Below are 40621 nucleotides of genomic sequence, written 5' to 3'. Positions count from 1 at the left end.
TCGCTGTTCTATGCGCTCTACCAGATTTCCACGCGCTTCCTGTCCGGCGTCGACAGTTCGGTGACGACGCTGTTCTATTCGGTCCTTGTCGGCACGGTCGTCATGAGCGCGGCGGTTCCCTTCGTCTGGATCATGCCGGACCTTGAAGGCTGGCTGTTATTGGCGCTTATCGGCCTGCTCGGCGGGGTCAGTCATTTTATTGTCATCCGCGCCTTCGATTATACCGCTGCCTCCACCGTCGCGCCGTTCAACTATACGCAGCTTATCTGGACGGTGGTTCTGGGGTATTTCGCCTTTGGTCATTTCCCGGATGGCCTGACCATTCTCGGCGCCGCCATCATTGTCTTAAGCGGTTTATATGTTATTCACCGCGAACGGCAGGTAAAGGCGGCCTGACTCCGGGAGGTCGAGCGTTATTCCGGTTTCACTAGCGGCACCCGCAGCAGCATCCCGAATTCCTCGGCGAAATTGACGGAAACGCGGGCGTGGACCTTGCCCTGCTTGTCGAAGAAGCGCCCTTCTGCAGCGAGCGGAAAGACGCCCTCATGCCAGATGTTGGGATGGATATAGAGGGCTTGGCTACCGTCGCAGTAAAAGGAGACGAAGTCCTCGGGCTGGACATCATCACCGGGTAGCGCCAGCGGCACCATGAACGGCGTGCCGTCGAGGGAATAGAAGAGCTGGCCGCCGTCAGGATGGTAATTGGCGTGCCAGAGCAGCACCTGATCGTTCTTCGCGGTGGCGAGCTTCTTGTCGGCCGTTGCCGGATCGCGCGACCAGCCGAGAACATAGGTATCATGCACCGCGTTATTGCGACCCCAGAGGACTTCCCCTTCCCACCAGAATTCGAATATCCCTTCGGCAAGACCGCCTTGATTGCCAGTGCCCTCGTCGACTTTACGCTCGCCCGAGACGGGCCAGGTGACAATTTCGACCGGGTAGTTTTTATAATCGGAGACGAGACAGCCATAGCCTTCAAGGCTTTCATCCGTCGCAACGATGACCGGCACGTCAAGATGCGGCAGGTCGGCGGGAATATCCGGGTTCAGAAAATCCGGTGACTTTACGGTGGTGGACGTCAGCATAATTCTCTCCCCTGTTATTTTTGTAATTAGGCCATAATCGTTAGGAAAAAGGAAGGTTTCGCTTCTCTTTTCTGTTTTCCCCTATGGCACAAACTATTTTCGAGCGCACTCCTAGACCTTTTGCATGTAAGCACCTTCTGGCTTTTTCCAGAGCGCGTGATCAGCTACACTGTTCAGGCAAGAACGCGAGGAAAACGATGCAAATCAAACTAAAGACTGAAGACAATGCAGTTTTTGAGCGCCTAAAATCTAGTGGTCATATCACGCACGACCTTCGCCGTGTGATGACTCAACAATGGAACATGTGCTCTATATGTAAGCAGCGAATTGGTGAAGGCCGCCCTGCTTTTGGTGGATATAAGGAAGACAAATCACCAGTTTTGGTTGGTGCATGTTGTGCCGATTCACTAGCTGAGTTGGCGACTCCCGTATATTGGACTGGTACGCTAGATCTTTCTATTAAAGATAGTCAGAAGCTTTGGCGCTATATGGATTTTGCCAAACTCATGTCAATGCTGCACCAAGGCGGATTATATTTCACTCGTGCAGAAAATTTCAAAGACCGGTTTGAAGGGGCTGCAGGTCTGTCTAGCCGAGAATTCGAATGGGATCAGCATTACCTAAGTTTTTTTCGCACAGCCCTACAAACCCCGCCGCCAGGCATGGTACTTCAACCTAAGTCTGAAGAAACTATTGAGATTGAAGCCAAGATGCTTCTTGATCAACTAAAAAATGCGTATTCAAATGCCCGAAATTCTCTTGTTAGTTGTTGGCATGCAAACGATGTTGAATCGGAGGCCCTTTGGCATATCTACTGTCCTCAGGAAACACCCGGTCTTGCAATTCAAACTACAGTTAGTCGACTTTGGGATTCAGTTTCTGAAGATCAAAGCTCCATAGTTGGACGAGTTCATTATCTGGATTATCGAAAGTCATTTGCATCCGGTGATCAACGCATTTTTTGTAAACGGTCTTCACTAAGTCATGAACGTGAAGTCCGCGCTATAATTAGTAATGATTATCAAAATCCGATTATTGGCAAAATACTAAAATGTGAACTTGAAACACTCATTGAGGAGATCGTTATTTCTCCATATGCTCCAGCGTGGTTCAAAGGTGTTCTTACAGAATCCATTTCTAGATTTGGGTATAAAATTAACCTGCGGGAATCAGAATTAGTGGATAGTCCGTTCTTTTAAACAGATGTGTCAGGCAATACCGGCCCGCTCGATTATCGCATGGAGCAGCACATTGCAGCCCGCCGCGAGATCCTCCGGCGTTGCCTCCTCCGCCTCGTTATGGCTGATGCCGTTCTCACAGGGCACGAAGATCATGCCCGTCGGCGCGACGCGGGAGACATAGCAGGCGTCATGCCCGGCGCCGGAAATGATGTCCATATGGCTGAACCCGGCCGCCTTGGCGCCGCTGCGAACCGCCGAGACGCAATCTTTGTCAAACTCGACCGGCGGGGAATACCAGATTTCCTCCAGTTTCAGCTCAAACCCGCCGTCCGCCGCTAGCTTTTCGCAGAAGGCGCGAAGCGCAGCGTCCATCTGGCTTAACGTCTCGTCCTTTGGATGGCGGAAATCAACGGTGAGAAACACCTCACCGGGGATGGTATTGCGCGAATTCGGGTGCGACTGGATCATGCCAACGGTGGCGCAGGCAAACGGCGGATGGTCGAGGCCGATGCGGTTGACCTCGGTGACGATTTTCGAGGCCGCGACCAGCGCGTCTTTTCGTGTCGGCATCGGCGTCGGTCCGGCATGAGCCTCCTGCCCGGTAACGGTGATCTCAAACCAGCGCTGCCCTTGCGCGCCAAGAACAACACCGATGGTTTTTTCCTCATGCTCCAATATCGGGCCCTGCTCGATATGGGCTTCGAAAAACGCCTTGATCTCGCGGCCGCCAACCTCCTCGTCACCAGCATAGCCGATGCGCTTTAACTCCTCGCCCATGGTCTTGCCATCAACATCGGCGCGGGACAGGCCATAATCGAGATCGAACGCGCCCGCAAACACACCCGAGGCGACCATGGCGGGCGCAAAGCGGGAGCCTTCCTCGTTGGTCCAGACCACGACCTCGACCGGATGCTCGGTCTCCATACCGACATCATTGAGGGTGCGCAGGACTTCCAGCCCCGCCAGCACCCCGAAGACGCCGTCATATTTGCCGCCCGTCGGCTGGGTGTCGAGATGTGATCCGGTCATGACTGGCGGCAGGCTGTCGTTCTTTCCGGCGCGGCGGGCAAAGATATTGCCCATTTTATCCACCTTTAGGGTGCAGCCGGCCTCCCGGCACCAATTTGCGAACAGGTCCCGCCCCTCGCGGTCGAGATCGGTGAGGGCAAGGCGGCAATTCCCGCCCTTTTCCGTCGCGCCGATTTTCGCCATCTCCATCAGGCTGTCCCAAAGCCGGTCGCCCTTCACCGTCATATTTCGCATGATTTTTCTCCCTTAATCGCGACCCCGGACGTCACACCCCCGCCTGTCAAATTCTATGTCCTGTCTGGGCGGTCCACATTCCGTTTCATCATAAACCTGTTGGCAAGGAAGCCAGAAAGAAACATCACCACCAGCAGCAGGGAGAGCCAGATCACGTTGATATTGGCGTTCGCCGCCGAGGAGTACAAGAAAAAATAAAGCGCCACGAACGCGCCGGCTGTCATCACCGCATAGGCAACGACAAGGCTGGCCACTACAGCAAACAGCCGCTGCCAGAACGGGCCCGCACGCCAAAGGCAACCAATGAGAATAGCCGGTGCGCCGACCAGGAACCAGGCAATGGCCGGAATCATCGCGCTGAAATCCGTCTCGACATGTAAATTGTAGCCGAAGGGTGAAAAAGTTAAATAAGGCGCCATCACGGCAAGGAAGGCAAAGGCGGCGATCCATAAAAGTATTGCGATGATGAGGCGCCCTATAAGGCTCATCCGGTCCCGCTGATTTCTTCCTGCAATATCTCCAGTTCCAGCCAGCGGGTCTCCCGGGTGTCCTTGTCGTTTTGCGCTTTAGCAAGGGCGTCGGCCTTGGCCTTGAAGAGATCGGGCGTCTTGCTGAACAGTGCAGGATCGGCAAGTTCGGCCTCCAGTGTCTTGATCGCCTTGTCCATCTCGGCAATGATGCCGGGCAGCCGCTCAAGGTCGCGCTGATCCTTGTAGGTCAGTTTTTTGCGCGCCTGCGCCGATTTCCCGGTGGCCTGCTTCGGCTGGGCGGCCTTTATGGCCTTTTTCTGTGTTTCCCGGCGGGCGCGGATATAGTCCGAATAGCCGCCGACATATTCATCGACCTGACCGCCCTCCTCAATAACGATGAGCGAGGTCACGAGCTGGTCGAGGAAGTCGCGGTCATGGCTGACGACCAGCAATGTGCCATCATACTGGCCCAGCATATCCTGCAACAGGTCGAGGGTTTCCATATCGAGATCATTTGTCGGCTCGTCGAGGACCAGCAGGTTGCTCTCGCGCGCCAGCAGTTTGGCGAGCAGCAGCCGGTTTTTCTCGCCGCCCGAGAGCGACTTGACCGGGCTTTTGGCCTGCTTGTCCTCGAACAGGAAATCGCGGAGATAGGCGACCACATGGCGGACCTCACCGCGCACGAGAAGCTGGCCGCTGCCGGGATCGGCGAGCGTGTTCCAGAGGCTTTCTTCAGGGTCGAGACTGTCGCGGTTCTGATCAAAAATGGCAGGCGTGAGATTAGTGCCAAGCTTGACCTCACCGCGGGTCGGGTTAAGTTCCCCCATCAGGATCTTGAGCAATGTTGACTTGCCGGCACCATTGGGGCCGATGATCCCAACCCGGTCGCCGCGCAGGATCTTTGTCGAGAAATTCCGGATCACTTCCTTCTCGCTACCGTCCGGATTGCCATAGGACATCGAGATATCACTCGCCTCAACCACGACTTTCCCGCTCTTGGTGCCGCTGCTCACGGTGAGCTTGACCTGACCCACGGGGGCCGCCCGTTCCGCCCGTTCGGCGCGGAGGCGATGCAGCGCCCGGATGCGCCCCTCGTTGCGGGCGCGGCGGGCGGTGATCCCCTTACGCGACCAGTCGGTCTCCTCGGCGATTTTCTTGTCGAGCTTCTTCATCTCGACGTCCTCGCGGCGGAGGATTTCCTCGGACCAGTCATCGAAGGCGGAAAAGCCCTTGCCGTGGGTCTTGATCTCACCGCGGTCGAGCCAGAACAACCGGTTGGTAATGTTTTTCAGGAATTGCCGGTCATGGCTGATGATCAGCAGCGCGCCCTTGAAGGTGGCAAGCTCCCCCTCCAGCCAGAGAATGGTATTGATATCGAGATGGTTGGTCGGCTCATCGAGCAACAGTACATCCGGGGTCGAGATCAGCGCCTCGGCGAGGCTGACCCGCCGCGCTTCCCCGCCGGAAAGGGTGTCGAGGGTCCGCGCGCCATCGATGCCGACGCCGGCCAGCACCTGCTCGACCAGATAGCCAGAGTCCTGATCGTCCCCGGCAAGATCGGAAGTCAAGCCAGCCTCGACCTGCTCCCGCACGCTGCGGCCGGGAAGAATGTCCGGCTGCTGGCGGAGATAGGCGACCTTGACGCCACTTTGCTTGAACCGCTCGCCGCCATCGAGATCGATATCGCCGGCGAGCGCCTTCAGCAGGGTCGACTTGCCCGAGCCGTTCCGGCCCATAAGCGCCACGCGCATACCCCGCTCGATCCCGAGAGAGATGTCGGAAAACAGGTCGCCGCCACCAAAAGTGATGCGCGCATTTTGCAGGGCCAGAATGGGTGCCGCCATGGATCGTATTGCCAATCGAGTTCGAGGAGAAGGTGCCTGCAAGGCTTCTAGCATTTATGTGCCCTCCTCGGCAATTCCAATAGCAGGGTATTTTTGATGCCGGAGGCGAAGACACCGCTTGCCAATATTTCTCCATCTTTCTATATACAAGACCAAATTCGTCTGTTATTAAAACTTGAAATAAGACTGAATTGGTACGATATAGATAACCGATGATAAAATTAAGCAAAATGACTGATTATGGTGTGGTGATCATGTCCGAGATGGCGCGTCTGCCGGAACGGACGATGACCGCGCCGGATGTATCGCTCTATACGGGACTGCCGGTACCGACAGCGGCGAAGATCTTGCGCGTTCTGGCGAAAAGCCCATTCCTTACCTCACAGCGCGGCGCCCATGGCGGCTATCAGCTGTCGCGGAAGCCTGCGGATATCTCGATTGCCGAGATTATCCGGGCGATAGAAGGGCCGGTTGCGGTCACCTCCTGCGTCGATGAAAGTGGCGATGACTGCGCGGTCGAGGAACGCTGCCCCATGCGCGGCGGCTGGGAAAAAATTAACCGGGCCCTCAATGCCGCCCTTGAAGAAGTGACGCTGGCGGATATGTGTCTCGATACGGAGAAATTGAATAGCGGGCAGAGGACACCGAACGCAGGCGTTCCCTCCCCCTTGAGCTTGAGTGGAGTTAAATAATGGCCATTAGCCAAGACACTGTCGAACGGGTTGCTTCTGTTTCCGACAAATATAAATACGGATTTATCAGCGATATCGAGGCGGACACTGCCCCGATTGGCTTGAGCGAAGACATCGTCCGCTTTATCTCCGCCAAGAAGGAGGAGCCGGAATGGCTTCTCGAATGGCGGCTCAAGGCCTATCGTCACTGGCTGACCATGGTCGAGCCGCAATGGGCGAACGTGCATTTTCCGGAAATTGATTTCCAGAATATCTACTATTATTCCGCGCCGAAGCAGAAGGACAAACTGAAAAGCCTCGATGAGGTCGATCCGGAGCTGCTGGAAGTTTACAAGAAACTCGGCATCCCGCTGAAAGAGCAGGAAGTGCTCGCCGGGGTCGAGGGTGCCTATAACGTCGCCGTTGATGCGGTGTTTGACAGCGTATCTGTTGCCACCACCTTCAAGGCCCGTCTGGAAAAGGAAGGCGTGATCTTCTGCCCGATCTCGGAGGCTGTGCGCGACCATCCGGAGTTGGTGAAGAAATACATGGGCTCGGTTGTGCCCTATACAGATAACTACTACGCCGCGCTGAACTCGGCGGTCTTCACCGACGGTTCGTTCTGCTATATCCCGAAGGGCGTGCGCTGCCCGATGGAGCTGTCCACCTATTTCCGCATCAATGCCGCCCAGACCGGGCAGTTTGAACGGACCCTGATTATCGCCGAAGAGGGCAGCTATGTGAGCTACCTTGAGGGCTGCACCGCACCGATGCGCGATGAGAACCAGCTGCATGCGGCGGTCGTTGAGTTGGTCATCATGAAGGACGCCGAGCTTAAATACTCGACGGTACAGAACTGGTATCCCGGGGACGCAAACGGGGTTGGCGGTATCTATAATTTCGTCACCAAACGGGCCGCCTGCCGCGGCGAAAATGCGAAAGTCTCCTGGACGCAGGTGGAAACCGGCTCGGCAATCACCTGGAAATATCCGTCCTGTATCCTGCAAGGGGATAATTCGGTCGGCGAGTTCTATTCCATCGCCATCACCAATAACATGCAGCAGGCGGATACCGGCACCAAGATGATCCATCTCGGCAAGAACTCCTCCAGCACGATCATCTCCAAGGGGATTTCGGCGGGCAAGGCCCAGAATACCTATCGCGGGCTGGTCCGTATGGGCCGTAAGGCGGATAATTCGCGTAATCACACGGTGTGCGACAGCCTGCTGATCGGCGATAAATGCGGCGCCCATACGGTGCCCTATATCGAGAACCAGAGCCGTACCGCCAAGATCGAGCATGAGGCAACGACTTCGAAGGTGAGCGAGGAGCAGTTATTCTACTGCCAGCAGCGCGGCCTCTCGGAAGAGGAAAGCATGGCGCTGATCGTCAACGGCTTCTGCAAGGAAGTATTGCAGAAACTGCCGATGGAATTCGCGGTCGAGGCCCAGAAACTTGTCAGCATCAGTCTTGAAGGCAGTGTTGGTTAACGTATAGAGACCGGGCGATGAGCCCAAAGAAAGAAAGTTAGATTATGTTGGAAATCAAGGACCTGCACGCCGAAATTGGCGGCAAGGAAATTTTGAAGGGCATCACTCTCTCGATCAAGGCAGGGGAGATCCATGCGGTCATGGGACCGAATGGCGCGGGCAAGAGCACGCTCTCCTATGTGCTGGCCGGTCGCGCGGGCTATAATGTCACCAAGGGCACAGTCACTTATAAGGGCGAGGACCTGCTGGCGTTATCGCCGGATGAACGGGCGGCCAAGGGCATTTTCCTTGCCTTTCAATACCCGGTGGAAATTCCCGGTGTTGCCTCGGCCACCTTCCTCAAGACCGCCTATAACGCCCAGCGTAAATATCGCGGTGAGCCGGAAGTCGATGCCATGGAATTCCTGAAACTCATCCGCGAGAAAACAAAGGAACTCGATATCAAGGACGATATGCTGAAACGCGCCGTCAATGTCGGCTTCTCCGGCGGTGAGAAGAAACGCAACGAGGTGTTGCAGATGGCCCTGCTGGAGCCGGATTTCATACTGCTGGACGAGACTGACTCAGGCCTTGATATCGACGCGCTTAAAATCGCTGCCGACGGCGTCAATAAACTGCGCAGCCCGAACCGGGCTGGACTGGTCATCACCCATTACCAGCGGCTTCTCGATTACATCGTTCCCGATTTCGTCCATGTGCTGGCCGACGGCAAGATCGTAAAGTCCGGTGACAAGACATTGGCCTATGAGCTTGAAGAAAAAGGCTATACCGGAATGACGGACACGGCTGGCAGCGCCCAGTCCGTGCAGTTATAAGGAGGCCCGGACCATGAAAATCATGACCCCCCTCGCCGATCAATACCTTGACCGCTTCGAGGCTGACCTCAATACGCTGCCCGGCGGCAAGCGCGAAGCCGTCCGCCGCCTGCGCAAGAGCGGGCTGGATATCTTCTCCGGCCTCGATTTTCCCGACCGCAAGAATGAGGCCTGGCGCTTCACCAATTTGGCAGGTCTTACCAAGGGCACGGACGCAGAGGCTACCGTAACTGAAGAAGCTACCTCGATCCCGCGTGATGCCCTTAAAACCCCGCATGTGATGACCTTCATCAACGGCCGGTTTTCGGCATCGGACAGCCGTCTGGGTGACCTGCCGGAAGGTGTTTCCCTAACCTCACTCCATGCTGAGCTGGAAACGGGAAATGACGATCTGGTCAAACAGATCAAGCCTAAATCAGGGGCGTTGGTTGCGCTTAACACCGCGTTCATGGAGGATGGCTTTGTTCTTCAGGTGGCAGAAGGCGTGACGCTGGACGCCCCCGTGCTGATCGATTTTGTCAGCACAAACGAAAAGGGCCGCGATGCCCGCCATATGCGCAATATCGTCCTCCTTGGCGCCGGCGCGACCCTTACATTGCTTGAACAGCATACGAGCCGTCACGGACATCGTTATTTTTCCAATCCGCGCACCGATGTCACCCTCGCCGAGGGTGCCCGTCTCAATCATTACAAATTGCAGGACGAAAGCCTTGCCGCCTTCCATCTTGCGGAGCTGGACTGCGAGATCACCAAGGGCGCGGTCTATGAAAATTTCAGCCTGTCGTTAGGTGGCAAGCTGTCCCGGAACGAGCTTACCACCCGCATTGTCGGCGCGGGCGGGCTCAGTATTCTCAATGGCGCTTACCTGATGCGCGGCGAGCAGCATTCGGACACGACCACCCTCACCCGCCATCTGGTGCCGGAAAATGATAGCCGTCAGGTCTATAAAGGCGTGCTAGACGATTCTGCCTATGGCGTGTTCCAGGGCAAGATCCATATCGCCGAGGACGCGCAGAAGGTTTCCGGCGACCAGCTCAGCCGGGCGCTGCTGCTCTCCGACCGGGCAACGGTTGCGGTCAAGCCGGAGCTTGAAATCTTTGCGGATGACGTCAAATGCAGTCACGGGGCCTCGTCCGGCGAACTTGACGAGGACGCGCTGTTTTACCTGCAATCGCGGGGCATTGACGCCCTTACCGCCCGCAAGATGCTGATCGATGCGTTTCTCACCGATGTGATCAACGAGATCAGCAATGAGGCCGTGCGCGAGTATTTCTCCGATATTGCCACCCGGTGGCTCGACAAGGTTTAAGCCATGAATGACATGACGACATTTGATATTGAAAAGATCCGCCGCGATTTCCCGATCTTCGGCCGCGAGGTTCACGGCAAGCCGCTTGCCTTCCTCGACAGCGGCGCCTCGGCGCAGAAGCCGACGGTGGTGCTGGAGGCAATTCAAAAGGCCTATTCCGAGACCTATGCCAATGTGCATCGTGGCGTCTATTACCTGAGCCAGACCTCGACCGAGCTTTATGAGGGCGCGCGCGAGATTGTTCGCGCCCATATCAATGCGGCGAGCCTTGACGAGGTGATCTTCACCAAGAACGCGACGGAAAGCATCAATCTGGTCGCCAACAGCTATGGCGGCTCGACATTAAAGCCGGGCGACGAAATCGTTCTCTCGACGTTGGAGCATCATTCAAACATCGTGCCCTGGCAGCTGATTGCCGAGAAGACCGGCGCCGTCATCAAGGTCGCACCGATTGATGAACAGGGCGAGTTTCTGCTCGATGCCTATCGCGAGTTGCTGGGGCCGAAAACGAAAATCGTCGCCATCACTCATGTTTCCAACTCCATCGGCACGATCACGCCGGTGCGCGAGATCATTGATGCCGCCCATGACGCCGGCGCCGTGGTCCTTATCGACGGCAGTCAGGCGGCCCCGCATATGAAGCTCGATATGCAGACCCTCGGCGCGGATTTCTACGTCTTCACCGGCCATAAGGTGTTCGGGCCGACCGGCATCGGCGTGCTCTATGGCAAGGCCGATCTGTTGGACAGGATGCCGCCGTTTCTGGGCGGCGGTGACATGATCAACCGGGTCACGTTCGAGAAGACAACCTATGCCAAGGGCCATGCCAAATTTGAGGCCGGGACCCCGCCGATTGTTCAGGCGATCGGTCTTGGCGTTGCCATCAATTATATCAATGGCATCGGCTTCGAGCGGATCGGCGCCCATGAGCAGTCATTGCTGGCCTATGCCACGGAACGGCTCAGCCAGATCAACAGCGTCCGCATCATCGGGCAGGCCGAACATAAGGCGGCCATCATCTCCTTCACCATGGAGGGGGTGCATCCCCATGATATCGGCACCTTCGTCGATCATGCCGGGGTTGCCATCCGGGTCGGCCATCATTGCTGCCAGCCGCTGATGGATTATTTTGATGTGGCGGCGACGGCGCGTGCTTCCTTCGCCCTCTATAACAACCGCGCGGATGTCGATGCTCTCGTGACCGCCGTTCGCGACACACAGGAGTTTTTCAGCTGATGTTTGATGATCTACGTGAGCTTTATCAGGAAGTGATCCTCGATCACAGCAAGCGGCCCCGCAACTTCCGCCACCCCGAAGATGCGAACCATGAGGCCCATGGCTATAACCCGCTCTGCGGCGATACCGTCAATGTCTATCTGAAGATGGGCCATAACGGCCTGATCGAGGATGCGGCGTTCGAGGGAAAGGGCTGCGCGATCTCCCTCGCCTCGGCCTCGATGATGACGGAAATCATCAAGGGCCGGACGGAGGACGAGGCCCGAAAAATCTTTGATGGCTTCAAAAAGCTGGTGACGGGCGAGGAAAATGATTTTGACGCCGGCGAGGATACCGAGCGGCTGATGATGCTGGCGGGGGTGAAGGATTTCCCCATGCGGGTCAAATGCGCCACCCTTGCCTGGCACGCCATGGCCTCGGCCATGGATGAGAAGCCGGAAATAACGACGGAGTAAGCTTAAAATGACTGCAATGGAGCATATCGACAGACCCGTGGCAACCGGCCCGTTTGAGGAAGGCACGACAGGATCGCCCCTTGAGGCCCCGGTTGTGGCGGCGCTGCGCAATGTGTTTGACCCGGAAATCCCGGTCAATATTTTCGACCTCGGCCTTATCTATGTCATTGATATTGCGGAGGATGGCGACGTTTTCGTCGGCATGACCCTGACCGCGCCGGGCTGTCCTGTCGCCGGGGAAATTCCGATCTGGGTCCGCGACGCCCTCACGCCGATCGACGGAATAAAGAATGTCGAAGTCGAAATTTTGTGGGATCCGCCCTGGACACCTGATAATATGTCCGAGGCGGCGAAGCTTGATCTTGGAATGTTCTAGGCGCATCCCCATATAGGGACAAGAGGTAGAGTATGACTGATACGCAAATTATGACATTAACCGACCGGGCCGCGACCCGGGTTCGGACATTGCTGAGCCAGAATGATGGCGTGACGCTGGGCTTGCGCATTGGAATCACCAATACCGGCTGCAACGGCCTCAGCTATACCATGGACTATGCGTCGGATCAGAAACCGGACGATGCCGTGGTCAGCGCGGATGATATTACCCTGCTCATCGACCATGACGCCGTGCAATTCGTCGCCGTCACCGAGATGGACTGGCTCGAAAAAGGTCTGGAATCACGTTTTACCTTTGAAAACCCCAACGAAAAGGGCCGCTGCGGCTGCGGCTCCTCCTTCCACGTCTAGGCGCGGAGACCTCCTCCCACCCCAGAAATACCATCCGGTTTGATGATAACGGCGAGATCACGATTGATGATCTCCCGTTTGAGCGCCCTCGCCTGCGCCTTTTCGAAACGCGGGTAAAAAACCGGTAGAAATACGCGGCCGTTTATCGCATTGTCGGGCCTCTTTCACGCCTCAGGATCGACCCATAAATGAAACAGGGGTTTTACAGCATTCTTCCCTTCGCCGTTGGCGCCGCCGCCTATGGCTTTGCCTTTGGCGTGCTGGCGGCGCAGTCGGGGTTTCCCTGGTGGGGCGTGGCGTTGATGAGCGTTGCCGTCCATGCGGGATCATCACAGATCGTCGCCGTCGACCGGTTCGCCGCCGATGGCCTTCTGATTGGCGCCGTGCTTGCGGGTGTCGCGCTGAATTTGCGCTATCTCGGCATCATTGCCTCCCTCGGCAAGATATTGAAGGACGTCCCGCTCCGCTGGAAACTCCTCGCCATCCATATCACCGGCGATGAGAACTGGGCGCTGACCATGGCGAGGAACGCCCGGGACCCGGCGATCGGCATCCGCTTCCTGATCGGCTCCGGCCTCACGCTGATCGTTACCTGGACCGTCTCGACCTCGCTCGGCGCGCTGATCGGCCAGTCCATCCCAAACCTTGCCAGCTACGGCCTCGGCTTCGCCTTTACCGCCGCCTTCATCGCCATGGCGCGGGCGATGTGGCGCGGTCGGCAGGATATCGCGCCCTGGGTCGTGAGTTTCATGGTTACCCTGCTGCTGGTCCGTCTGGAACTTGAGAGCGCCTACGCGATCCTGCTCGGTAGTCTCGCCGGTGTTGCCATTGCCGCGATCACGAGACGGTTTCAGCAACGGAGGACCGCCCGATGACGATGGACCACTGGCTTCTTATTGCCGGGCTGGCCGTCGGCGCCTATGGCCTCCGGCTTGCGGGCCTGATCGGCGGACAGGCGATCCTGCGCCATGAACGCCTCGCCACCCTGCTTGATGACCTGCCGGGCTGCCTGATCGTCGCCCTCGTCGCCACCTCCCTCGCCGATGCCAGTGCCACCCTCTGGATCGCCGCCGCCTTCGCCCTTGTTGTGGCCATCCTCAGCAACAACGTCGTCGTCACCATGGCGCTTGGCTTTGCCGCCGTGTTTGGGATGCAGTATTTCGGGGTGGGGGTTTAGCTCAAAGTCTTGGTCTCGCCCGCGGGCCCGCTGCCTTGCGCCGCATGCTTAGCGCTCATCTCCTCGAGCTGTTCGCGCAATTCCTCCTTCCGGATTTCGCCTTTCAGATATTCCTCCTCTGATAAAAGCTGCGAGGCGCGCCAGACAATGTAACTGCTGACCCCGCTGACGACCGCCGGTATCAGGACAGCAATGGCGGGCCCGAATTTTCCGGTGAAGAGCAGTATCAAGGTGATCACACCAAAAACCAGCGAGAGGACAGCATTCCCGAAAATTCCAATTACCTTATATTTAGACGGCATCCCGATCCTCGCTTACATCCTGATTCGCTGTATTTTGTAAAACTTCATTATTCCATATTTTTACGTAATAGGTCAAAAAATTCTATTAACGGTTGCTCTATGTATGTAGAATACACAAATCTATTTTTTTAGTGTTAACGAAATGCTGAATATTTATGGAAGAGTTTCATCGATTTACTAGAGTAACATTCACTCGCTTTAAGGCATTCAAAAGCTACCGTGTAGACCTTAAAAATTTTAACGTTTTGGTTGGTCCAAATAACGCAGGAAAGTCCACTATTCTTTCAGCTTTCCGTATTTTGGCTACGGCATTGCGTAGAGCTAATAGCAGAAAACCATATCCTTTACCCGCAATGAATGGATTTGTTCTGGGTTATAATGTCGACCTATCATCCACGTCCGTCGCGGAAGAAAACATTTTTTTCAACTACGATAATTCGCTTTACGCCGAAGTAGAATTTCGATTATCAAATAAAAACGCTTTAAAACTTTACTTTCCTGCCGACGGCGGATGTTACCTAATACCCGAGACTAGCAAAAAAACACCGTCTACACCTTCAGGATTTAGGAAACAATTCAATTGCCCGATAGGCTTTGTTCCTATTCTAGGACCGGTTGAACACAACGAACCACTATATGGAAAAGAAGCAGCGAGGCTCGCCCTTTATAATTATACGGCGGCAAGAAATTTTAGAAATATCTGGTACCACTATCCCGATAAATTTGAAGAATTTAGATCGGCCTTACAGCAAACTTGGCCTGGTATGGATATCGAATCACCCGAAATTGACACAAGCCATGATAAACCACTTTTGCATATTTTTTGCCCAGAAGAAAGGATTCCAAGAGAATTATTTTGGTCGGGTTTTGGATTTCAAGTTTGGTGTCAAATGCTTACGCATTTGATTCAATCAAAAGAAATGTCAATATTTTTAATCGACGAGCCCGATATTTATCTGCATTCAGAATTACAAAGGCAACTATTAGGTCTATTGAGAAATCTCGGACCAGACATTCTCCTAGCGACGCATTCAACAGAAATTATTACGGAATGCGAGACTGATGAAATTGTAATTGTTAACAAAGATCGAAAGGCTTCTAGAAGATTAAGCAATCCTTCTCAGCTCAGCGAAATTTTTGGAGCGCTGGGCTCCAATACGAATCCTATTCTTACTCAGTTGGCAAAGACCCGCAGAGTTCTATTCGTCGAGGGCAAGGATTTCCAGATACTGGGAAAATTTGCGCGAAAGCTTAACCAAACGGGCGTTGGAAATCGAAGAGATTTCGCCGTAATTCCAGTTAACGGTTTTAATCCCGAACGTATTCATAACCTAAAAGACGGAATTGAAACAACTCTCGGAAGTAAAATTATTACCGCAGCTATTTTAGACAGAGATTACAGGTCCGATGAAGAGTGCGAAGTTATCGCGAACGAATGCAGGAATTTTTGCGATTTTGTTGTGATCCATCAAAGGAAAGAAATTGAAAATTTCCTGTTAGTGCCGAGTGCAATCGATCGAGCAATAAACAAAAAAAATAGGGATCAACAGAAAAGATCTGGAAAATCTAAACAATTTGATTCCTCGGCAAATGTGATTCTTGAAGAATTCGCACAAGTCAAAAAAACGCCTCTTAGTTCCCAAATCATTGCGAATTACCGTAAATTTAGTAGAAATATTTCGCCGAATATTACAGATGCTTCAATCACCGAAAAAGCTATAAATTTAATAGAATCTTATTGGAATCAACCAGAACAGCGAATGAGGCTTATTCCCGGAAAGGAAGCAATATCTGCGGTAAATAAATATCTTCAGGAAAATGGGTACGGAATCAGTGTAACGTCTACAACAATAATCGATAACATGCTTACTGAGGAAATACCGGAAGAAATGATAAAATTGATTGACATACTGACGCTATTTTCAAAAAAGGTGCATTCGTAGATACGGATTGAGACAAAGTAAAACACAAAAAACTTGCATTCCACGCAATAGTAATGTATAATACGCCCTCACGTTGGGGAGATTTTGGCCCTTATTTCGCGTGACGGGGGTGTGGCTGCCCCTTCAGCCAAGTTCCATATATATGAAACAGGACATCTCGCGGGGGGATCCTTCGGGGTGTTTGAGACCGGTGACCGGGCGGCGACTGTTCTAGTTACAGACAGCGTTTCAGGATGGCATCGGAGTCCTCGGCGGTAAACTCGCCGGTCTGGCTCATGGTCCCGATTTTTCTGATGCGATCAACAGAGATCATATCGACCATATAAACAGAGCCGTTTTCGAGTACCAGGCCATAACCCTGGCCTGTCTGCCAGACGGTTGTCAGCGATGTGCTGGTCCCTGTGTCCGTAACCCGGCTCAAATCATGCGCACCAAAGACAAGAGACCCCCCGTCTGTGCCGCAAGCCGTGCCCCACTGGCCTCTTAGCCGCAAGGGTACGGAATCAAAGTCCCGCATCTTACCATACGGGACGTTGATTACCTCAGTAAAGCGCGCGCGCAAATTGACGGGCTTGACGATCGGGGCGATTGGGGACGGTGGGTTTACCGCCGTCTCCGACGCCTTGGCGTCCCCCGCCATCGACGACAACGGAGCCACAAAGGCATAGATCATCAAAAACAGGCCGAGCATGACGCCGCCCAGGGCGGTGCTGCCGACAACAAATTTGGAGGTTTTGAAATTCTGCAGCGGCCGGGCCGGTGCGGCCTCGCGGATAGCAAGGCGATGATAGACCAGCCGGTTCTTGACCGCATCGAAATAACCGCCGAGCACCCGCACCCGCGGTCCGCCCCATTCGGGCACGAGCCGCCGGGCGACGCATTGCGCGCCCTCCTCATCCTCATAGCGGCCGAAGCTGCGCCAGGTGTCAACGACGAGGGTCTGGACGACGTAAATCGAGAAATGTGCGGTGGTGGTGGTCATTGTCTGTATTTTGCATTTCTACCATAGCCGGATCAATGGACGCAAAATATAAACAAACAGAATAAATAAAGAGTTAACCGGCGGGGAATTTCTGCGTTCCGCCCGCCAGTCTTCTTAAGCTTGCGCGAGACGCGGTCAGTTGACCGTGACTTTCCCCTCGCCCTTTTTATGCATGACGATAACCGGGTCCATGGCGAGCAGGACATCATCCTCGATATGACAGAGGATCTTGTGACCGGGTTTGAATTCCTTCATCGGCGGCATCTCGGTTTCACAGATGGTGCCGATCTTCCGCGGACAGCGGGTCTGGAACGGGCATCCGGGCGGCGGATTGATCGCCGACGGGATATCCCCTGTTAGGATTATCTGCTTCTGCTCAACCGAGGTATCGGCAATCGGCACCGCCGAGAGCAACGCCTCCGTATAGGGATGATAGGGCGGCGAGAAGACCTCATCCGTCGTTCCCTGCTCGATGATATGACCGAGATACATGACCACGACCCGGTCCGACAGATAGCGGACGACGGAAAGGTCATGACTGATGAACAGCAGGGTCGAGCGAATATCATTCTGGATTTCCGTGAGCAGTCCCGTGACCGCCGCCTGCACCGAAACGTCGAGGGCCGAGACCGGCTCATCGGCGACCACAAGTGCCGGATTTCCGGCAAAGGCGCGGGCGATACCGATCCGCTGTTTCTGGCCGCCCGAAAGCTGGCGGGGCCGGCGATGGGCAAAGTCCCGCGGCAGCTTTACCAGATCCAGCAGGTCATTGACCTTCTCGCGGACCTTGTCCGGGTCTTTTTCAACGCCAAATTTACGGATCACGCGGGCAATCTGACTGCCGACTGAATGGGACGGATTGAGCGTATCGAACGGGTTCTGGAACACCATTTGCAGGTGCCCGACGGTCCGCGCCTTGCGTTTCTGCACGGCTTTGTGGGCAAGATCCTCCCCGTTCAGGATAATCTCGCCGTCCGTCGCCTCCTCCAGTCCCATCAGGACCTTGGCGAAGGTTGATTTTCCGCAGCCGCTTTCCCCGACAATGGCGACTGTTTCCGCCTCGCGCGCCTCGAAATTGATGTTTTCGTTGGCCTTCACCGTTTTCACCGCCTCGCGGCGGATCATGGAGATGATCGAGCTGTTACGAACCTCGTAATATTTCTTCATGTTCTTGACCTGAAGAACGACCTTGCCCGATTTCACGGACTTCACCGTCACCGCCTCATGCTTGCCCTCGGCCCAGTCGATCTCCTCGAAACGGTCACAGCGGACCGTGTGATCGGCCTGGTTTTCAACGGGACGCATGGGGATTTTATGGACATCGCAAACCCCTTCTTTGAAAAAGGCGCAGCGGGGCCCGAAAAAGCAGCCCTTCGGGCGTTGATGCGGCAGCGGCAACTGCCCCGGTATCGGCACCAGCGGCCGCTCGTTCTTGTCGGCACCGGGCAGCGGAATGGACGCAAACAGCCCGCTTGTATAGGGATGCATCATGTCATCGAAGACTTCGCCGATGGTGCCATCCTCCACCGCCTCGCCGGAATACATCACCGTCACCCGGTCACAGGTATCAAGGATCAGGCCGAGGTTATGGGAAATATAGATCATCGAGGTGCCGAATTTCTCGGAAATCTCCCGCACCATCTCGACGATCCCGCGCTCCACCGTCACATCAAGCGCCGTCGTCGGCTCATCCAGCAGCAACAGGTCGGGCTTTGAGAGCAACGCCATGGCGATCACCACGCGCTGCTGCTGGCCACCGGAAAGCTGATGCGGATAGCTGTTCATGATCCGTTTCGGATCAGGCAGCTTCACCGCCTCAAGCAGTTCCAGCGAGCGTTTCATAGCCTCGCCGCGACTGATGTCCTCATGGAACAACGGCACTTCGGCCAGCTGCATGCCGATTTTCATCGACGGGTTGAGCGAGGCCATCGGTTCCTGATAGATCATGGCGATTTTGGAGCCACGGATACTGCGGAGTTCCTCCTCCGACATGGTGCGCATGTCGCGGCCATGAAAGAAAATTTCCCCGCTCTTGATATAGCCGTTGGAGCCGAGATACTGCATGATGGCGAGGGCCACGGTCGATTTACCGCAGCCGCTCTCGCCGACAATCCCGACGCCCTGACCGGGCATCACCTTGATGTTGAAATCAATGACCGCCGGGATCTCCCCGCCCCGCGTATCATAGGAGATACACAGATCGCGGCATTCCAGAATAGGTGTCTGTTCCATCACAATTCTCCTAATCCCGCATTGATATTTCACGCAGGCCGTCGGCCAGCAGGTTGAAGCCCAAAACCAGCGATGAAATTGCCACTGCCGGGACAATGGCCATATGACCCGCAAAGCTGCCAAGCGGCTGGGTTTCCGCGATCATCTTGCCCCAATCCGGATCTGGTGGCGGCAGTCCAAGGCCGAGATAGCCGAGCATGGCGATGGTAATCGTCGTATAGCCAAGCCGCAGGCAGGCATCGACGATCAACGGGCCGCGGGCATTGGGAAGCAACTCCACCAGCATGATATACATGGCGCTTTCGCCGCGGGTTTGCGCCGCAAAAATATAGTCCCGCGTTCGCAGGTCAAGCACAAGCCCGCGCACGATACGCATGATCCCCGGCGCCGAGGCAAAGGTCACCGCGAGCACGATATTAAACCCGGTCGCCCCGAGATAGGTGATAATGATAATATAGAGAATGATCACCGGGAACGAGAGCAGGACGTTGGAAATAAAGGAAATAACCTCATCCCACCAGCCGCCGAGATAACCGGCGACAACGCCCATGAACATGCCGACAATATAGGCGACACCCGTGGCAAGCGTTGCCCAGAGCAGCACCTGCTGGGCCCCGAAGATAACCCGCGACAGGATATCGCGGCCCTTGTGATCGGTGCCAAGCCAGTAAAGGCCACCGTCGCGGGCCTCCGACAACGGCCCCTTGAACGGCTCCATAGGAATATTGGGATCATACAGCGGTAAAATCGGTGCCAGAATGGCAAGGATCACCCACATCATAATCAGGCAGAAGCCGAAAACGGCGATCGGGCTTTCCCGCATCAGCAGGAAGCTCTTGAAAAATTTTCCAATTTTAGAGGGCGGCGCCACGTCGTTGTGATTAATTTCAGTCATGTCACCCTCCTCAAGTGAACCGGATACGCGGATTAAGCAGCGTATACCCGATATCCGAAATAAACTGGGAGAAAACAGCGACGAACACGGCCACGAGCGTACAGGCTTCAATGACGTAGATATCCCCAAACAACGCCGCATCGAGAAGCAACTTGCCGAAGCCTTTGTAGGCGAAGAAAACCTCGACCACGATGACACCGGAGAGGAGCCAGTTCAGCTGCAGGATGATCACTGTGAACGGGGCAATCAGGGCATTGCGGAGCGCATGTTTCATGATCACCCGCCGGTAGGGCAGGCCTTTCAGCACCGCCGTCCGGATATAATGGGAGGTCATCACCTCGGCCATCGAGGCCCGGGTCATGCGGGCGGTATAGCCAAATCCGTACATTACGAGAACAAACACCGGGAGGAAAATCTCCGCCCAGCTGAACCCGTTACTCATCGCCGAAGTGCCGGGCAGCCAGCCCAGCCAGAAGACAAAAATGGCGGTAAAAAAGGTCGCGGAGGCAAATTCGGGGACGGAAGTGGTCAACACCGAGCCAACGGACACCACCCGGTCCTGCAGGGATCCTTCCTTCATGCCGGCAATCACGCCGAGGGTGAGCGATATCGGGATCATGAAGGCCATATAAAGCCCCGCAAGAATGGCCGTATTGGCAAGCCGCGGCCATAAAACCTCAGAGACAGGAACCTTGTATTGAATGGATTTTCCAAAATCCCCGACGAGCGCATTCCCGACCCAGTCGAAATAGCGGTTGATGAACGGTTCGTTATACCCGTTCTGCTCGAGCCAGAGTTCGCGTTGTTCAAGATTGGAGTACGGGCCGAGGACCTTGCCGGCAACGGCCAGTTTATCGGATTCAAAGAGAGAAAAAAGCGTAAAGGAGATAATGGCCATAATCAGGGCCATGGAAATAAATCGACGAAACGCCAGTATCAGCATGATATTGCTCCCCCCCGGGGCAAAGTTATCCTAAAAAAAGATAAGGGCGAAAATATCGCCCTTATCTTAACGTCTCTGATTTTAACTGTCGATCCAGACTTTATAAAACTGGTGATACTGGGTCGGATGAGCTTTCAGGTTCTTGATCTTCGCGTTGGCCAGGAAAAACTTCGGCTGCCACAGGGGCTGGACGATAATGGCATCATCCTGGAGGATCTTTTCAACATCCTTCATCGCAGCTTTACGTTTTTCCGCATCGATCAGGGATTCCGCCTTATCGAGGGCTTTCTCGAATTCCGGGTTGTTATATCCCGTTTCATTCCAGGCATTGCCAGCGCGGTAGGCAAGGCTGAGGACCATGGTGCCGAGCGGACGATGGGTCCAGGCCGTGATGCCGAAGGGCGTCGTTGCCCAGATTTCCCAGTATTTTGACGCCGGCATCAGGTTCAGATTTAGATTGATTCCTGCGGGCGCCAACTGCTCCTTGAAAATTTCGCAGACCTGCTGTTGCCACGGGCCGTTGGTATTGCCGACATCGATGGTCAGTTCAATCCCGTCCGGATAACCCGCTTCAGCAAGAAGCAGCTTGGCTTTCTCAATATTTTGCTCGACACGGGGAAGGGCAAAATATTCCGGATGGATCGGTGAGACATGATGATGCTCGCCAACATCGCCTTTGCCCTGATACACCAGCTCGTTATATTTCTCTGCATTACAGCAAAGCTGCAGGGCCTGGCGCAGTTTCTTGTTGTCGAACGGCTTCTGCGTCACATTCATGCGCAACACACCGGTCTGGGCTGTCCGTGCCTGATACACGACCGTGTTCGGGATAGAACTCGCCATGCCGAGGGAGGCCACGTCAAATTCGTAGTTCATGTCCACCTGATTGGAAGCAACGGCGGCAAGCTGCGCCGCAGAGGCCGCGCCATGATCATAATACTCGATGCCATCAAGATAAACTTCGCCGCCCCAGTAAGGCTGGTCAACACGAGTGAGAATGGCTTTTTCAGCAACGGCAAACTCTTTCAGCGTGAACGGGCCGGTCCCGATCGGGTCCTTGGAAAGATCACCCTTAAAGCCACGATGGACAATCAATGTCGGGTAGTTGTACAGATTTTCGGGGATCGACAGGACAGGTACGCTCAGGTTGATGCGGATGGTGTGATCATCGACCTTCTCGATCGCGCCGGGGGTCATTGATTTTTTCGCCTTGTCCCCCTCGCCTGTCGTTGTCGTCATGGCGGAAAAGAGACCGACATTTGACGATCCGGTCTTGGGGTCAAGCCAGCGGGTGAAGTTGAAAATCACGTCATCGGCGTTAAAGTCGTCACCGTTATGCCATTTCACGCCTTCCTGAAGCTTGAACGTCCAGGTTTTGAGATCATCCGAGACCGACCAGCTTTTAGCAAGATACGGCCGGGTCACATTGTCCGGGCCGGTGATTGTCATATATTCGCAGATCTGGCGGGCAATGTTGGATTTCTCAGTCCAGTCATAGGTTGCCGGTTCGGACATTTCCTGTACTGACATGGAGCATTTCAGGATACCGCCCTTTTTCGGCTCGGCCGCCTGGGCCTCAATCGTTGGGTCTGCCATGCCGACAATTGAATAGGCGGCGGCGGCGGATAGTCCCAGAAGGGTTGATGTTCTTAAAAACTCGCGCCGGTCCATTCTTCCGTCGCGATACTGTTCCGTTACATCCTTGATCAACGGATGAATACGATTCTCGTCTTCATGATCCATCTTCTTCACTGACATTCTCGTCACTCCCTAGTCTATTTAATTTGGCGTTTCAAGTCACCGATAATTCGTTAATTCGCATATAAGATAAACCTGTTTACTCAATTAGTCTCACATTTTTATCTTCGTCATTTTGTTCATTTTACGACCAAAACTTTCCTTTGGATCGCAAATACATCCAATATTTCAAGCAAATTTCAAAAAACTTGATGTCAAGCATAATGAAATTCCCATGTCATAGTCAATGCAGTATCCAAAAAAAATATCTGCGGACATATGTCACAGAAAATATTTAATCGTATTGATAAAAAATATAAAAAGTAAATAGTGAGTAAATCAACATCTAAGTATTTATCTTTAAGTTATTTTACTTATAATTAAAAAATATATACTTAATTTGTATTTGTATAAAATATCCAAAAATATACTTTAATTAATCGTTATATATATTCAGAAAGAAGAGTATTTCATAATTTTCCTTAGAGAAAACTCTCCGGACCCTTGTCCTAATTACCGTAAAACGGAGACATCGGACGTAAATCTGCCACGCGCCAACCTTTCAATTGATCTTCCTCAATATAGGTCATCAGATGGTTCCTGGCGCCAGGCTTTGACGTTGCCGATCGAGCTGCGAAAGCCAATCGCGCATGCCATGATGGGTAAGTGATCAGCTATAAGCATCACCCGCCGTAAAGTGAGCGGCATGGCGAAAACGTAGGTTTCTGAGTCAACCCGCTCTCAGGCGAACGGTTTTGACTCGAGGTTTTCGAGCCACCAATAAGGACCGTATTTGGCACCATTTGGCACGATCATGATCGCCTATTCAACGGTCCGCCGGTACCGAATGGGCCAACTGGCGCGTACTACCGGCGAGAACCACTGCCATCAGCGTCTGAGCATCGGGCTTCTGATACTTCACAAGCGTTTCCTTGACGTCTGGAGCATGGCACTGACCAATCGCAAGCCAATAGTCGGCGACCGTGCATTCCTGCAACCACCCGTCAAAGCACTTAGTTGTTCCCTGCTCGTAATACCCACCCTGATACAGGCATGCAGCGGATGCCGGACCCGCCGCTAACCCGGAAAGCACAATCGCAACAGCAGCTACCTTTTGCATCGTCCATATCTCCCGTAAATATAGTAATATTTCAAATCAGTATTGTTAAAGTGAGATCTATATATCAATTAAAAAATCCGGATCGTCTCCCACCGTAATTCCGTCCGGACCGAGAACCGAGAATATTTCCTTCAACACCCCAATAGGTCAAAGCGCCAGAGGAAAATATTAACTCATATAGGCTGGCGGTTGTTTCATCAAAGCTTTCGGAAACCCCCGAATATGAGTAGTTGACCAGAAGATCCAATTCGAACCCATCGGTGGAATTAATATTACTTCCGTTCATATCCAGCCAGGCGGTTTCATAGGTAAAATAGCCGTCATAGATTCCATCATTAATCGTGCCGGAAAAATCACCGCGATACATCGCGGCGTTGGCGACGCTCGTAAACAAATGAGGGTAAAAGCGGAGATGCCCAGTATTTTTTCATTTGAACTCCTCCTCTAAAACAAAGGCAAACTGAATATACCGTTTTCCTTATTTGATATTTTTCTAATAATAACTTTAAAATAATTTTAAAAAAAGAGTCAATTATTTATTTCTAAATTAAGAAGGAATTCGCAATATTATGCATCAAAGCGAGTGTCCGGCAGAGAATGCCGCCTACAGTCCTGTTTCAATTTACATCCGCCGCCGCCCCATTTATGATGATCGGACAATCCGACAAGAACAATAAAAAGATGGGAACAGGATGCATCGCGATTTTTTTAATGAAGAACATACTCTTTTCCGGGCCTCCGCCCTGCCCCATTTCACCCGCTGACGGCGTACGGCATAAAAAAACCCGGCAACAGCCGGGCTTTTCGTTGAGTGTGATGTTGGAGAGTTCTATGCAGCTATGAGCCCCTCCGCCCTGGCTGCCTTCGCAGCTTTGCGTTTCTTCAGCCCGGCGAGACCGAGCAGCCCTGCCCCGAATACCCAGACCCCGGCGGGCAGTGGCACTGCCGAGATTTGAACCTCCTCGACGCTCCAGGCTGACGTTGCAGCAGTATAAACATATCCGCTTCCGAAATTAAAAGTGTTCTCATGATCGCTTGCTAACAAAAAATCCAACGGATTTTCTCCGCCACTACTGATTGCACTTATTCCACTTTCATTGCCCCCGATTTCCCAGCCAGTCAAAATGCCCGAGGTGAAAGATAAACGCCCAACACCGGCGGTTATTTCATCGAAGCTTCCCGACGCCGCTGTCGTGGCGTAGTTCAATTCAAAATCTGCCTCTAGACCATCGGGGTCATTATAATTGTCACTGGCCATGTTCAGCCCGGCGGGATCATAGGTGAAATACCCGTTATAGGTTCCGTCATCAATCGAGCCGCCAAAATCAACGCGATACATCGCGGCATCGGCGACGCTCGTCGATAAAATGAGGGTTAATGCGGCAATGCCCAGTATATTTTTCATTTTAACTCCCTATTTTAAAATAAATACAGAAAATATGGCATCTGTTTTTCTATATTATTTATTTATTTAATAAATCTTTAGGCTAATTTTACTTAACAAGCAAATCATTATTATTAATAAATATTAATCATAAATATAAATCTCAGGAATATATCGTCATTTTTAAATAAAGAACATCATCTATTCCAAGCTATCGCCGGCGCATAAAAAAACCCGGCAACAGCCGGGCTTTTCGTTGAGTGTGATGTTGGAGAGTTTTATGCAGCCATGAGCCCCTCCGCCCTAGCTGCCTTCGCAGCTTTGCGTTTCTTCAGACCGGCAAGACCGAGCAGCCCTGCCCCGAATACCCAGACCCCGGCGGGCAGTGGCACTGCCGAGATTTCGTGGACGCTTTGCGTTGAAGGGTAAATTTTAATGTCGGCGAGGTCAGGCGTAAAAAATGAGCTGTACTGGCATTCAGAGCAGACGAAAAAATCGTCGAAATCGGCGAAGTTGACGCGGAAGATGCCGTTTACGTACCCGCCGATAACATAAGAGACCAAATTTCCCGAGGAAAATGTAAGTTCGCCGACACCGGCGACAGTTTCATCGAAACTTCCCGATCCATTTGTGAAGTCATAATTAAATAGCAATTCCGTTCCAAAGCCGGCGCCGGGCACGTCATTCTCGCCGAATGCCACGTGATCGATTTCATTCTTGCCATTTAAATCCAGTCCGGCCGTATCATAGGTGAAATAGCCGTCATAGGTGCCCCCGTCATTTTCAGCGGTTCCGCTAAAATCGACGCGATAGAGCGATGCGTTGGCGACGCCCGAGGCCATTAAAAAAAATAAGACACTCGCTCCCAATAATTTTTTCACTTTCCCCGCCTTTCAATTTCAATTCGAAAATTATGATATGATGTATATTAGATTTATTGATAATTTTATATAATTGTCAATCCGTTGTTTTTAAATAATAATTAACCATAAATAGTTGTAATAATCACAGTGAGTATGCAGGTCAGGGAGTCTCCGGCAAAGAATATCGCCTATGGTCCTGTTTCAATTTACATCCGCCGCCGCCCCATTTATGATGATCGGACAATCCGACAAGAACAATAAAAAGATGGGAACAGGATGCAGCGCGATTTTTTTGGTGAAGAGCATGATCTTTTCCGGGCCTCCGCCCGCCGTTTCGTGGCGGAACGGGTTGTTCCCTTTCATGCCGAGTGGGAAAAAGCCGGGCAGGTCAGCCGTGACGTCTGGCGTGAGGCGGGCGCCGGCGGTTTCCTATGCTGCTCGGTCGCGGAGGAATATGGCGGCGCCGGTGGGGATTTCCTGTTCGGCGCCATCTTCACCGAAGAGCTTGCCCGCGTCGGCGCCACCGGACCCGCCTTTCACCTGCATTCGGAAATCGTCGCGCCCTATATCACCGCCTATGGCACCGAGGAACAGAAGAGGAAATGGTTGCCCGGCCTGGTCAGCGGCGAGGTTATCTCCGCCGTCGCCATGAGTGAGCCCGGCGCCGGATCGGATTTGCAGAATATCCGCACGACCGCCATTGCCGACGGCGATGACTATGTGATCAACGGCCAGAAGGTCTTCATCAGCAACGGCCAACTCGCCGATCTCGTGGTGCTTGCCTGCAAGACGGACCCCGCTGCCGGTGGCCGGGGCGTCAGCCTCGTCCTCGTCGAGGGCGACCGTGAGGGGTTCACGCGCGGGCGCAACCTTGAAAAAGCGGGCTACAAGGCGCAGGACACCTCGGAGCTTTTCTTCTCCGATGTCCGGGTGCCGAAAAGCAACCTGCTCGGCGTCGAGGGGCGCGGCTTCAAGCAGTTGATGCAGCAGTTGCCGCAGGAGCGGCTGGTGATCGCCGTGCGCTCCGCCGCCATCATCGAGGCGGCCCTTGACTGGACGATCCAGTATACCAAGGAGCGAAAAGCCTTCGGCAGCACCCTCGCCGATTTTCAGAATACCCGCTTTAAGCTGGCGGAGATCAAGTCGACCGCCGTAATGCTGCGCAGCTTCGTCGATGACTGCATTCGCCGCCACCTGAAGGGCGAGCTGGATGCGGTCACCGCCGCGATGGCCAAGATGCAATCGACGGAACTTATGTGCAAGGTGCTGGACGACTGCCTGCAGCTGTTCGGCGGCTATGGTTATATGTGGGAATACCCGATCTGCCGCGCCTGGGCCGACAACCGCATGGCCCGCATCGCCGGGGGAACAACGGAAATAATGAAAGAAATCATCAGTCGTGATATACTGGCAGACTAGCAGCGCCGAGAAGACCCGATGAAAAGACCAAAGACGTAATAATGAACGACAGCAAGCCGCCGACCGACCCGCGTTTCGATATCCTTTATGAAGATGGCCAGATACTGGTCGTGAACAAGCCGAGCGGGTTGCTCTCGGTGCCGGGGCGCGGGGATCATCTCGCCGACTGCATGGAGAGCCGCTGCCAGGAGAAATTCCCGTTGGCGCGGACGGTCCACCGCCTCGATATGGATACCTCCGGCGTCATGGTGCTGGCCATCGGGCCCGAGGTTCATCGCAGCCTGAACAAGCTGTTCGCCGATCGTGCCGTCGAGAAGCATTATGCGGCCTGGGTCACGGGGGAAGTCGCCGGGACGAGTGGCGAGATTGCCTTGCCCCTCAGCGCCGACTGGCCAAACCGGCCGCGGCAGAAGGTCGATCCGGTGTCCGGGAAACCCTCCCTCACCCGCTGGCGGGTCACGGCGCGCCGGGCGGGGTCAACCGCCCTCATCCTGTCCCCGGTAACCGGCAGAACCCACCAGCTCCGGGTTCATTGCGCGGCTATCGGCCATCCAGTGCTGGGCGACCGGCTCTACGGTAGTCCCGAGGTGCGCAAGATGGCGCCGAGGTTACAGCTGCACGCCGAAACCCTCGCCTTTCCCCATCCGGTCACAAGCGAGCCGCTGAGCTTTCATGTTCCCTCGTCACTCACCGGTCCGCTGGAGCGGGCGGTTCGTGAAAATGCCCCTTGAATTCCGGCACCCCTCCGCGCCATACTGATAAAGAGAGCTGCAACATTCTGAAAGGAGTGATCAATGGAGGCCAATCATGCAACCGAGAACGCCCCGGGCTTTGCCAAATATCCCGATTATAAAATCGATATCGACACGCCAACTGCGGAAATAACGGCGATGCTTCAGGGCAAGGTCATCGCCAGCAGTAAAAACGTGCTCATCGTCCGGGAATCAAACCATGTACCGGTAGTCTATTTTCCGCCGGGAGATGTCCGCCTTGACCTCGCGACCCGGACTGACAAGGAAAGTTTTTGTCCGTTCAAGGGGGACGCCACCTACTGGACCTTTGGCGACGAGAAGAACATTGCCTGGTCCTATGAAGACCCGTTTCTGGAAATGCAGAAAATAAAAGGGTACCTCGCTTTCTACACGGACCGGCTGGATGCGCCGCTTATCTAGGGTTTCCAAGGCGCTGCCCCGGGGATCATTACATACATAATTGTCGGGGATTGATATGGGCCAGGTTCGGAATATTTTGTTTATCATGTGTGACCAATTGAGGGCCGACTATCTTGGCTGTAGCGGGCACCCGACCATAAAGACTCCCCATATCGACGCCCTTGCGAAACGGGGTGTGCTGTTTACGAATACCTTTTGCCAGGCTCCGGTCTGCGGCCCGTCGCGCATGTGCTTCTATACCGGGCGTTATATGCAGTCCCATGGCTCCACCTATAACGGCGTCCCGCTGAATATCGGCATACCGACACTTGGTGATCATTTACGCGAGCTCGGGGTGACGACGGGCCTCATCGGCAAGACCCATATGGCGGCGGACCGTGCCGGCATGAAACGGCTCGGCATTGACCCGGCAAGCGATGACGGCATCCTCGCCAGCCAATGCGGGTTCGAGCCGTGGGAGCGCGACGACGGCCTGCATCCGGAGGGCGGCAATGATCCGAACCTTGCCTATAATGTTTACTTACGCGAGCAGGGATATGAGGGCGATAACCCCTGGCATGACTATGCTAATTCTGGGCTGGACAAAAACGGCGAGATTGCCAGCGGCTGGCGCCTGCGCAATGCCCATCTCCCCGCCCGGGTCGAGGCGCGGCATTCGGAAACCGCTTATATGACCACGCAGGCGATGACGAAAATCGGCGACCTCGGCGATACGCCCTGGTGCCTGCATTTGAGTTATATCAAGCCGCATTGGCCCTATATTGCCCCCGCCCCCTATCACGACATGTATGGGCCCGAGGATGTGATTGCCGCCAATCTCGGCGAGCGCGAGAAGAACGATCCGCACCCGGTCATCGCCGCCTTCATGGCGCATGAGGAAAGCCGTAATTTATCCGATGAGGACAAGCGCCGCCATGTCATTCCCGCCTATATGGGGCTGATCTCCGAGATTGACGATAATATCGGGCGGTTGATGGCCTTTCTGAAGAAACAGGGTCGGCTTGACGATACCCTGATCGTGCTGACCAGTGACCATGGCGACTATCTCGGCGATCACTGGCTCGGCGAGAAAGAGCTGTTCCATGAGGAGAGCGTGAAAATCCCGCTGATTGTCGCCAACCCGGACAGCGCCTGCGATGCAACACGCGGCAGCCATCTTGACGCGCTGATTGAGGCGATTGACCTGATCCCGAGCTTTGTCGAGGCATTGGGCGGCACGGCAAAACCCCATGTGCTGGAAGGCAAGTCCTTCCTGCCCCTGCTGGAGGGGGACAACGGGACCGAATGGCGCGACGAGGTGTATAGCGAGGTTGACTATGCCTTTCGCGGCGCCCGCCTCGCCCTCGGGCTGAAAGCGGACGAGGCGCGGGCCTATATGGTCCGCACCGAGCGCTGGAAATATATCTCCTACGACAATTTCCGCCCCCAGCTTTTTGACCTGTCGAAGGACCCCAATGAGCTGATTGATCTTGGCACGAGCAAACTGCATGACGAAATCCGCAAGAATCTGGCGACAACGCTGAATGAGTGGCTTCGCCTCCGGCGCAACCGCATCACCATCGCCGATCATGAGATTGACAAGCGGACGGATAATTACAAGGACCGGGGAATATTTTTCGGGGTCTGGTAGGCGCCAGCCTTCGTGCCGGTCGCGGCTGATACTAATACTCCCTCGCCCCTGTGACGCCTCGGCGCCGTAATTTCTTGAGCTAAATCCCATTGCAGTATGAAGCCCCGCCCCTATACTCATGTCGAACGGCCAGAAAGGGACCTTCGGGAACGGATGACAGAGACAGCGAAACAGAAATTTTATCTTTCCGTCGATTGCGGTGGCAGCAATTGCCGCGCCCAGCTGTATGACGCGTCTGGTGATCTGCTGGCCATCGGGCGCGCCGGGCCGGCCAATGCCTTTCTCGGGCTTGACACCGTGCTCAGCGAAACCTTCCGCGCAACGCGGGAGGCGATTGACACGCTGCCCGATTTGACCATCCCGCTTTCCAGCATTCACGCCGGGATTGCCCTCGCCGGGCTGGTCGAGGAGACTTTGCGCACGGAATTCATTGACATGCCGCATCCCTTTGCCTCGATGACCGCGGAAACCGATGCCTTTGTCGCCCAGCTTGGGGCCTTTTCCGGAGGCGATGGTGGGCTGCTCATCACCGGCACCGGCTCCTGCGCCTTCGCCACCCACAAAGGTGAGAAATTCTATATCGGCGGCTGGGGCTTTCATATCTCCGATCAGGGCAGCGGCGCCCGGCTCGGGCAATTGTCACTCCGCCGCGCCTTGCAGGCGATGGACGGCATTCAGCCCGCCTCGCCTTTTTGTGACGCGGTCACCGCCGAGATTGGCGATACGCCGGGAGAGATTTCATACTGGGCCCAGCAAGCGCGGCCCGCCGATTATGGCCGTTTCTCCGGCCTTGCCTTTACCCATGCCGAGGGCGGTGATCCGGTCGCGCTCGACCTTGTCCGCCAGATCGGTGGCGAGGTCGACCAACTGATTTCCGCCCTGATTGATCGGGGTGTCCCTCAGGTCTGCCATGCTGGCGGGCTTGCGAAAGTCTTACGGCCGTGGCTTGATCCCGGTCTGCTCGCCCAACTCGTCGAACCCGAAGGCGATGTTTTTGAGGGAGCACAGCGCCTCATTCGCGACGGCGGCGGCCTCATCAACCGTTCGAAAGGCAGCACAACATGAGTCACGCCCTCACTAACTGCCGGATCTGGACCGGATCGGGCTGGCGCGACCGTCACGCGGTACTGATAAGCGATGGCCGGATTACGGATATCGTCGGTGCGGATGACATTCCGGTGGGCACAACCCGTGAGGATCTCGGCGGCGGCATACTGGTGCCCGGCTTTATTGATGTTCAGGTTAATGGTGGCGGCGGTGTGCTGTTCAATGACTGCACCAGTCTTGAGGATCTTACCACCCTCGCCGCGACCCATCGCCGCTTTGGCACCACCGGCCTGTTGCCGACGGTGATCAGCGACAGCTGGTCCGTGATGGTGGAAAAGGCCGAGCTGATCCGTGCCGCGATCACCGCGGGCACACCCGGTATTCTTGGGCTTCATTTCGAGGGACCGTATCTTAATGTTGAGCGCAAGGGCGTTCATGACGCGCAGCAGATCCGAGCCGTTGATGAGGCCTTTATCGAGCTTGTCACCGCCGGTGATCTTGGCGCAGTTGTGGTCACGCTCGCGCCGGAAATGGTGCCGCTCGCGCTGATAAAGACACTCGCCGATGCCGGGGTCCGGGTTGCAGCCGGGCATAGCAACGCGACCTATGAGCAGACCCGCGCCGCCCTCGATGCTGGCCTCTCCGGCTTCACCCATCTGTTCAACGCGATGGCGCCGATGCTGAGCCGGGCGCCCGGACTGATCGGTGCAGCCCTCAGCGATACGGAAAGTTTCTGCGGCATCATCGCGGACGGCCATCATGTTCATCCGGCGACTTTACGGGCGGCAATCGCGGCACGCGGCCCCGGCCATATGATGCTGGTCACCGATGCCATGCCGACAGTTGGCACCCACCTCACCCGGTTCGCCCTCAACGGCGAGAAGATTACCGTCGCCAACGGGCGCTGCGAGACCGCAGACGGCGTTCTCGCCGGCTCCTGCCTCGATATGGCGGCGGCGGCACGATACGCCATTTCAGAGCTTGAACAGACAGCAGAGGATGCCTGGTCTATGGCCTCAAGTGTCCCGGCGAGCTTCCTTGGCCTTGAGGACAGCTTTGGCCAAATAGAGGCGGGCTATGCCGCCGATCTTGTCCTCTTGGATCATAACAAACAGGTTACGCGAAGCTGGATCGGTGGGCGGTAGAGCGGCCTGTTATTCATTTGACATCCAGTGATTGATCCACGTACAAAATGACAACAGCAATGACTGTAGATAACCCGCTAACAAATTTATGAAATGAAACTTTTCCCGGGAGGATTGCCTGATGATTTCGATGACAAGACGGACATTCAAGGCGGCAGTTCTGGGCAGCCTGATTGCCCTCGCCACGGCCGGTGCGGCGCTGACAACGGCCGCCGCCGCAGACAAGATCACGGTCGGCGCGCTGCGCTTCACCTCCCATGCGCCGAGTTTTGTTGCCTTCGAGCGCGGCTATTTCAAGGATCAGGGCCTCGATGTCGAGTTCAAGTTCTTTCAGGCGGCCCAGCCGATGGCCGTGGCCATTGCCTCCGGAGATGTGGATTTCGGCGTCACCGCCATTTCCGGCGCCCTGATCAATCTTGCCGACAAAGGCGCGATCAAGGTTATTGGCGGCGCCCTGCAGGAAGAACCCGGGATTGAGGGGCAGATCATTCTTGCCTCCAAGGCTGCCTATGATGCCGGCCTGACCTCGCCGGACAAGCTGAAAGGCCATAGCTTCGGCATAACCCAGGCGGGTTCCTCCTTTCATTACATGGCGCATAAAATCGCCGAGAAGGAAGGCTTTGACAGTGGCGACATCAAACTTGTCCCGCTGCAGAAAGTCGGGGCCGTTATCGGCGCGCTCAAATCCGGCCAGATTGATAGCTGGGCGATCGTGCCGCATATCGCCAAGGCGCTGCTGAAAAGCCCGGAAGTGGTGCAGATCGGCATGATTGCCGATTACATCCCGGACTATCAGGTAACGACGATTTTCACCTCGACGGAAAATGCCGAGACCAAGCCCGATCTTACGAAACGCTTTCTCAAGGCCTTTGCCATGGGCGCCGATGATTTCAATGCCGCCCTTGTCGACAAGACCGCGGGCGAGCAGGCGGCAGACGACATGGTCAAACTGATCCATATTTATGTCTATGCCGATAAGCCGCTCGACAAGGCCGCCGCCTCCATCCGCAATGGCGCAATGCGGGTCAATAAAGACGGGAAGCTTAACCTGACCAACGTCAAGGACCAGCTCGACTGGTTCAAGGCCGAGGGACTGGTTTCCGGCGACATCACTATCGAGACCTTGGTGAACACCGACTATGTCGACACCTATTAAGCGCGGACATGGACCTCAGTCTTCGCCATATCCGGCATAGCTATGACGATGTCGAGGTCCTCCGTGACATCAATCTTGAGATAACGCAGGGCCAGATCGTCTGCATTATTGGCCCGTCCGGGTGCGGGAAATCGACCCTGCTGCGAATTATCGGCGGGCTTGAGCGCCCAGACGCCGGCGAGGTGCTGCAACTGGGCGAGCCGCCCGCCGACTGCCTCAACCCCCTCACCTATATCTTTCAGGATTTCGCCCTGCTGCCGTGGCGGACGGTGGAGGGGAATGTCAGCCTCGCGCTGGAGGATCACCGGCTCGGCGCCGCGGAGACAGCGGCCATCATTGAGGATGTCCTCGCCCGGACCAAGCTCTCCGACTTTCGCGCCGCCTACCCGCGCCAGCTCTCCGGCGGCATGAAGCAGCGCGTCGCCATTGCTCGCGCCCTCAGCGTTCGCCCCGCCGTTTTACTGATGGATGAGCCGCTGTCAGCGCTCGACAGCCAGACCCGCGAATTGCTCATGGATGACCTCATTGATCTGTGGGAGAAGGAAAACTATACCGCCGCCTATGTCACCCATAATCTCGCCGAGGCGGTGCGACTTGGCCATAAGATCGTGGTGCTGTCGCGGCGCCCCGGCGAGATCCGCGAGATTGTTGAGATAGACATGCCGCTCAGCGCCCGCCGCGCTGACAATCCGGAATTGGAAGCCATTCAGGCGCAGTTGTGGCAGTTGATGCGCGATGAAGCCCTCGCCGCCGACCGGGAGCTTGTCGATGTCTGATAAACCGGCGTCTGACAAACCGCCCCCCCTTCCCGAGGATGCGCGCCCCGTCCCGTTTCGCGGCGGCGGCTTCCGGCCCAAACCGAAGCGGTTCATCGGGCCGCTTGTCTTCATCGGCCTGATTGCCTTCTGGGAATTCGGCTCTCGCGTTGGCTTTATCAGTGCGCTGGTACTGCCCGCCCCGTCAGAGGCATTCGATGCCTTCATGAACCTTGTCCATTCGGGCCTGCTGTGGAAGCATCTCTCCGCCTCGCTGCAGCGGCTCGTCCTCGGCTGGGCCTCGGGCACCGCGCTCGGGGTCATCGTTGGCGTGCTGATCGGGCTGTTTTCACTGGCCCGCTCAAGCCTGTCACCACTTGTCTCGGCAATCTTCCCGATCCCGAAGATCGCGCTCTTACCGCTATTCATCATCTGGTTCGGCATCGGCGAAGGATCGAAAGTCGCGACCATCATGTTCGGCACCTTTTTTCCGACGGTGATCGCGACCTATGGCGGCATTGATAATATTGACCGTGGCCTGATCCGCATGGGGCAATCCTTCGGGCTTAGCCGCGCCTCCATCATCCGCAAGATCATCCTGCCGGGGGCGCTGCCAGCGATCCTGTCCGGCGCCCGCATCTCCGCGGCCATTGCCATTATCCTGCTGGTAGCGGCCGAAATGATCGCTGCCGAATACGGGATCGGCGCCTATATCCTGCTGGCGGGCAGCCTGATGGCAACGGACCAGCTAATCGCGGGGGTCGCGATCCTTTCGGTTCTGGGGCTGGTGATCGCCTGGCTCATCGGTAAGGCGGAGAAATACTTCCTGAAATGGCGGGCGTAAGGGGAGCTGGTTATATATTTTGGCCCGACCCGCAACCCCTTATGGCATGTGATAAATTTTCAGTTATTAACCAAATCTAAATCATCGGCTGGCAAAATTCTGGCCATGACATCCGCATTACAATATAAGCCCCGCGCTTCCCTCACGCCGAAGAAGCTGTCCCTTACGGACAAGGCTTATTCCGCGATCAAGGCCGAGATCAATGCCGGGCATATTCCGCTCAACAGTTTCATCAATATTCCTGAAATCGAGCAACAGCTCGCGATGAGCCGGACCCCGGTGCGCGAGGCCATGTTACGCCTGCAAACCGAGAAGGTCGTCGAGATCGTCCCCAAGCGCGGCATTCACATTCTACCGTTGTCGGTCACTGATCTCATTGAATATTACCAGGTCATCGCCGGGCTTGAGGTCGAGGCGGTTGGCAATATCTGCCGGCGGCGGCTGACCCGGACCGATATCATGCCGTTTCTCTATGCCCTCTCCTCCATGGAGAATGCGTTGAAGGGCGACGATCATGACGCCTGGGCGCTCGCCGAGGAGACCTTCCATCGCAGTTTATTTATTCTGAACGGCAACCATCGCCTGACCGAGACCGGCCTGTCCTATCGTGACATTGTCCAACGGGCGCATCTGGTGGCGCTCCGGCATATACCGATCTCCGACAAGAAGCGGTTTCTCCGCCATCATAACAGTCTCAAGGAACTTATTCTGTCGGCCAATGAAAAGCTCGCGCGCGAGAATTTTCAGGAACAATGCGACTGGGCCAGCGGCCTGACCGCGCAGATTCTCGCCGAGCAGGAAATTATCTCACTTTAACGGATCTGATCAGGCGCTCCGGGCTGTCGACATGCCCGGCTGCACCTGCGCCAGCGGAATGCGGACGACGAAATCCGAACCGATCCCGGCATAGGACGTGCACGTAATTTCACCGCCGAGCTTGTTGACAGTTTCACGGACCGTATAAAGCCCGATACCCAGCCCGCCGCTCATGCCTGCCGCCTTCGCATGGCGGAAGCCGCGCTCAAAAATCCGCTCGATATCCTCCTCGGCGATCCCGATGCCGGTATCCTCGACCTTGACCAGTAGGTCGCCCGTTTCCAGCGTCGTACTGACCTTGATTGCACCGCCATTGTTCGTGTAATTGATGGCGTTGCTCAAAAGATTACTGATGATGCGCTGAAGCTGCGCCGGAAAATCAATCTCACGCGGCAGCGGTACCCGGTTGACCCAGGTAAAGGTAAGATTCTTTTCGCTGATCGCGGTATCAAAATGACCAAGCGTTTCGGCGACGGTTTTCTGCAGCTTCCGGGTCACCGGCGCATTGAGGGAGGCAAGGCTGTCGGCGGGCGGGGCGGACAGGGCAAGATAATCCGCAACATGCGTCTTCATTGTCCGGGCAATCGCCTCTGCGCGTTCGGCATAGTCAGTCCCGTTGTCCTTCACCTCGGCGGCAAAGGAATGGATGAGGTCGATGAATTTCTGGATATCGCGACGGACAGACAGGCTGCCGTCGATGGTGACATTGGCCAGCTTTTGTTCAGCCTCCAGCAAAATGCGCTGGCGGGCGCCGATTTCAGAGCGACGGTCAAACAGCGCGACAATCTGCATGGTGTCATCCTTGTTGGTGGAAAAATCGGCCTGCACCGGTATGGCCATGCCGGACTGCAGATTAAGCGTCGCCGAAATCCGCCGGTCCGTCCCCGCCTGCCGATAGATATCGGCGACCGTCATCGGGCTGTCGAACTCAAGAATCTGGGTCAGAGAGGCACCAACAAGGTTTTTGGGTTGCGTTTGCAACAGTCTGGCGGCGGCCTGGTTGCAATGACGAACAATCCCATCCGCCCCGGCAATCAGGAACGGTACCGTGGCATAGTCGAGAAAGCTTTCGAGGACGGATTTTATTTCCGACTGGCGCGCAACCGCCTTGCGTTTCAGATATTCAAACCGTAGTCCCATGACGACAACGATGGCGAGTAGCAGCCCAATGGCGAACAGCGTCGTATAGAGAGAATTCAGATTGCTCTGGTCCTTTTCCATGGCAGCGAGGACGGCGGTCCGTATGTTGTTCTGTTCGGCGTCATACATATCAATGATATCCTGATAGGCCGCAAAGGCCGCCGCATCATCAATATGGATGGTGTTGTCAATCTCGCGGATCGATTTTCCCTCGCCGCGCAGCTGGTCGATGCGGTTGATGCTGACGAAGTAGCCGCGAAGAGTCTCGTCAATCGTATTTACCTGCGCATCCGCTGCCGCCCCGAAATGGGCGTGAAGCTTGTCCAGAACATCCCGGGCCTCGTCAAAATAATCGAAAAACCGTTCCTTGCTGGCGGGCTTGCCGGTGATGAGATAATCGCTAAAATTATGCTTGAGACCGTGAAATCCGGATAGACTGAGCAATCGCTCCGTATTTGCGCCAGTATCGTCAAAGCGTTTGTCCAGCTCAATCCATTGCGAGGGCGCATTGAGGGAATAGACCTGGTAAGTCCAGAAAAACAGCAGAGCGAACAATGCCGCGAGAAAGGCGAAAATAACGCCGAAATTCTTATGAAAATGATCAACCACGAAAATAGTCCTAACATCGAGAAATCTATACTGAAACGATGGATAAAATGGTCCCGTGGATAATATTGATTACAACTCTTAATATTTCGTTAATTTCTGAAAGGAAGGGGAGACGATTTTTTCGGACACGAAAAAAATGTTGTAATTTGGGGCCATTTTACGAAAAATTTTCCCAACTCTCATTAAACATTACAATCATGGCGACAATTTGTCTAAATCATAAAACAGATATATTTACCGGTATTTTTTTATTTCCAGTGTGTCTGTTTCAGGTCAGAACGGACTTGATCTGCACCTTTTTCTCCAGTGTCTGGTGGACCGGGCAGCGATCGGCGATTTCCAGCAGTCGCGCCCGTTGCTCCTCCGACAGGTCGCCGGTCAGTTCGATTTCCCGGTCGATCTGATCGATTTTGTGAAGGGCCTTGTCGCAGTCCTCGCAATCTTCCGCATGGACCTTATGATGATTGAGGCGGACGGCGACGCGATCCAGCGGCCATTTCTTGCGATCCGCATACATTTGGATCGTCATCGAGGTACAGGCCCCGAGACCGGCGGCAAGCAAATCATAGGGCGTCGGCCCGACATTGGTGCCGCCCACTGAAAACGGCTCATCGGCGAGCAGCGGATGGCCGCTTGCGTCTATTTTTTGTACGAATGTCTTCGGACCGGCACCGGTGACGACTGTCGTCTCCGCGTCCGCCTTCAGCTTTGAGGCAGGCTCAATTTCCGGCATATCCTGTAACTCAGGAATGTAACGCTTGCTCCAGCTGCCGATGACCTCGGCGACATAGCTGGCGTCGGCGTGATTGGTCAACAGATGATCAGCGCCGTCGAGGGAGATGAAACTCTTTGGGTGCTTCGCCGCTACGAAAATATTGCTGGCGTTATTGATGCCGACGATTTCATCAATGGGCGAATGGAATATCAGCAGGGCCTTACGAAGATGGGCGAGCCGGTCGCCCTGTTTCTGGTCATCAATATCGTCGAGAAACTGGCGGTTTACCTTGAACGGTCGGCCGCTGATCTCAACGACAGCCTCGCCTTTATCGCGAATTTCCTGATGTGACTTCCGGAAATGCTGGCCCGCATGGGCCGGATCGAACGGCGCACCGATGGTCACAACGGCTTTCGCCTCCGCGATTTCCGAGGCTGCCGCCAGAACCGCCGCCCCGCCCAGGCTATGACCAATAAGAAGGCTCGGCGCGCGGTACTTATCCTTCAGGAGGGTCGCCGCATGGACAATATCCACAATATTGGAGGAGAAATTGCTGTTGGCAAACTCGCCGTCGCTCTGGCCGAGGCCAGTAAAATCAAACCGGAGCGTCGCAACCCCGAGCCCGGCAAGCGCCGCCGCGACCCGTGAGGCGGCAAAAACATCCTTCGAACAGGTAAAGCAATGGGCAAAAAGCGCGTAGGTTTTCGGCTCGCCAACGGGTAAATCAAGCCGCGCCGCGAGTTGTCCGGCGGATCCCTCGAATGTAATTTTCTCCCGGCGCATGATATATCCTCCTGACATCGTCAGCCGATGCCCGCTTATATCGACTAAAACAAAGGCGAAGCCTATCCCGGCGCCAAAATAGTGGCAAGCAATCTGTCACCTAAAGGCCTGCGCGCACGTCTGGTAGCGGGATATTATACAGAAAGGTCTGCGGGATGTGCGATACGGAACACAGAGATCAGCTTTGATCGCCGCCCACGATATGCTCGAACAGCCGGTCAATGGTCAAACCGAGATCGACAGAGGGGGTAAGATGGGCGGTTTCCATCCCCGCGCCGTCATCGGCCCCGGTAAAGGCGGGGGTCGTGTCGGCCTCCACGAGCGGGTCAGGCATCATATGGGCGACCGGATCCGGCAGAGACGACTTCGCCAGCTCCATGGCATCGAAAAGATGGTCAAGATCGATCTGGTCGTCATACATCTCGCCAAAACTGACAAGGTTTCCGCCGACCGGAATGGAAGAATGCGGGAGAGCCTCCGCCTGCAGCAGGATGAGGGTCAGGTCAAAATTGGCATCGTTGAACATATCATTGGCGTAAGTCACACCAACCATCTGCTCGACGCCAGCGGAGACATAGACGAATTCCTCCCCGGCGGCGCCGAGCATATGGGTATGTTCTGTGACAGTTTCCAGTGCGGATGCCGGCGTCTCGCGGCCGGTTTCGTCAGCGATACGTGCAAACGGCTCCTCTTCGATCGGGCTATCGCCGAAAAGAATGTACCGTCCTGCCGCGTCTGTCCCCATCTCATCTGTCATTGTGTCATTGTCCATGCTGCGACAATTCCGTTCCTGCCGCACCCTCGTTTCAAGGGAGTTTCGCGACGATCATTTCTCTCTACCCTGAACCTAGCGAATAAATCACCCGACTGCATACCCCAAACAGGGGAAAGCGCGATATTTTTTAGATAATAAAATATCTAATTATTACAATTACTTATGAAGTATTTCTAAAATATAGTTAAGAATTTATTAAGAATTTTAACGAGAAGGAAAATGCAAGCCGGAACCGCGCCGACAGTCTTGCTCAAGATCGGCTCAGGCCAAAATACCGGTTTAAATATTTTAACCGGAACATGAAAAACATGAAATAAAGAGACGATTAATACTTTATTAACCTTTCCAAAAAAGGAATTTTTAATAACTTGGGTTGATCATTGGAAACCATCCATTTAGATTACTCTTCCGATGAGGTGTATTGTGAGCCATTTGACTGACGTAAATATTACAACGAGACTGACAGGTTCC

General features: G+C 54.8%; 40 protein-coding genes. 23 read left to right on the top strand and 17 right to left on the bottom strand.

Annotated features, from left to right (window positions below):
- Positions 1-396 (top strand): EamA family transporter (locus tag ACESNI_RS00775; RefSeq protein WP_373083998.1); only part of this gene is annotated, 396 nt, incomplete at its 5' end.
- Between the two features lie 17 nt (positions 397-413).
- On the opposite strand, the gene ACESNI_RS00770 is transcribed toward ACESNI_RS00775, so the two are convergent.
- Positions 414-1085: an ureidoglycolate lyase gene (locus ACESNI_RS00770; RefSeq protein WP_373083996.1), complete on the bottom strand. Its 672-nt coding sequence runs from the start codon at positions 1083-1085 to the stop codon at positions 414-416.
- 197 nt (positions 1086-1282) lie between these two features.
- Here ACESNI_RS00770 and ACESNI_RS00765 point away from each other — a divergent pair, with 197 nt between their 5' ends.
- Positions 1283-2284, top strand: a complete 1002-nt coding sequence (locus tag ACESNI_RS00765) for a hypothetical protein (protein ID WP_373083993.1) — start codon at positions 1283-1285, stop codon at positions 2282-2284.
- A gap of 9 nt (positions 2285-2293) precedes the next feature.
- On the opposite strand, the gene ACESNI_RS00760 is transcribed toward ACESNI_RS00765, so the two are convergent.
- Genes ACESNI_RS00760 through ACESNI_RS00750 form a run of 3 tightly spaced genes read right to left on the bottom strand, consistent with a single transcriptional unit; the run spans position 2294 to position 5843 of the window.
- Positions 2294-3529: a Zn-dependent hydrolase gene (locus ACESNI_RS00760; RefSeq protein WP_373083991.1), complete on the bottom strand. Its 1236-nt coding sequence runs from the start codon at positions 3527-3529 to the stop codon at positions 2294-2296.
- Between the two features lie 53 nt (positions 3530-3582).
- Entirely contained in the window at positions 3583-4017 is a 435-nt protein-coding gene (locus tag ACESNI_RS00755) for a hypothetical protein (RefSeq protein WP_373083989.1), read from the bottom strand.
- A complete protein-coding gene (locus ACESNI_RS00750; protein ID WP_373083986.1) occupies positions 4014-5843 on the bottom strand; it encodes an ABC-F family ATP-binding cassette domain-containing protein in 1830 nt (609 codons plus the stop codon). The genes ACESNI_RS00755 and ACESNI_RS00750 overlap by 4 nt, the downstream gene beginning before the upstream one ends.
- 212 nt (positions 5844-6055) lie before the next feature.
- Between ACESNI_RS00750 and ACESNI_RS00745 the strand changes: the two genes are divergently transcribed.
- The 10 genes from ACESNI_RS00745 (at position 6056) to ACESNI_RS00700 (ending at position 13743) form a co-directional block, all read left to right on the top strand.
- Complete coding sequence (locus ACESNI_RS00745; RefSeq protein ID WP_373083984.1) at positions 6056-6535, top strand: SUF system Fe-S cluster assembly regulator; 480 nt, start codon at positions 6056-6058, stop codon at positions 6533-6535.
- Positions 6535-8004 carry a Fe-S cluster assembly protein SufB gene (gene sufB, locus ACESNI_RS00740; RefSeq protein ID WP_373083982.1) on the top strand — a complete coding sequence of 490 codons (1470 nt, stop codon included), beginning with the start codon at positions 6535-6537 and terminating at the stop codon, positions 8002-8004. Before ACESNI_RS00745 ends, sufB begins: the two co-directional genes overlap by 1 nt.
- A 44-nt stretch (positions 8005-8048) precedes the next feature.
- Positions 8049-8819 (top strand): Fe-S cluster assembly ATPase SufC, encoded by a 771-nt coding sequence (gene sufC, locus ACESNI_RS00735; RefSeq protein WP_373083979.1) that lies wholly within the window; start codon positions 8049-8051, stop codon positions 8817-8819.
- 13 nt (positions 8820-8832) lie between these two features.
- Complete coding sequence (gene sufD, locus ACESNI_RS00730) at positions 8833-10128, top strand: Fe-S cluster assembly protein SufD (protein WP_373083976.1); 1296 nt, start codon at positions 8833-8835, stop codon at positions 10126-10128.
- 3 nt (positions 10129-10131) lie between these two features.
- Entirely contained in the window at positions 10132-11364 is a 1233-nt protein-coding gene (locus ACESNI_RS00725) for an aminotransferase class V-fold PLP-dependent enzyme (protein ID WP_373083974.1), read from the top strand.
- Entirely contained in the window at positions 11364-11819 is a 456-nt protein-coding gene (gene sufU, locus ACESNI_RS00720; protein ID WP_373083972.1) for a Fe-S cluster assembly sulfur transfer protein SufU, read from the top strand. Before ACESNI_RS00725 ends, sufU begins: the two co-directional genes overlap by 1 nt.
- Positions 11820-11826: 7 nt before the next feature.
- Complete coding sequence (locus ACESNI_RS00715) at positions 11827-12195, top strand: DUF59 domain-containing protein (RefSeq protein WP_373083970.1); 369 nt, start codon at positions 11827-11829, stop codon at positions 12193-12195.
- A gap of 32 nt (positions 12196-12227) precedes the next feature.
- Positions 12228-12566 carry a HesB/IscA family protein gene (locus ACESNI_RS00710; protein ID WP_373083968.1) on the top strand — a complete coding sequence of 113 codons (339 nt, stop codon included), beginning with the start codon at positions 12228-12230 and terminating at the stop codon, positions 12564-12566.
- 188 nt (positions 12567-12754) lie between these two features.
- The gene (locus tag ACESNI_RS00705; RefSeq protein WP_373083966.1) at positions 12755-13441 is read left to right on the top strand and encodes an AzlC family ABC transporter permease; all 687 of its coding nucleotides are present in this window, start codon (positions 12755-12757) and stop codon (positions 13439-13441) included.
- Positions 13438-13743, top strand: a complete 306-nt coding sequence (locus ACESNI_RS00700) for an AzlD domain-containing protein (protein ID WP_373083964.1) — start codon at positions 13438-13440, stop codon at positions 13741-13743. The genes ACESNI_RS00705 and ACESNI_RS00700 overlap by 4 nt, the downstream gene beginning before the upstream one ends.
- On the opposite strand, the gene ACESNI_RS00695 is transcribed toward ACESNI_RS00700, so the two are convergent.
- Positions 13740-14045 carry a hypothetical protein gene (locus tag ACESNI_RS00695; RefSeq protein ID WP_373083961.1) on the bottom strand — a complete coding sequence of 102 codons (306 nt, stop codon included), beginning with the start codon at positions 14043-14045 and terminating at the stop codon, positions 13740-13742. The genes ACESNI_RS00700 and ACESNI_RS00695 overlap by 4 nt on opposite strands.
- A 155-nt stretch (positions 14046-14200) precedes the next feature.
- Between ACESNI_RS00695 and ACESNI_RS00690 the strand changes: the two genes are divergently transcribed.
- Positions 14201-15988: an AAA family ATPase gene (locus ACESNI_RS00690; RefSeq protein ID WP_373083959.1), complete on the top strand. Its 1788-nt coding sequence runs from the start codon at positions 14201-14203 to the stop codon at positions 15986-15988.
- Between the two features lie 214 nt (positions 15989-16202).
- Here ACESNI_RS00690 and ACESNI_RS00685 read toward each other — a convergent pair whose 3' ends face one another.
- The 9 genes from ACESNI_RS00685 to ACESNI_RS00645 all read right to left on the bottom strand — a co-directional run bounded on the left by ACESNI_RS00685 (position 16203) and on the right by ACESNI_RS00645 (position 26162).
- Positions 16203-16970 carry a hypothetical protein gene (locus ACESNI_RS00685; RefSeq protein WP_373083956.1) on the bottom strand — a complete coding sequence of 256 codons (768 nt, stop codon included), beginning with the start codon at positions 16968-16970 and terminating at the stop codon, positions 16203-16205.
- 135 nt (positions 16971-17105) lie between these two features.
- A complete protein-coding gene (locus ACESNI_RS00680; RefSeq protein ID WP_373083954.1) occupies positions 17106-19202 on the bottom strand; it encodes a dipeptide ABC transporter ATP-binding protein in 2097 nt (698 codons plus the stop codon).
- 10 nt (positions 19203-19212) lie between these two features.
- Positions 19213-20097 (bottom strand): ABC transporter permease, encoded by an 885-nt coding sequence (locus ACESNI_RS00675; RefSeq protein WP_373083951.1) that lies wholly within the window; start codon positions 20095-20097, stop codon positions 19213-19215.
- A gap of 10 nt (positions 20098-20107) precedes the next feature.
- On the bottom strand, positions 20108-21040 hold the full coding sequence (locus ACESNI_RS00670; protein WP_373083949.1) for an ABC transporter permease: 933 nt from the start codon (positions 21038-21040) through the stop codon (positions 20108-20110).
- Positions 21041-21121: 81 nt separating this feature from the next.
- Positions 21122-22798 carry an ABC transporter substrate-binding protein gene (locus tag ACESNI_RS00665; protein ID WP_373083947.1) on the bottom strand — a complete coding sequence of 559 codons (1677 nt, stop codon included), beginning with the start codon at positions 22796-22798 and terminating at the stop codon, positions 21122-21124.
- An 805-nt stretch (positions 22799-23603) separates the two neighbouring features.
- Entirely contained in the window at positions 23604-23870 is a 267-nt protein-coding gene (locus ACESNI_RS00660) for a hypothetical protein (RefSeq protein ID WP_373083945.1), read from the bottom strand.
- Positions 23871-23961: 91 nt separating this feature from the next.
- Positions 23962-24291, bottom strand: coding sequence for a hypothetical protein (locus tag ACESNI_RS00655; RefSeq protein ID WP_373083943.1), 330 nt, complete (start codon positions 24289-24291; stop codon positions 23962-23964).
- A gap of 435 nt (positions 24292-24726) precedes the next feature.
- Complete coding sequence (locus tag ACESNI_RS00650) at positions 24727-25302, bottom strand: hypothetical protein (protein WP_373083941.1); 576 nt, start codon at positions 25300-25302, stop codon at positions 24727-24729.
- Between the two features lie 257 nt (positions 25303-25559).
- Positions 25560-26162 carry a hypothetical protein gene (locus ACESNI_RS00645; RefSeq protein WP_373083939.1) on the bottom strand — a complete coding sequence of 201 codons (603 nt, stop codon included), beginning with the start codon at positions 26160-26162 and terminating at the stop codon, positions 25560-25562.
- A gap of 258 nt (positions 26163-26420) precedes the next feature.
- Here ACESNI_RS00645 and ACESNI_RS00640 point away from each other — a divergent pair, with 258 nt between their 5' ends.
- From ACESNI_RS00640 to ACESNI_RS00595, 10 genes are all read left to right on the top strand, one after another.
- A complete protein-coding gene (locus ACESNI_RS00640) occupies positions 26421-27563 on the top strand; it encodes an acyl-CoA dehydrogenase family protein (protein ID WP_373083937.1) in 1143 nt (380 codons plus the stop codon).
- A gap of 41 nt (positions 27564-27604) precedes the next feature.
- Positions 27605-28294, top strand: a complete 690-nt coding sequence (locus ACESNI_RS00635) for an RluA family pseudouridine synthase (RefSeq protein WP_373083934.1) — start codon at positions 27605-27607, stop codon at positions 28292-28294.
- Positions 28295-28357: 63 nt separating this feature from the next.
- Positions 28358-28735 (top strand): DUF427 domain-containing protein, encoded by a 378-nt coding sequence (locus ACESNI_RS00630; protein WP_373083931.1) that lies wholly within the window; start codon positions 28358-28360, stop codon positions 28733-28735.
- Positions 28736-28790: 55 nt separating this feature from the next.
- Complete coding sequence (locus ACESNI_RS00625; protein WP_373083929.1) at positions 28791-30365, top strand: sulfatase-like hydrolase/transferase; 1575 nt, start codon at positions 28791-28793, stop codon at positions 30363-30365.
- 153 nt (positions 30366-30518) lie between these two features.
- Complete coding sequence (locus tag ACESNI_RS00620; protein ID WP_373083927.1) at positions 30519-31430, top strand: BadF/BadG/BcrA/BcrD ATPase family protein; 912 nt, start codon at positions 30519-30521, stop codon at positions 31428-31430.
- The gene (gene nagA / locus ACESNI_RS00615) at positions 31427-32557 is read left to right on the top strand and encodes an N-acetylglucosamine-6-phosphate deacetylase (protein WP_373083925.1); all 1131 of its coding nucleotides are present in this window, start codon (positions 31427-31429) and stop codon (positions 32555-32557) included. Before ACESNI_RS00620 ends, nagA begins: the two co-directional genes overlap by 4 nt.
- A 121-nt stretch (positions 32558-32678) precedes the next feature.
- Positions 32679-33713 carry an ABC transporter substrate-binding protein gene (locus tag ACESNI_RS00610; protein ID WP_373083923.1) on the top strand — a complete coding sequence of 345 codons (1035 nt, stop codon included), beginning with the start codon at positions 32679-32681 and terminating at the stop codon, positions 33711-33713.
- Positions 33714-33721: 8 nt separating this feature from the next.
- Positions 33722-34489 carry an ABC transporter ATP-binding protein gene (locus ACESNI_RS00605; RefSeq protein ID WP_373083921.1) on the top strand — a complete coding sequence of 256 codons (768 nt, stop codon included), beginning with the start codon at positions 33722-33724 and terminating at the stop codon, positions 34487-34489.
- Positions 34482-35312 carry an ABC transporter permease gene (locus ACESNI_RS00600; protein WP_373083919.1) on the top strand — a complete coding sequence of 277 codons (831 nt, stop codon included), beginning with the start codon at positions 34482-34484 and terminating at the stop codon, positions 35310-35312. The genes ACESNI_RS00605 and ACESNI_RS00600 overlap by 8 nt, the downstream gene beginning before the upstream one ends.
- Before the next feature lie 105 nt (positions 35313-35417).
- A complete protein-coding gene (locus tag ACESNI_RS00595) occupies positions 35418-36128 on the top strand; it encodes a GntR family transcriptional regulator (RefSeq protein WP_373083917.1) in 711 nt (236 codons plus the stop codon).
- 9 nt (positions 36129-36137) lie between these two features.
- Here the strand turns inward: ACESNI_RS00595 and ACESNI_RS00590 are convergent, their stop codons facing one another.
- The 3 genes from ACESNI_RS00590 to ACESNI_RS00580 form a co-directional block, all read right to left on the bottom strand.
- Positions 36138-37877 carry an ATP-binding protein gene (locus ACESNI_RS00590; RefSeq protein WP_373083915.1) on the bottom strand — a complete coding sequence of 580 codons (1740 nt, stop codon included), beginning with the start codon at positions 37875-37877 and terminating at the stop codon, positions 36138-36140.
- 268 nt (positions 37878-38145) lie between these two features.
- Positions 38146-39375: an alpha/beta fold hydrolase gene (locus tag ACESNI_RS00585; RefSeq protein WP_373083913.1), complete on the bottom strand. Its 1230-nt coding sequence runs from the start codon at positions 39373-39375 to the stop codon at positions 38146-38148.
- Between the two features lie 178 nt (positions 39376-39553).
- Positions 39554-40147, bottom strand: coding sequence for a hypothetical protein (locus tag ACESNI_RS00580; protein ID WP_373083911.1), 594 nt, complete (start codon positions 40145-40147; stop codon positions 39554-39556).
- Between the last annotated feature and the right edge of the window lie 474 nt (positions 40148-40621).

Source organism: Sneathiella sp. (assembly GCF_041689005.1).
GTDB lineage: Bacteria > Pseudomonadota > Alphaproteobacteria > Sneathiellales > Sneathiellaceae > Sneathiella.
Note: the sequence above shows the minus strand (reverse complement) of the source record. Positions and strands in the feature narration are given on the sequence as shown.

Excerpts from the sequence above, each read along its gene's own strand:
- ACESNI_RS00670 (WP_373083949.1), bottom strand. The coding sequence starts at position 21,040 with ATGCTGATACTGGCGTTTCGTCGATTTATTTCCATGGCCCTGATTATG.
- ACESNI_RS00665 (WP_373083947.1), bottom strand. The coding sequence starts at position 22,798 with ATGTCAGTGAAGAAGATGGATCATGAAGACGAGAATCGTATTCATCCG.
- ACESNI_RS00690 (WP_373083959.1), top strand. The coding sequence starts at position 14,201 with ATGGAAGAGTTTCATCGATTTACTAGAGTAACATTCACTCGCTTTAAG.
- ACESNI_RS00745 (WP_373083984.1), top strand. The coding sequence starts at position 6,056 with ATGATAAAATTAAGCAAAATGACTGATTATGGTGTGGTGATCATGTCC.
- ACESNI_RS00675 (WP_373083951.1), bottom strand. The coding sequence starts at position 20,097 with ATGACTGAAATTAATCACAACGACGTGGCGCCGCCCTCTAAAATTGGA.
- nagA (WP_373083925.1), top strand. The coding sequence starts at position 31,427 with ATGAGTCACGCCCTCACTAACTGCCGGATCTGGACCGGATCGGGCTGG.
- ACESNI_RS00635 (WP_373083934.1), top strand. The coding sequence starts at position 27,605 with ATGAACGACAGCAAGCCGCCGACCGACCCGCGTTTCGATATCCTTTAT.
- ACESNI_RS00695 (WP_373083961.1), bottom strand. The coding sequence starts at position 14,045 with ATGCCGTCTAAATATAAGGTAATTGGAATTTTCGGGAATGCTGTCCTC.
- ACESNI_RS00620 (WP_373083927.1), top strand. The coding sequence starts at position 30,519 with ATGACAGAGACAGCGAAACAGAAATTTTATCTTTCCGTCGATTGCGGT.
- ACESNI_RS00595 (WP_373083917.1), top strand. The coding sequence starts at position 35,418 with ATGACATCCGCATTACAATATAAGCCCCGCGCTTCCCTCACGCCGAAG.
- ACESNI_RS00600 (WP_373083919.1), top strand. The coding sequence starts at position 34,482 with ATGTCTGATAAACCGGCGTCTGACAAACCGCCCCCCCTTCCCGAGGAT.
- sufC (WP_373083979.1), top strand. The coding sequence starts at position 8,049 with ATGTTGGAAATCAAGGACCTGCACGCCGAAATTGGCGGCAAGGAAATT.
- ACESNI_RS00725 (WP_373083974.1), top strand. The coding sequence starts at position 10,132 with ATGAATGACATGACGACATTTGATATTGAAAAGATCCGCCGCGATTTC.
- ACESNI_RS00650 (WP_373083941.1), bottom strand. The coding sequence starts at position 25,302 with ATGAAAAATATACTGGGCATTGCCGCATTAACCCTCATTTTATCGACG.
- ACESNI_RS00605 (WP_373083921.1), top strand. The coding sequence starts at position 33,722 with ATGGACCTCAGTCTTCGCCATATCCGGCATAGCTATGACGATGTCGAG.
- ACESNI_RS00705 (WP_373083966.1), top strand. The coding sequence starts at position 12,755 with ATGAAACAGGGGTTTTACAGCATTCTTCCCTTCGCCGTTGGCGCCGCC.
- ACESNI_RS00770 (WP_373083996.1), bottom strand. The coding sequence starts at position 1,085 with ATGCTGACGTCCACCACCGTAAAGTCACCGGATTTTCTGAACCCGGAT.
- ACESNI_RS00755 (WP_373083989.1), bottom strand. The coding sequence starts at position 4,017 with ATGAGCCTTATAGGGCGCCTCATCATCGCAATACTTTTATGGATCGCC.
- ACESNI_RS00750 (WP_373083986.1), bottom strand. The coding sequence starts at position 5,843 with ATGGCGGCACCCATTCTGGCCCTGCAAAATGCGCGCATCACTTTTGGT.
- ACESNI_RS00625 (WP_373083929.1), top strand. The coding sequence starts at position 28,791 with ATGGGCCAGGTTCGGAATATTTTGTTTATCATGTGTGACCAATTGAGG.
- sufB (WP_373083982.1), top strand. The coding sequence starts at position 6,535 with ATGGCCATTAGCCAAGACACTGTCGAACGGGTTGCTTCTGTTTCCGAC.
- ACESNI_RS00760 (WP_373083991.1), bottom strand. The coding sequence starts at position 3,529 with ATGCGAAATATGACGGTGAAGGGCGACCGGCTTTGGGACAGCCTGATG.
- ACESNI_RS00585 (WP_373083913.1), bottom strand. The coding sequence starts at position 39,375 with ATGCGCCGGGAGAAAATTACATTCGAGGGATCCGCCGGACAACTCGCG.
- ACESNI_RS00710 (WP_373083968.1), top strand. The coding sequence starts at position 12,228 with ATGACTGATACGCAAATTATGACATTAACCGACCGGGCCGCGACCCGG.
- ACESNI_RS00640 (WP_373083937.1), top strand. The coding sequence starts at position 26,421 with ATGCAGCGCGATTTTTTTGGTGAAGAGCATGATCTTTTCCGGGCCTCC.
- ACESNI_RS00715 (WP_373083970.1), top strand. The coding sequence starts at position 11,827 with ATGACTGCAATGGAGCATATCGACAGACCCGTGGCAACCGGCCCGTTT.
- ACESNI_RS00680 (WP_373083954.1), bottom strand. The coding sequence starts at position 19,202 with ATGGAACAGACACCTATTCTGGAATGCCGCGATCTGTGTATCTCCTAT.
- ACESNI_RS00765 (WP_373083993.1), top strand. The coding sequence starts at position 1,283 with ATGCAAATCAAACTAAAGACTGAAGACAATGCAGTTTTTGAGCGCCTA.
- sufU (WP_373083972.1), top strand. The coding sequence starts at position 11,364 with ATGTTTGATGATCTACGTGAGCTTTATCAGGAAGTGATCCTCGATCAC.
- ACESNI_RS00630 (WP_373083931.1), top strand. The coding sequence starts at position 28,358 with ATGGAGGCCAATCATGCAACCGAGAACGCCCCGGGCTTTGCCAAATAT.
- sufD (WP_373083976.1), top strand. The coding sequence starts at position 8,833 with ATGAAAATCATGACCCCCCTCGCCGATCAATACCTTGACCGCTTCGAG.
- ACESNI_RS00580 (WP_373083911.1), bottom strand. The coding sequence starts at position 40,147 with ATGGACAATGACACAATGACAGATGAGATGGGGACAGACGCGGCAGGA.
- ACESNI_RS00685 (WP_373083956.1), bottom strand. The coding sequence starts at position 16,970 with ATGACCACCACCACCGCACATTTCTCGATTTACGTCGTCCAGACCCTC.
- ACESNI_RS00700 (WP_373083964.1), top strand. The coding sequence starts at position 13,438 with ATGACGATGGACCACTGGCTTCTTATTGCCGGGCTGGCCGTCGGCGCC.
- ACESNI_RS00610 (WP_373083923.1), top strand. The coding sequence starts at position 32,679 with ATGATTTCGATGACAAGACGGACATTCAAGGCGGCAGTTCTGGGCAGC.